At 62.5% G+C, this 56,172-nt stretch carries 52 protein-coding genes and 1 pseudogene (1 of these 53 only partly in view); 27 read left to right on the top strand and 26 right to left on the bottom strand.

Annotation, left to right across the window (positions count from 1 at the left end; genetic code table 11):
• Positions 1–182: 182 nt before the first annotated feature.
• Entirely contained in the window at positions 183–1,994 is a 1,812-nt protein-coding gene (ade, locus tag BQ8794_RS15885; RefSeq protein WP_077379188.1) for an adenine deaminase, read from the top strand.
• A 27-nt stretch (positions 1,995–2,021) separates the two neighbouring features.
• Here the strand turns inward: ade and BQ8794_RS15890 are convergent, their stop codons facing one another.
• Positions 2,022–3,188, bottom strand: a complete 1,167-nt coding sequence (locus BQ8794_RS15890; RefSeq protein WP_077379308.1) for an alpha/beta hydrolase — start codon at positions 3,186–3,188, stop codon at positions 2,022–2,024.
• Positions 3,189–3,335: 147 nt separating this feature from the next.
• Positions 3,336–4,403, bottom strand: a complete 1,068-nt coding sequence (locus BQ8794_RS15895) for an alpha/beta hydrolase (RefSeq protein ID WP_244554998.1) — start codon at positions 4,401–4,403, stop codon at positions 3,336–3,338.
• Positions 4,404–4,883: 480 nt separating this feature from the next.
• Here BQ8794_RS15895 and ilvA point away from each other — a divergent pair, with 480 nt between their 5' ends.
• Together ilvA and BQ8794_RS15910 are read left to right on the top strand one after the other, a co-directional pair.
• Entirely contained in the window at positions 4,884–6,140 is a 1,257-nt protein-coding gene (gene ilvA, locus BQ8794_RS15905; protein ID WP_077379192.1) for a threonine ammonia-lyase IlvA, read from the top strand.
• Between the two features lie 10 nt (positions 6,141–6,150).
• Positions 6,151–6,711, top strand: coding sequence for a DUF1697 domain-containing protein (locus BQ8794_RS15910; protein WP_077379194.1), 561 nt, complete (start codon positions 6,151–6,153; stop codon positions 6,709–6,711).
• A gap of 4 nt (positions 6,712–6,715) precedes the next feature.
• Here BQ8794_RS15910 and BQ8794_RS15915 read toward each other — a convergent pair whose 3' ends face one another.
• Together BQ8794_RS15915 and gloA are read right to left on the bottom strand one after the other, a co-directional pair.
• Positions 6,716–7,009, bottom strand: coding sequence for a DUF2218 domain-containing protein (locus BQ8794_RS15915; RefSeq protein ID WP_077379310.1), 294 nt, complete (start codon positions 7,007–7,009; stop codon positions 6,716–6,718).
• Positions 7,010–7,152: 143 nt separating this feature from the next.
• Positions 7,153–7,593, bottom strand: coding sequence for a lactoylglutathione lyase (gene gloA / locus BQ8794_RS15920; RefSeq protein WP_077379196.1), 441 nt, complete (start codon positions 7,591–7,593; stop codon positions 7,153–7,155).
• A 218-nt stretch (positions 7,594–7,811) separates the two neighbouring features.
• On the opposite strand from gloA, the gene BQ8794_RS15925 reads away from it, so the two are divergent.
• From BQ8794_RS15925 to BQ8794_RS15935, 3 genes are all read left to right on the top strand, one after another.
• Positions 7,812–8,408: a cold-shock protein gene (locus BQ8794_RS15925; RefSeq protein ID WP_077379198.1), complete on the top strand. Its 597-nt coding sequence runs from the start codon at positions 7,812–7,814 to the stop codon at positions 8,406–8,408.
• A gap of 254 nt (positions 8,409–8,662) precedes the next feature.
• Positions 8,663–9,169 (top strand): DUF192 domain-containing protein, encoded by a 507-nt coding sequence (locus BQ8794_RS15930; protein WP_077379201.1) that lies wholly within the window; start codon positions 8,663–8,665, stop codon positions 9,167–9,169.
• Between the two features lie 20 nt (positions 9,170–9,189).
• A complete protein-coding gene (locus tag BQ8794_RS15935) occupies positions 9,190–9,957 on the top strand; it encodes an alpha/beta fold hydrolase (protein ID WP_167378759.1) in 768 nt (255 codons plus the stop codon).
• 119 nt (positions 9,958–10,076) lie between these two features.
• On the opposite strand, the gene BQ8794_RS15940 is transcribed toward BQ8794_RS15935, so the two are convergent.
• On the bottom strand, positions 10,077–10,676 hold the full coding sequence (locus BQ8794_RS15940) for an HD domain-containing protein (protein WP_077379204.1): 600 nt from the start codon (positions 10,674–10,676) through the stop codon (positions 10,077–10,079).
• A gap of 155 nt (positions 10,677–10,831) precedes the next feature.
• Here BQ8794_RS15940 and cysE point away from each other — a divergent pair, with 155 nt between their 5' ends.
• Together cysE and BQ8794_RS15950 are read left to right on the top strand one after the other, a co-directional pair.
• On the top strand, positions 10,832–11,680 hold the full coding sequence (gene cysE / locus BQ8794_RS15945) for a serine O-acetyltransferase (RefSeq protein ID WP_077379206.1): 849 nt from the start codon (positions 10,832–10,834) through the stop codon (positions 11,678–11,680).
• 271 nt (positions 11,681–11,951) lie between these two features.
• Positions 11,952–12,155: a DUF3126 family protein gene (locus BQ8794_RS15950; protein WP_013531334.1), complete on the top strand. Its 204-nt coding sequence runs from the start codon at positions 11,952–11,954 to the stop codon at positions 12,153–12,155.
• A 144-nt stretch (positions 12,156–12,299) separates the two neighbouring features.
• Here the strand turns inward: BQ8794_RS15950 and BQ8794_RS15955 are convergent, their stop codons facing one another.
• On the bottom strand, positions 12,300–13,031 hold the full coding sequence (locus BQ8794_RS15955) for a hypothetical protein (protein ID WP_077379208.1): 732 nt from the start codon (positions 13,029–13,031) through the stop codon (positions 12,300–12,302).
• A 317-nt stretch (positions 13,032–13,348) separates the two neighbouring features.
• Here BQ8794_RS15955 and BQ8794_RS15960 point away from each other — a divergent pair, with 317 nt between their 5' ends.
• Positions 13,349–13,876 (top strand): gamma carbonic anhydrase family protein, encoded by a 528-nt coding sequence (locus BQ8794_RS15960; protein WP_077379210.1) that lies wholly within the window; start codon positions 13,349–13,351, stop codon positions 13,874–13,876.
• Between the two features lie 54 nt (positions 13,877–13,930).
• Here the strand turns inward: BQ8794_RS15960 and BQ8794_RS15965 are convergent, their stop codons facing one another.
• Together BQ8794_RS15965 and BQ8794_RS15970 are read right to left on the bottom strand one after the other, a co-directional pair.
• Entirely contained in the window at positions 13,931–14,491 is a 561-nt protein-coding gene (locus BQ8794_RS15965; RefSeq protein WP_167378760.1) for an ankyrin repeat domain-containing protein, read from the bottom strand.
• Between the two features lie 252 nt (positions 14,492–14,743).
• Entirely contained in the window at positions 14,744–14,983 is a 240-nt protein-coding gene (locus BQ8794_RS15970) for a YjiS-like domain-containing protein (RefSeq protein ID WP_077379214.1), read from the bottom strand.
• Between the two features lie 175 nt (positions 14,984–15,158).
• Here BQ8794_RS15970 and BQ8794_RS15975 point away from each other — a divergent pair, with 175 nt between their 5' ends.
• Together BQ8794_RS15975 and BQ8794_RS15980 are read left to right on the top strand one after the other, a co-directional pair.
• The gene (locus BQ8794_RS15975) at positions 15,159–17,168 is read left to right on the top strand and encodes a BTAD domain-containing putative transcriptional regulator (RefSeq protein WP_077379216.1); all 2,010 of its coding nucleotides are present in this window, start codon (positions 15,159–15,161) and stop codon (positions 17,166–17,168) included.
• Between the two features lie 1,542 nt (positions 17,169–18,710).
• The gene (locus BQ8794_RS15980) at positions 18,711–19,844 is read left to right on the top strand and encodes a coiled-coil domain-containing protein (protein ID WP_174654458.1); all 1,134 of its coding nucleotides are present in this window, start codon (positions 18,711–18,713) and stop codon (positions 19,842–19,844) included.
• Between the two features lie 1,051 nt (positions 19,845–20,895).
• Here BQ8794_RS15980 and BQ8794_RS35655 read toward each other — a convergent pair.
• Positions 20,896–21,171, bottom strand: coding sequence for a hypothetical protein (locus BQ8794_RS35655; protein WP_167378758.1), 276 nt, complete (start codon positions 21,169–21,171; stop codon positions 20,896–20,898).
• On the opposite strand from BQ8794_RS35655, the pseudogene BQ8794_RS15990 reads away from it, so the two are divergent.
• A pseudogene (locus tag BQ8794_RS15990) lies at positions 21,124–21,678 on the top strand (class I SAM-dependent methyltransferase); the annotation flags it as partial. The gene BQ8794_RS35655 and the pseudogene BQ8794_RS15990 overlap by 48 nt on opposite strands.
• 178 nt (positions 21,679–21,856) lie before the next feature.
• Here the strand turns inward: BQ8794_RS15990 and BQ8794_RS15995 are convergent.
• The 3 genes from BQ8794_RS15995 to BQ8794_RS16005 form a co-directional block, all read right to left on the bottom strand.
• Positions 21,857–22,465 carry a transglutaminase-like cysteine peptidase gene (locus tag BQ8794_RS15995; protein WP_077379220.1) on the bottom strand — a complete coding sequence of 203 codons (609 nt, stop codon included), beginning with the start codon at positions 22,463–22,465 and terminating at the stop codon, positions 21,857–21,859.
• Positions 22,466–22,724: 259 nt separating this feature from the next.
• Complete coding sequence (locus BQ8794_RS16000) at positions 22,725–23,342, bottom strand: PilZ domain-containing protein (protein ID WP_027154470.1); 618 nt, start codon at positions 23,340–23,342, stop codon at positions 22,725–22,727.
• A gap of 135 nt (positions 23,343–23,477) precedes the next feature.
• Positions 23,478–24,116 (bottom strand): PAS domain-containing protein, encoded by a 639-nt coding sequence (locus BQ8794_RS16005; RefSeq protein WP_077379222.1) that lies wholly within the window; start codon positions 24,114–24,116, stop codon positions 23,478–23,480.
• 421 nt (positions 24,117–24,537) lie between these two features.
• Here BQ8794_RS16005 and BQ8794_RS16010 point away from each other — a divergent pair, with 421 nt between their 5' ends.
• Both BQ8794_RS16010 and BQ8794_RS16015 read left to right on the top strand, forming a co-directional pair.
• The gene (locus BQ8794_RS16010; RefSeq protein WP_077379224.1) at positions 24,538–25,296 is read left to right on the top strand and encodes a rhomboid family intramembrane serine protease; all 759 of its coding nucleotides are present in this window, start codon (positions 24,538–24,540) and stop codon (positions 25,294–25,296) included.
• Between the two features lie 183 nt (positions 25,297–25,479).
• A complete protein-coding gene (locus BQ8794_RS16015; RefSeq protein ID WP_023798170.1) occupies positions 25,480–25,911 on the top strand; it encodes a CBS domain-containing protein in 432 nt (143 codons plus the stop codon).
• 24 nt (positions 25,912–25,935) lie between these two features.
• Here the strand turns inward: BQ8794_RS16015 and BQ8794_RS16020 are convergent, their stop codons facing one another.
• The gene (locus tag BQ8794_RS16020; RefSeq protein ID WP_077379312.1) at positions 25,936–26,205 is read right to left on the bottom strand and encodes a DUF6455 family protein; all 270 of its coding nucleotides are present in this window, start codon (positions 26,203–26,205) and stop codon (positions 25,936–25,938) included.
• 204 nt (positions 26,206–26,409) lie between these two features.
• Between BQ8794_RS16020 and gatB the strand changes: the two genes are divergently transcribed.
• The 3 genes from gatB (at position 26,410) to BQ8794_RS16035 (ending at position 29,103) form a co-directional block, all read left to right on the top strand.
• Positions 26,410–27,909: an Asp-tRNA(Asn)/Glu-tRNA(Gln) amidotransferase subunit GatB gene (gene gatB / locus BQ8794_RS16025; protein ID WP_077379226.1), complete on the top strand. Its 1,500-nt coding sequence runs from the start codon at positions 26,410–26,412 to the stop codon at positions 27,907–27,909.
• 4 nt (positions 27,910–27,913) lie between these two features.
• Positions 27,914–28,396 carry a GNAT family N-acetyltransferase gene (locus BQ8794_RS16030; RefSeq protein WP_077379314.1) on the top strand — a complete coding sequence of 161 codons (483 nt, stop codon included), beginning with the start codon at positions 27,914–27,916 and terminating at the stop codon, positions 28,394–28,396.
• Positions 28,397–28,650: 254 nt separating this feature from the next.
• Positions 28,651–29,103, top strand: a complete 453-nt coding sequence (locus BQ8794_RS16035; protein ID WP_077379228.1) for a phasin — start codon at positions 28,651–28,653, stop codon at positions 29,101–29,103.
• A gap of 135 nt (positions 29,104–29,238) precedes the next feature.
• Here the strand turns inward: BQ8794_RS16035 and panC are convergent, their stop codons facing one another.
• Together panC and panB are read right to left on the bottom strand one after the other, a co-directional pair.
• On the bottom strand, positions 29,239–30,090 hold the full coding sequence (gene panC / locus BQ8794_RS16040; RefSeq protein ID WP_077379230.1) for a pantoate--beta-alanine ligase: 852 nt from the start codon (positions 30,088–30,090) through the stop codon (positions 29,239–29,241).
• Positions 30,091–30,103: 13 nt separating this feature from the next.
• A complete protein-coding gene (panB, locus tag BQ8794_RS16045) occupies positions 30,104–30,946 on the bottom strand; it encodes a 3-methyl-2-oxobutanoate hydroxymethyltransferase (protein WP_077379232.1) in 843 nt (280 codons plus the stop codon).
• A gap of 277 nt (positions 30,947–31,223) precedes the next feature.
• On the opposite strand from panB, the gene BQ8794_RS16050 reads away from it, so the two are divergent.
• The 3 genes from BQ8794_RS16050 to BQ8794_RS16060 all read left to right on the top strand — a co-directional run bounded on the left by BQ8794_RS16050 (position 31,224) and on the right by BQ8794_RS16060 (position 32,800).
• A complete protein-coding gene (locus BQ8794_RS16050) occupies positions 31,224–31,622 on the top strand; it encodes an NADH:ubiquinone oxidoreductase subunit NDUFA12 (RefSeq protein WP_077379234.1) in 399 nt (132 codons plus the stop codon).
• Positions 31,623–31,748: 126 nt separating this feature from the next.
• The gene (locus BQ8794_RS16055; RefSeq protein WP_425293541.1) at positions 31,749–32,327 is read left to right on the top strand and encodes a DUF2155 domain-containing protein; all 579 of its coding nucleotides are present in this window, start codon (positions 31,749–31,751) and stop codon (positions 32,325–32,327) included.
• Between the two features lie 104 nt (positions 32,328–32,431).
• Positions 32,432–32,800: a hypothetical protein gene (locus tag BQ8794_RS16060; RefSeq protein ID WP_077379236.1), complete on the top strand. Its 369-nt coding sequence runs from the start codon at positions 32,432–32,434 to the stop codon at positions 32,798–32,800.
• 24 nt (positions 32,801–32,824) lie between these two features.
• Here the strand turns inward: BQ8794_RS16060 and aat are convergent, their stop codons facing one another.
• From aat to BQ8794_RS16090, 6 genes are all read right to left on the bottom strand, one after another.
• On the bottom strand, positions 32,825–33,442 hold the full coding sequence (gene aat / locus BQ8794_RS16065; RefSeq protein WP_077379238.1) for a leucyl/phenylalanyl-tRNA--protein transferase: 618 nt from the start codon (positions 33,440–33,442) through the stop codon (positions 32,825–32,827).
• A gap of 29 nt (positions 33,443–33,471) precedes the next feature.
• Positions 33,472–34,815 carry an acetyl-CoA carboxylase biotin carboxylase subunit gene (accC, locus tag BQ8794_RS16070; protein ID WP_077379240.1) on the bottom strand — a complete coding sequence of 448 codons (1,344 nt, stop codon included), beginning with the start codon at positions 34,813–34,815 and terminating at the stop codon, positions 33,472–33,474.
• Between the two features lie 19 nt (positions 34,816–34,834).
• A complete protein-coding gene (gene accB / locus BQ8794_RS16075; protein ID WP_077379318.1) occupies positions 34,835–35,293 on the bottom strand; it encodes an acetyl-CoA carboxylase biotin carboxyl carrier protein in 459 nt (152 codons plus the stop codon).
• Positions 35,294–35,319: 26 nt separating this feature from the next.
• Positions 35,320–35,754 carry a type II 3-dehydroquinate dehydratase gene (gene aroQ, locus BQ8794_RS16080; RefSeq protein ID WP_077379242.1) on the bottom strand — a complete coding sequence of 145 codons (435 nt, stop codon included), beginning with the start codon at positions 35,752–35,754 and terminating at the stop codon, positions 35,320–35,322.
• A gap of 305 nt (positions 35,755–36,059) precedes the next feature.
• Positions 36,060–36,863 carry a DsbA family protein gene (locus BQ8794_RS16085; RefSeq protein ID WP_077379244.1) on the bottom strand — a complete coding sequence of 268 codons (804 nt, stop codon included), beginning with the start codon at positions 36,861–36,863 and terminating at the stop codon, positions 36,060–36,062.
• A gap of 118 nt (positions 36,864–36,981) precedes the next feature.
• Positions 36,982–38,376 (bottom strand): M48 family metalloprotease, encoded by a 1,395-nt coding sequence (locus BQ8794_RS16090; protein WP_077379246.1) that lies wholly within the window; start codon positions 38,374–38,376, stop codon positions 36,982–36,984.
• A gap of 208 nt (positions 38,377–38,584) precedes the next feature.
• Between BQ8794_RS16090 and BQ8794_RS16095 the strand changes: the two genes are divergently transcribed.
• Together BQ8794_RS16095 and BQ8794_RS16100 are read left to right on the top strand one after the other, a co-directional pair.
• Entirely contained in the window at positions 38,585–39,733 is a 1,149-nt protein-coding gene (locus BQ8794_RS16095) for a pyridoxal phosphate-dependent aminotransferase (protein WP_077379248.1), read from the top strand.
• 4 nt (positions 39,734–39,737) lie between these two features.
• Entirely contained in the window at positions 39,738–40,667 is a 930-nt protein-coding gene (locus tag BQ8794_RS16100; protein ID WP_077379250.1) for a glutaminase, read from the top strand.
• 114 nt (positions 40,668–40,781) lie between these two features.
• Here BQ8794_RS16100 and BQ8794_RS16105 read toward each other — a convergent pair whose 3' ends face one another.
• A complete protein-coding gene (locus BQ8794_RS16105) occupies positions 40,782–43,844 on the bottom strand; it encodes a ribonuclease E/G (protein ID WP_077379252.1) in 3,063 nt (1,020 codons plus the stop codon).
• A gap of 685 nt (positions 43,845–44,529) precedes the next feature.
• Between BQ8794_RS16105 and BQ8794_RS16110 the strand changes: the two genes are divergently transcribed.
• The 5 genes from BQ8794_RS16110 to BQ8794_RS16135 all read left to right on the top strand — a co-directional run bounded on the left by BQ8794_RS16110 (position 44,530) and on the right by BQ8794_RS16135 (position 51,792).
• Positions 44,530–45,837 carry an N-acetylmuramoyl-L-alanine amidase gene (locus tag BQ8794_RS16110; protein WP_244554999.1) on the top strand — a complete coding sequence of 436 codons (1,308 nt, stop codon included), beginning with the start codon at positions 44,530–44,532 and terminating at the stop codon, positions 45,835–45,837.
• A 213-nt stretch (positions 45,838–46,050) separates the two neighbouring features.
• The gene (locus BQ8794_RS16115) at positions 46,051–48,507 is read left to right on the top strand and encodes a penicillin-binding protein 1A (RefSeq protein ID WP_077379254.1); all 2,457 of its coding nucleotides are present in this window, start codon (positions 46,051–46,053) and stop codon (positions 48,505–48,507) included.
• Between the two features lie 142 nt (positions 48,508–48,649).
• Positions 48,650–49,781, top strand: a protein-coding gene (gene prfB, locus BQ8794_RS16120; protein WP_143744589.1) for a peptide chain release factor 2 whose coding sequence is annotated in 2 segments (ribosomal slippage) — positions 48,650–48,715 and positions 48,717–49,781 — 1,131 coding nt in all. Because the reading frame shifts where the segments join, the coding sequence is not laid out codon by codon here.
• Positions 49,782–50,224: 443 nt separating this feature from the next.
• Positions 50,225–50,611, top strand: a complete 387-nt coding sequence (locus BQ8794_RS16125; RefSeq protein WP_077379258.1) for a hypothetical protein — start codon at positions 50,225–50,227, stop codon at positions 50,609–50,611.
• Positions 50,612–51,141: 530 nt separating this feature from the next.
• Positions 51,142–51,792 carry a YiaD family glycine zipper/OmpA-like lipoprotein gene (locus tag BQ8794_RS16135; RefSeq protein ID WP_077379260.1) on the top strand — a complete coding sequence of 217 codons (651 nt, stop codon included), beginning with the start codon at positions 51,142–51,144 and terminating at the stop codon, positions 51,790–51,792.
• A gap of 106 nt (positions 51,793–51,898) precedes the next feature.
• Here BQ8794_RS16135 and BQ8794_RS16140 read toward each other — a convergent pair whose 3' ends face one another.
• From BQ8794_RS16140 to BQ8794_RS16160, 4 genes are all read right to left on the bottom strand, one after another.
• Positions 51,899–53,524, bottom strand: coding sequence for a DEAD/DEAH box helicase (locus BQ8794_RS16140; protein WP_167378761.1), 1,626 nt, complete (start codon positions 53,522–53,524; stop codon positions 51,899–51,901).
• Positions 53,525–53,714: 190 nt separating this feature from the next.
• Complete coding sequence (locus BQ8794_RS16145) at positions 53,715–54,488, bottom strand: NAD kinase (RefSeq protein ID WP_077379261.1); 774 nt, start codon at positions 54,486–54,488, stop codon at positions 53,715–53,717.
• A gap of 507 nt (positions 54,489–54,995) precedes the next feature.
• Positions 54,996–55,757, bottom strand: coding sequence for an MBL fold metallo-hydrolase (locus tag BQ8794_RS16155; protein ID WP_077379265.1), 762 nt, complete (start codon positions 55,755–55,757; stop codon positions 54,996–54,998).
• Between the two features lie 3 nt (positions 55,758–55,760).
• Positions 55,761–56,172: the final stretch of an ABC transporter ATP-binding protein gene (locus tag BQ8794_RS16160; protein ID WP_077379267.1), read on the bottom strand. 653 nt of this gene lie beyond the right edge of the window; only the last 412 of its 1,065 coding nucleotides appear in the window; the start codon falls outside the window, past its right edge — the gene reads right to left on this strand; it ends in the stop codon at positions 55,761–55,763.

A 56,172-nucleotide genomic window follows, 5' to 3' on the forward strand; every position in this document is an offset into this window, starting at 1 on the left:
GAATAACTTTCCCCGGACAGCCCCTGCCGCAAGGGGGGAGATCGGCAGCTTCGCCGACGGCGCCTACTTCGGAGCGTCCGGCAACGAGAGGTGAAGACCGAGTAGCCGCACACGAGCTACAAGTTCCCCGCTGGTCAAAATCCGCGCGGCTTGGCACAGTCGGGAAAACAGGAGTCCTCCTCATGGCGAAGACCGCGCGTGCGACGAAACCAAAACCCTGGGCCGAGGCGGCGACGCATCTGGTCGACGTCGCGATGGGCAGGAGGCCTGCCGATCTCGTCATCCGCAACGGGCGCTGGGTCAACGTTCATTCCGGCGAGATCATCGCCGGCACCGACATTGCCATTGCCGGCGGCCGATTTGCCTATTGCGGGCCGAATGCCGGTCACGCCATCGGCCAGGGCACCAAGGTGGTCGACGCCGGCGGGCGCTATCTGGTGCCGGGCCTTTGCGACGCTCACATGCATGTCGAGAGCGGCATGGTGACGGTGACGGAGTTCTGCCGCGCGGTCATCCCGCATGGCACCACCTCGATGTTCATCGACCCGCACGAGATCGCCAATGTGCTCGGCCTGCCGGGTGTGCGGCTGATGCATGACGAGGCCGTCGCCATGCCGATCAACGTGCTTGTGCAGATGCCGTCCTGCGTGCCTTCCGCACCTGGGCTGGAGCATGCCGGCGCCGAGCTCACCGTCGCCGATGTGGTAGAGGCGATGGCGTGGGAAAACATCGTCGGACTTGGCGAGGTGATGAACTTTCCCGGTGTCGCTGCCAACGATCCGGTGATGGCCGGCGAGATCGCCGCGACGGTGAGGGCGGGCAAGACCGTCGGCGGCCATTATGCCTCGCGCGATCTCGGCCTGCCGTTCCACGGCTACGTCGCCGGCGGCCCCGAGGACGACCACGAAGGCACGCGCGCCGAGGACGCCATCGCCCGCGTCCGCCAGGGCATGAAGGCAATGCTGAGGCTGGGCTCGGCCTGGTACGACGTCGCCTCGCAGATCAAGGCGGTGACGGAGAGCGGGCTCGATCCGCGCAACTTCATCCTGTGCACCGACGACAGCCATTCCGGGACGCTCGTCCATGAAGGCCATATGGACCGGGTGGTCCGCCACGCCATCAGCCAGGGGTTGAAGCCGGTGACCGCGATCCAGATGGCGACGCTCAACACCGCCCAGCATTTCAGGCTGGAGCGCGAGCTGGGGTCGATCGCGCCGGGCCGGCTCGCCGATCTGCTGATCGTCTCCGATCTGGCCGCAATGACCATCGACGAGGTCTATGGCCGCGGCGTCAGGCTGGCCAAGGGCGGCAAGCTCGACATCGACATTCCGGCCTATGACTATCCGAAGACGGCAAAGAACACCGTCAAGCTCGGCAAGAAGCTCAGACCTGGGGATTTCGACATCGTGGCGCCTGTCGGCGCCAACGAAATTCGGGTGCGGGTGATCGGCGTGATCGAGAACCAGGCGCCGACGCGGGCGCTCGAGGCCGATCTTCCGGTGGAGGACGGGCTGGTCGCCATGGACCGTCGCAACGACGTCTGCCAGATCGCGCTGGTCGAGCGCCACCGCGGCACGGGCGGCGTCACCAACGCCTTCGTCTCCGGCTTCGGCTATATGAGCGACTGCGCCATGGCCTCCAGCGTGGCGCATGATGCGCACCACATCATCGTCGTCGGCACCAGCAAGCAGGACATGGCATTGGCGGTCAACCGGCTGGGCGAGGTCGGCGGTGGTGTCGTGCTGTTCTCCAAAGGCAAGGAACTGGCGCTGGTCGAAATGCCGATCGCCGGGCTGATGTCGGACGAGCGCGCCGAGATCGTCGCCGCCAAGGCCGACAAGCTGACCGAGGCAATGCGCAAGATGGGCTGCTCGCTGAACAACGCCTATATGCAGCACTCGCTGCTGGCGCTGGTCGTCATCCCGGAACTGAGGATTTCCGACGTCGGCCTGATCGACGTGACGACGTTCCAGAAAGTCGACCTGTTCGTCTGACAACGACCAAGGGCGTGTCCACGTCTCTCATCCGCCGGTGGCGATGGTCAGCACCTTGAACGGCGTGGTGATGACGATCTCGGCGACGGAGCCGACGGCCTTGCCGATGCCCTGGCCGAGATTGTCGATCGGCTGCGCCGGATTGACTTCATCTGACGCCAGGCCGGCCGGGGCGCGCAGCCGGTCGCCGAGCAACTGCACCAGGAACGGGTTGTCGGCGAATTTGGCGTGGTTCAGGCGGTCGCCGCCTTTGGTCTTGCTCAGGTCGACCACCGACACGCCATAGCTGGCGAGGTCGGCCGCGTCGCCATAGTCGCCGACGCGCGGCTTGTCGCCGGAGATCAGCGAGGACAGCCTGAGGGCGCGATCGTCGCCCGAAAGCAGGATGGCGAAGGGCTTGTCGGGCTTGCCGTAACGGATCATCTGCTTCTTGAACACATCGACATCGATGTCGGGCGAGGCCAGGATGACATAGCCGAGCTTGTCGCCGAGATCACGGTCGCCGGTGATGGCAAGCTGGCGCAGCGCCTCCATCGTCACCCAGGTGCCCATCGAATGGGCGATGATGTCGATGCTCTTGGCCTTCGTCTTGGCCAGCATGCGCAGCGTCTCTTCGAGGTCGTCGCGCGCGGCGTTGGCGCTTTCCTTGTCGTAGATATAGCCCGTGGTCTTGCCGCTCGACGCCCATGAGAACAGCACCGGCGTGCCGGGATATTTCGTGTCGTGCGCGATCTGCGTCAGCCGGTAGATGCCGTCGTCGAAACCGTTGTTGAAGCCGTGCACGAAAACCAGCGCGCGGTCGCCGCGCATGGCGATGTCGGCGCCGACCGCTTTGGCGAATTGCGGGTCGCCTTCGTAGAATTCGACCTCGGTTGCCGTGAAATCCTTCGCCGGATTGCTGTTGGCGGAGCCCCTGACCCGCTCGATGGCGCCGACCTGATGGATTTTCGGGACGGTGACCTCGACACTGGCAAAACTGGTGGTCGGTGAACGGTCACCGTCGAACACCTGCCGCGGGTCCTTCGTCGCCTTTTTTCGGGTGGTGGCGACGAAGATCTCATGCGTGGCGGCGATGTCGGAGGCAGGCACCGTCACGGTCGTCGTGTTGAGAAGGTCGTGTGTCTTGCGGCCGACGCAGCCGGTCACGGCGAGCGCAAACGCTACGACGAGAAAAGTCTTCGAACGCACGGTCACGCAGGCACCCGCAGGAAGGACGTCAAGCTGGTGACGTCGCTCGCTATTTTGATAAAGCCAAGGGCCGGCCCGGTCCAGTTGAAGGTGATACGATGCTGCCGCAACCGTGACCATGCAGGACGAAAGAAACGGGGCGTCGAACGCGCCTCACTGCCCGAGCAGGCTGATGCGGTCGGTCACCTCGCGGTCGCTGGCAAATCCGTCATCCTCGCGCAGCCGCTGGCCGATCATCTTCACCAACTCGGGGTTGTCGGCGAACTTGGTGTGGTTGAAGCGATCCGATCCCTTGACGCTGGAGAGATCGACGACGCTCACGCCGTAGTCGGCGAGGTCGGCCGCGTCCTTGTAGTCGCCGACGCGCGGCCGCGAACCGGCGATCAGGCCGGAGAGCCGCAGCGCCCGGTCGTCGTCGGACAAAAGCAGGATGAATGGCTTGTTCGGCTTGCCGTAGCGGCGCATCTGGCTCTTGAACACATCGACATCGATGTCGGGCGAGGCCAGCACGACGTCGCCGAGCTTGCCGCCGAGATCGCGGTCGCCGTTGATGGCGAGCTGGCGCAGCGCTTCCATGGTAACCCAGGTCCCCAGCGAATGGGCGACGATGTCGATGCGCCGCGCGCCGGTCTGCGAAAGCATTCTCAGCGTGACTTCCAACTGGTCGCGGGCAGCACTGGCGCTTTCCCTGTCGTAGACATAGTCCCTGGTCTTGGCGCCCGACGCCCAGGAAAACAGCACCGGCGTGCCCGGGTAGCCGGAATCATGGGCGATCTGGGTGACGCGGTAGACGGCGGCGTCGAAGCCGGTGTTGTAGCCATGGACGAAAAGCATGACGCGGCCGCCGCGCGCGGCGATGTCGGCACTGAGCGCGTTGGAGAATTTCGGCGCGGTGTCGTAGCCGACGACGTCGGAGGCCATGAAGTATTTGGCCGGGTCGTTCGACTTGCCGCGCGAGCGCCGCTCGATCCGACCGGCTTCGTGGGTTCCCGGCACGGTGACGTTGACGCGGGCATAGTTCAGCGTGGCCGAGCGCTCACGGTCGAAAACTTTGCTGGGATCGTCGGAGCGCTTGCGCGTCGTGGCGATGAAGATGCTGTGGTTGCCAGCGATATCGGTCACCGGCGCCGACACCATGGCGCTGCCGAGCAGTTCCTCGGTCTGCCGGCCGCCACAGCCGGCAACGAGCAAAGCAAGGACAAGGATACAAATCTTCTTCAACTCTAGAATTCCACTCCGGCCGAAAGGCTTGATCCAATCTCCGCGAACCCTCCCGGACAGCCGAAGTGCGGCAGAAGTAAGTCGTTTCCTGCCGAAATGCGCTCAGCGGCATGCGACAGTCATCGCACTGTTGCGCGAAAGCCAAAATGGCGGCAGGCGCCACTATTCAGGTTTGCGCCGCCCCTCATTGCCCTGCCGGGCATTTCTCCCCGTATAGTGACGGGGAGAAAGACGCCTTCGCAAAAGATTTCGCCAATCTCAAGCGTTGCGGGCAGGGTGCCCAAGCTGCGACAGCCCCTTCTCCCCGTCCCTATACGGGGAGAAGATGCCGGCAGGCAGATGAGGGGCGGCGCCGACTTCGGCAATTGGCTTTTCCGACATGAGTGTATCTTAAGCGATTGCCCTGATCAAACACGCACGGCGTGTGCCGGCGTGTGCTAGCTTCGCGAACACCACAGGCGATCCGGGGTAATTTTTCCGATGACCAGTTTCTCTTCCCGCGTCGTTGTCGCCGCTGCCGCGATCCGCCAGATCTTCCCGGAAACGCCGCTGCAGGAAAACGACTATCTGTCGAAGAAGACCGGAGCGCGCGTGCTGCTGAAGCGCGAAGACCTGTCGCCGGTGCGCTCCTACAAGATCAGGGGCGCCTTCAATTTCTTCCGCAAGGCGCTCGACGCCGGCAATGATGCCGAGCTGTTCGTCTGTGCTTCCGCCGGCAACCATGCGCAGGGCTTTGCCTTCGTCTGCCGTCATTTCGGCAAGCGAGGCGTGGTGTTCATGCCGGTGACGACGCCGCAGCAGAAGATCGACAAGACGCGGCTGTTCGGTGGCGAATTCGTCGAGATCAGGCTGGTCGGCGACTTTTTCGACGACTGCTACCGCGCCGCCTTCGAGTTCACCGAAAGCGCCGGCGCGCACATGGTGCCGCCGTTCGACCACAAGGACATCATCGAGGGGCAGGCGACCGTCGCCTACGAGATATCAGGCCAGATGCCAGGGGCGCGCATGCCCGACATCATCATGCTGCCGGTCGGCGGTGGCGGTCTGGCAGCGGGTGTGACGCATTATTTCGCCGACCAGCGCCGCGACACGCGCTTCGTCTTCTGCGAGCCGGCCGGCGCGCCAAGCCTGAGCGAGAGCCTTGCCACCGGCAAGCGCATCAAGCTCGCCAGGGTCGACAATTTCGTCGACGGCGCGGCGGTGGCCGAGATCGGCCGCGAGCCGTTGCGGCACCTCAGGGCGTTTGCCACTGAAGCGGTGCGGCTGATCCCGGAAAACCGGCTTTGCGCGACCATGATCGAGATGCTGAACGTCGAAGGCGTGGTGCTGGAGCCAGCCGGCGCACTGGCGATCGACGCGTTGAAGGATTTTTCGAAGAAGGAAATCAGGGGCAAGACCATCGTCGCGGTGGTTTCGGGCGGCAATTTCGACTTCGAGCGGCTGCCGGACGTGAAGGAAAGGGCGCTGCGTTTCGAGGGGCTGAAGAAGTACTTCATCATCCGCTTTCCGCAGCGGCCGGGCGCGCTGCGCGACTTCCTCGAATTGCTCGGTCCCGACGACGACATTGCCCGCTTCGAATATCTGAAGAAATCGGCGCGCAATTTCGGTTCGGTGCTGATCGGCATCGAAACCAAGGACCGCCGCAATTTCGAGCTGCTCAACGCCAATTTCGAGGCCGAGGGCGTCCAGTATCAGGACATCACCGACAACGAGACGCTGGCCGGGTTCATCATATGAGCGCCCGAATATGAGTGCCCAGCCGAAAATCTTCGTTGCGCTGTTTTCCGGCATCAATGTCGGCGGCAACCGCATCGTCAAGATGGCGGACTTGCGGTCGTTCTTCGAGGAGCTCGGCTTTGGCGACGTCGCCAGCTATGTGCAGAGCGGCAACGTCGTGTTCCGTTCGGCAAAGGGCGATGCGGCCACGCTGGCCAAAAAGCTGGAAGCGGAATTCGAGAAAAAATGGGGATTTCACTCGCGCATCATGGTGCGCGATCTCGGCTGGTTCGAGCGGCTGGTGGCGGAAAATCCCTATCCGGAAGTCGCCGGCGAGCCGACGAAGCTTCACGCCTATGTGCTGGAGCGCCCGCCGACCGCCGACGAGGTCGCGCGGCTGGCCGAAAAATGCACCGGTCCCGAACGGTTCGAGATCAGGGGCGACGTGCTTTACCTGCATGCACCGGAAGGCCTCGGCAAATCGGTATTTGCCAACCTCATCCCGCGCACGCTGAAAGTTCCCTGCACCGCGCGCAACTGGCGCACGGTGCTGGCGCTGCTGGAGATGGCCGGCCGGAATGGCGGAGCGTAGTCGCCTACGCTGCCGAAGCCTTTTTCCAATCGAAGGTCAGCTCTTCGCGGAAAGCGAAGCGTTTGATGTGGTCGGCGACGACCGTTTCCAGGCGCTCCAGCGAGCCGGCTTCGTCGGCGGTTACCGCGATATGCAGCGCTGCCGGGTCGGCATCGAGAACCGTGCGGCCCGGTGAGAGATCGATCGTGCCGTGGTTCGGATCGAACTCGACCGGAAACTTGTGCGCCCAGTGCTTGCAGAGCTGCTGCAGATAGCGGCTCGCATGTTCAGTGACGACATCGACATGGCTGGTCTGCATGAATGGATTTCTCCTGAGGCAAGCGCGCATCTTTGGATGCGCCAATTTCGAAGCAGGCTCGATGGCCGAACAGATAGGCGCGATTCCGAGAAACGCCATAGATCGTCCGGCTTGGTCGTGCCAGCTCTCGATCTTGTGATTGGCTACCAGCTTCCAGTGTTCGGCATCGACGCCCAGGGCTCGGCCTTGGCCTTGGCCGGGCCTTTCTGCAAAAGCTCGATCGAGATGCCGTCCGGCGATTTGACGAAGGCCATGTTGCCGTCGCGCGGCGGCCGGTTGATGGTGACGCCCTTGTCCATCAGCTGCTGGCAGGTGGCGTAGATATCCTCGACCTCGTAGGCGAGGTGACCGAAATTGCGGCCGCCCTTGTAGTCTTCTGGATCCCAATTGTAGGTGAGCTCGATCAGCGGCGCCTTGTCGGTGATGCCGCTTTGCTCGTCCTCGTCCGCTGCGAGGAAGATCAGCGTGTAGCGCCCCTGTTCGTTTTCGTGGCGGCGCACTTCCTTGAGGCCAAGCTTGTTGCAGTAGAAATCGAGCGAGGCATCGATGTCGGCGACACGGACCATGGTGTGGAGGTAGCGCATGTGATTTTCCTCGAAATGTTGCGTTACGGCGGAACATAGGGGCCACCCGGCCAAAGGGCAATTCCCGATAGCCGCTCCTGCCGGCAAACAACTAATCCGGTATTCCTGCAATGAACCGTGAAAAAACGCAGCTCAGGTCTTGCACACACAGGAAGCGGAAGTGTTAATCTAACGTCAAGAATCAGTTGCGGTATTCTTGGAAAAAGGGGGGCGTTGTTATGGGGGAAAAAGCCTCTTTCATGGGGCGGGACGGAACCGGTCACGACGCCTTGGGAAGAGACGAGAGCGGCGACACGGCCGGTCTTGTCGAGATTGCGGGCGCGATCAAATGGTTCGACGTGGCCAAGGGTTACGGTTTCATTCTTCCCGATGACGGCTCTTCCGGTGATATTCTCCTCCATGTGACATGTCTTCGAAAAGACGGTTTCCAGACCGCCTTGGGAGGTGCGCGCGTCGTCTGCCTGGTCAAGCAAGGTGAGCGCGGATTGCAGGCGTTCCGCGTGCTCTCCATGGATCTCACCACGGCAACCCATCCGGCGGAGATGCAGGAGCAGCGCACCCACGTCTCGGTGACGCCGGAAAGCGGCCTCGAACGGGCGCTGGTGAAATGGTTCAACCGTACCAAGGGGTTCGGTTTCCTGACCCGGGGCGAGGGCACCGAGGACATTTTCGTCCACATGGAGACGCTGCGCCGTTACGGCATTACCGAGCTCAGGCCGGGGCAGGTCGTGCTGGTCCGCTTCGGGCGCGGCGACAAAGGCCTTATGGCTGCCGAAATTCACCCGGATATGGGTACCTTGCCCGTCTCGCACTAAGGTCGCATCCCGATCGAATCGGAATGCGACCTGGTGCTTTCCGCTTGACCATGATCTTTTTCGACCCGTAGGTTCGCGATCATGGTCCAGGTATGTTGAGATTCAGGTCAGGCCGCGCCGAAAATGGTGGATTCCGAGAACCGGAGCGGAGCGTACTTTTGGGTACGTGAGCACCGGAAGCACAGGAAACCGCCGTTTGCAGGCCGACCTCACCTGAATTTCAACATACCTAGGACGATGGCCGAGGATTCTGAATGAGTTACAGGAACTGGCTGACAACGGGCGTACTCTGCGCCGCGATCGCCCTTGTCATCGCCACAGGCGCTTTCTTCCAGCAATCGGCTTCGGCAGACAGCCGGGCGATGATCCTTGCCGTCGACCCGCAGCCGCTGGTCGCGGTGACGAAAGGCGGCGAACGCTCGTTCTCCGTCGAGATCGCCGACACCTCCGCCGAGCGCGAGGCCGGCCTGATGTTTCGCCAAGAGATGGCAGACGATCATGGCATGCTGTTCGTGTTCGAGGAGCCTCGGGATGTCAGCTTCTGGATGAAGAACACGCCGATGCCGCTCGACCTGATCTTTGTCGGTCAGGACGGCAGGATCCGGGCGATCAAGCAAGGCGAGCCGCAGTCCGAGGCGATGATCTCGCCCGGCGAGCCGGTTCGCTTCGTGCTAGAGCTCAAGGCGGGCACGGCCACCAGGAGCGGGATCGAGGACGGCGACCTGTTGCGTCACCCGGCAATCGGCACTGCGCACAACTGAACGCGCAGGATCCATCGCAGATGCAGTTTTTTTCCCATGACGGTTTTGACCTTGCCTTCCTCGACCGCCAGCCGGCATCGGGGCAGGGCGATCCGGTGCTCATGATCCATGGCTTTGCCTCGACCCATTACGTCAACTGGGTGTCGCCCGGCTGGTTCAAGGCGCTGAACGATGCCGGCTACCGCGCCATCGCCTTCGACAATCGCGGCCATGGCGCCTCGTCGAAGAGCTATCAGGAGGCCGATTATACGCCGGCAAGAATGGCTTCCGACGGGGCAGCGTTGCTGAACCATCTCGGCATCGAACGCGCCCATGTCATGGGCTACTCGATGGGCGCGCGGATATCTGCTTTCCTGGCGCTTTCCGATCCGGACAAGGTGGCGACGCTGGTCTTCGGCGGTCTCGGCGTCGGCATGGTCGACGGCGTCGGCGACTGGGATCCGATTGCCGCCGCCCTTCTGGCCGACGATACCGATGCCACCAGCCATCCGCGCGGCCGCTCGTTTCGCGCCTTCGCCGACCAGACCCGCAGCGACCGCCGGGCGCTGGCCGCCTGCATTGCCACTTCACGGGAATTGCTGGCCGAGGCCGACATTGCGCGCATCGCCCAGCCGACGTTGATTGCCGTCGGCACCAAGGACGATATCGGCGGTTCGCCCGACGAACTGGCCGCCTTGATGCCGAACGCCAGGGCTTTCCACATCGAGGGCCGCGACCACATGCTGGCCGTCGGCGACAAGACCTTCAAGCAGCGGGTGCTGGAGTTTTATGCCGAAAATCCGCTGTGAGCACATCGGTGGTTAAGTTGGGGTGACTCAAGGCCTGAAGAATGCAGCGGCTCAGGATAAAAGCCGATCCGTAGCGATCCTTCGCGCCGGCATCAAAGGTGCTGCACCCGCAGCAGCGCTCATGCCTCAAGCGCTTCGAGCGAACGCTCCATGTTTTGCCGAGCCCGAGCTTCGAACCGCTGCCGGAACTCCTCGGTGTGGAAGATGTGCGGGCGGGCGAGGAAACTCTTCAGAACAGCACTGCGGCCGGCACGCCACATCGGCTCCTCCACCCAGCCATATTCGCGGCGCACCGCCTGTTCATAGGCGTCGAAGGCATCAGGCGGCGTCCCCAGGATCGCCAGGTCCATGTCGAGGAACAGCGCTGCGTCGCGGGCGGCATTCTCGTCGTCAAACTGCGGCAATTCATGCGTGGCGGTGGCTGATATCATCGCCGTGATGCGGCCAAGGCGTTGTGCATCGGTGCGGCCGGCGAGCTTTTTCTCGGCAAGGGCGGCACTCCTCGCCTCGTTGTCCTTGGCCCGGCTGTCATAGATGGCGTCGTGAAACCAGGTCGCAGCCTCGACCGCCTCGGGGTCGTGCAACGATGCCCGATAGCGGCCGGCCAGCGCCAGCATCGCCTCGATATGGGCAAGGCTGTGATAGTGGCGGCCTTCGGTCTGGTAGAGCGCGGCAAGCTCATGCTTCAGCGGCTCGTCGATCAAGGCTTGGTTTTCCATGGCCGCTTGAATTTCCGTGAACCAAATCCATTTGACAAAGCACTAAGGAAAATTGAGTTCAACCGTGCTACGATCTGGCTTATAGAGCATGTCGCGCAAAAGTGCGCAGCGCTTTTGGTGCCAAGCCGGAGACACCAGATGGCCGGAGACCATTGATGAACAGCGTTACGATTGCCCGCCCGACCATGGTGAAGCCGATCGACCCGATCTGGCGCTCGATCCGCGACGAAGCGATGGAGGCGGTCAACCGCGATCCGCTGCTGGCGGCGTTCCTCTATTCGACCATCCTCAACCAGGAAAGCCTGGAGGAAGCGGTCATCCATCGGCTGGCCGAACGGCTCGCCCATCAGGATATCGGTTCCGATCTCATCCGCCAGACATTCAAGGCGATGTCAGCCGACGACAAGGATTGGGCGTCGACGGTGCGTGTCGACATCCAGGCCTATTACGACCGCGATCCGGCCTGCGACCGCTTCATCATGCCGGTGCTCTATTTCAAGGGTTTTCATGCCATCCAGACGCACCGGCTGGCGCATTGGCTGTGGAACCAGGGCCGCCAGGATTTCGCGCTCTACCTGCAGAGCCGGTCGTCCTCGGTGTTCCAGACCGACATCAACCCGGCCGCCCGCATCGGCAAGGGCATCTTCCTCGACCACGCCACCGGCCTCGTCGTCGGCCAGACGGCGGTGATCGAGGACGACGTGTCGATCCTGCACGGCGTGACGCTGGGCGGCACCGGCAAAGCCGGCGGCGACCGCCATCCAAAAATCCGCTACGGCGTGCTGATCGGCGCCGGTGCAAAGATCCTCGGCAACATCGAAGTCGGCCATTGCTCCAAGATCGCGGCAGGCTCGGTGGTGCTGTCGCCGGTGCCGCACAACAAGACGGTTGCCGGCGTGCCGGCCCGCGTCGTCGGCGAGACCGGCTGCGACCGGCCCTCGCGGCAGATGGACCAGCTTTTGCCTTCGCAATCGATGGACCACGTCGTCAGCTTCGATATCTGAGCGATCGGGCAGAGGCTCGTCGCGTCGGACGTCGATGTCGGCGTATAGCGACGTCGGCACCCTTTCCGCAGCGCTGCAGATTGGCGAAATCCTTTGCAAGGGCGTCTTTCTCCCCGTCACTATACGGGGAGAAATGCCCGGCAGGGCAATGAGGGGCAGCGCAAACCTCAAGCGATTGCCCTGGTTCTCGCGCCGGCTTGCCTTTACATCGCCATTGTCGACGTGCCAGAAGCGCGCTCAAACGAGCAAGACCGACGATCGGAGAAGACTTTTGAAGCCGGACGAAATCAGAAAGCTGGACGCCTATTTCAAGCGCGTCTTCCAGAACCCGAAGCTTGAGGTGAAGGCGCGGCCGCGCAAGGACGATTCGGCCGAGGTCTACGTCGGCGACGAATTCCTCGGCATCGTCTTCAAGGACGAGGACGACGGCGACTATAATTTCTCGATGGCGATCCTCGACATCGACCTGGCCTGAGGCGCGGAATTTACGACTGGCGGCAGGCAGCCCCATACCTCCAAGCGCTGCGGCGGTGGGAACCTTGCGAGATGCCGGAGGGACAGCGCCCGGGCCTATCCCGCCAGCGCAACTTCTGCGTTGCTGCGGCGGTTCACCACCATCCTAATGCCCTGCCTTCAGCATAAGCGCGGCCTTGGCGGCGATGGCTGCGTCGAGCGCCTGCCAGTCGCTCAGAAATTCCATGGGAAAGCGGTAGCTGAGGCTGAGATTGTCGCCGACCAGAATGTCGCGTTCGCAGGGCGCCAGCGATTGCGCGGCACTTGGGCCGCTCAGGCAGCGGGCCACGAACGGGTCCTTGCCCGGTCGATTGCCAACCGCCAGCATTTCGTTGAAATAGCCTGAGTTTTCACTGAAGCCGTAAAGCGCCGTGCCGCCCGGACCGGGCGTGCCGGGTTCGACGATCAGGGCGCTGTAGATCGGCGCGAAGCGGCCGCTCATGTCACGCGACATGACCTGTCGTTCGAACGACAGGAAGATGATGCTCTTGCTGGGTCCAGTGTGGTTGAAATCGTCGCGGGCGGCCTCGCTGTAGCCGTCCATTTCGGGATAACGCAGATAGAGGTCGAGGCGCGAGGCGATGCCGTCGCGCCGCGCCTGGTCGAAGCGGATGACATTGGCCGGCACGGCGATGACGTTGTTGCCGATCACGACCTCGTGGATTGTCGTGTCGTCGGTATATCCGGCCATGGCGATCGAGCGGCCCAACCATTTGCCGCCAACGCTGATCGTCATCGAAAGCGCTGCCAGCGCCGCGAACACGTAGAACACCCGCTTCATCAACTTGGAATCGACGACGGTGAGTTGCGGACCGTTGGCGGTGGCTGCCTGCTTCATCGCGATCCCCGATTATCGGCAGCCTGTCCCAATGTGTCTTCCCTTGGGCTGTCCTTGAGCGACCCATGTGCGTGGCACGGCTCTTGCGGCACGCCTGTCGAAACACGACTGTGCGATTTCATGGTAAATGGAAGGTAAAGATGGGTCGGGTCGGACACACACTCGTTGCTTTTATAGTTGCCTGACGGCGCTGATCTCTTGCGGTTGCACCGGCGACGATCTTTGGCGTTGGGCGTCGTGCTGATCGACATTGCATCCCAGGCAGGCACTCTCCTAGGGTCGACCGATCTTTCAGCCTGACGATTCGGAGGAGAAAAATGCCGCTCTATGCGATCGACGGAAATGCCCCCGGTTTCGAGGACGCCGACAGCAACTGGATCGCGCCCGACGCTACCCTGATCGGCGACATAAAGATCGGCCGCAACGCGGGCTTCTGGTTCGGCGTCGTCATCCGCGGCGACGACGAGCCGATCATCATCGGCGCCGATACCAATGTGCAGGAACACACGGTCATGCATACCGATGTCGGTTTTCCCCTGACCATCGGGCAAGGCTGCACGATCGGCCATCGCGCCTTGCTGCATGGCTGCACGATCGGCGACAACAGCCTGATCGGCATGGGCGCCATCGTGCTGAACGGCGCGAAGATCGGCAAGAATTCGCTGGTCGGCGCCGGCGCCCTGGTCACCGAAGGCAAGGAATTCCCCGACAATTCGCTGATCATCGGCTCGCCCGCCCGTTTGGTGCGAACACTGGACGATGCCGCGGTGGCAAGCCTGCGCGCTTCGGCCGCGCACTACGTCGCCAACGGCAAACGCTTCAAGGCGGGGCTGACGATGACCTGAGGCCAGCCTTGCTCAAATCGTCGGCTATAGGGTTCACCGGCATCGTCGCCCAACTCACCGTCCATTGGAGCCGCGCATGGTCATCGCATCGCGCAGCAACGAAGCGCCGGCTTCAAAACCGGCATTGTCGGCGTCCTCGAGGGCTGTCGTATAGTCGTCGATGCCGGTTTCGAGGGATGGGTCGGCGCTCGCCGCCAACAGCAGGCGGATGGCATCGACGCTACGGATGGCGACCGCATAGTGAAGCGGTGTCCAGTCGTTTACGCCCCGCATGTTCGGGTCTGCGCCCCCATCGATCAGGATTCGGATGATTTCCAGTCTGTCAGCCCGGTCGGTGGACAGTGCCGCGATGATTGCCGGAAAACCGCCGTGGTGGTGATAGTTCGGGTCCGAGCCCGCATCCAGTAAGATCGAGATGAAAGCGGCGGGGCTCCAATAGATCGCATACTCCAGTGGATGCCCAAGGCCGAATTCAAAGGGCATCTGCTCGTCGAACCAGCCGGGTGAGCCGCCGAGAGCCACACCGAGGGCCTCGAAGTCGCCCGCCTTGAACGCGTCGTCGATGGCCTTGAACAGGCGGTGGCGCTCGCATCGATCTTCCGGGATTTCCAACATCGCAGCGATCCGGAGGTTGAATTGGCTTGGCTGCCATATTGCTCCCATCCGCAGTTGCCTGAAAGCCTCATGGCGGTTGCGATTGGAGAGCAGTTCTTGCGGCTGCGTTTGCTAGAATCTCATCCCGCCTTAGTCTCGTAAGCTGCCGAGAACCCCCGGAACGGCGCACGCAAAGCTGCGCATGCAGCCCATTTTCAAAAGCAGCTCGTTATGGGTGCCGAGTTCCACGATGCGGTCAGTCGTACCCCGAACTTATCGCATCGACATCAAGTTCGTGATCAGACCTGCCTTGATGTTGAGCACGGGTCGATCGGCCTCCGGATGACCGATGTCGTTCAGCTGATCGGCCGTCAAGTCGGCCAGTGCCCTGCGTCTTGCGACGGTGCGCCGCCACCCCCTGAAGGCGGCAATCATCATTGCTGCGCCCTTCAGGCTAGGTCCGAACAAATGTCTTTTCGGGGTGTGGGCGGCGCGAGTTTGCGTGTCAGCCATTTTTAGTCTCCCATTTCGAGATTTGCGGATGAGAGCGTGCCATGCGGCTGTTTTCGGGCCGTTCGGCTGTGCGTGAAAAAAACGGATAAGCCCGACGAGCTGCCGTTAAATCGGTGTTAAATCCATCTGCCGGAATGCTATTCTGACGCGGCGATCAAAGTCTGGAGACGGATCTGTGCGCATCAGGTTGCTGGGCGGCCTCGAGATTACCTCCCCGGAGCGCCGGCCCGTCCGCTTCGCCACGCGCAAGACTTCGCTGCTTTTTGCTGCCTTGGTGCTGGCGGGCCGCCGCGGCCATCGTCGCGAGTTGCTTTCCGAAGCCTTTTGGCCGGGACGAAGCAATGGCCAGGCGCGCAATAGTTTGCGGCAAGCGCTGGTCGACATCCGGCGCTCGTTCCCGACCAGCAAGGATGCCACCGTCTACATCCACGGGGATCAGGAAGCCATCGCGCTGATTGCCGGTCCGGATGATGCGGACATTTCGATCTTCGACCGGAAACTGGAGCAGGGCGGGGCGGCCGATCTCGCCTTCGCCGCCGACCTCTACCGCGGTGGGGTGCTTGCGGGGGAAGCCATTCCTGAGGAACTGGATGAGTGGTTTGGACCCTATCTGGACAGGTATCAGCGCAAGGCGCTGCAGTTGGTCGATCGGCTGAGCCTCGCGCTGCCGATACCCGGCTCAGCGGAAGAGACGGCCTGCGAAGGGCTGGCAGAGAGATTGCTTGCCTCAGATCCTACCGCGGAGGCCGCCCATCGGGCGCTGATCCGGATCCACGCTCATCGCGGTCACGAAAACGCCGCCTTGCGCCAGTTCGAGCTCTGTCGGAAGGCCCTGAAAAAGCAGCTGGATGCGGAGCCGGAGGCGCAAACAAGCTCGCTGGCGGCTTCTCTCCAGTCCCGCGAACGAACTGGTGATCGGCGGCCCGGGCCAAGCTCTGGCGTCGCGGCGTCGGCGCAGGTGCTGGTCCCAACGAGACACGACGACCAGCCGTCAATTGCGGTGCTGCCGTTTCAGAATCTAAGCGGTGATATAGAGCAGGAATATTTTGCCGACGGTATGGTGGAAGACATCGTCACCGCCCTGGCTCACTTTCGTCACCTGTTCGTAGTCGCAGGGAATTCGAGTTTTACATACAAGGGACGCTCGATAGACATAAAGCAGGTCGGGCGTGAACTGGGCGTGCGCTATGTGGTCGAGGGAAGCGTGCGGCGGGCGGGCGACCGCCTGCGCATCACCGGACAACTCCTCGACGCTTCGAGCGGCCTCCACCTGTGGGCTGACCGTTTTGAGGGTACTTTAGCCGAGGTTTTTGATTTTCAGGACCAGATCGCCTCGAGCATCGTCGGCGCGATCACCCCAAAGGTCGAGGAGGCGGAAATTGAGCGCGCCAAGCGCAAGCCGACTGAGGACCTCGACGCCTACGACTATTATCTGCGCGGGTTGGCGTCCCACGACCGAGCGGTCAACACCAAGGAAACCATGGATGACGCTCTGCGGTTCTTCATGAAGGCGATCGGCTGTGACCCGGTGTTCGCTGCCGCCTATGCCCGGGCGGCGCGCTGCTATGCGGCGCGAAAGAGCAACCGCTGGATGATCGATCGCTTAGATGAGACTGCCGAGGCGACCCGACTGGCAAAGAGAGCGATCGAACTTGGATGGGACGATGCAATTGCCCTTTCGTACGGCGGATACGTGCTCGGCTATGTAGGCGGCGATGTGGAGGAAAGCGCGGCTTGCATCGAGCGTGCGCTTGGCCTGAACCCGAACTTGGCTGCGGCGTGGGGTTACAGCGCCTGGGTTCAAGCGTGCTTAGGTGAGCCGGAGAAAGCCGTCGAGCGCGCCGCGCAGGCAATGCGCCTCAGTCCGTTCGATCCTCGCTTTTTTGTTTGGGAATTTTGCACCGCGCTCGCTCACTTTTGTGCCGGGCGCTACAACGATGCTGCTGAGTGGGCGAAAAGGTCTTTGCGCTCGCAACCAAACTACGCGAGTGCGACGCGTGTGGCGACGGCAAGTTACGTCTTGGCCAGTCGGCTTTCGGAAGCCGAGAAGATGATGGCTCGCCTGCGCGAACTCGATCCTACGTTGCGGCTTTCGAATCTCGCCGAGGTGCTGCCGCCGTTTTATCGACCGGACGATCGCAGCAGATATATCGAAGGCCTTCGCAAGGCGGGCCTGCCGGACTAACGCCGTGTCAGCGTGAAGCGAGGCAGACGGCTTCGACACCAGATCGTGTTGCTCGGTGCGACTTAACCATGATCAGCATGATTTAGTTGGCCAGCTCGCGGGCGCCCCAATGGCTGTGTTGCATGGCCGAAGTGCTGCCGATGGATGCCTAATATCAGGTGACGGTTGACCGTGGAGGCCTGTGACCTAGCTTAAAGCCTAGCCGGGCCGTCCAGAGCCGGAAATGGCGGGGTGGTACGCTACCGTGGGAGAACTCTCGGGACGTTGAGATGCAGAGGTGCAAGTCGGCTTTTCAGAGCCTGTGCGCCCTTGGCGGCCGACAACCGGCGGCCACGGCATGTCAAGTTTCGTTTCAAACAAAAGTCATCTGCGCCGGCACGACTATCAACGCGCGACCGACGCTCCGCCATGCAACAACAATTCGAGCACGGGAGGGCCCTCGAAGCAAGTGACAGATTCGAACGCGATCAAAGGCTTTAGCCAGCACCAAGGCGAGGGGCCAACACCGCTTCACGATCTTAAGAATACACCCAGGACGGCACAGGCACGACAATGCCAAATCATCTTGCCGAAATTTACGCAAACGACGCAGATCTCGCCATCCTGGGCGGGATAGCAACATTTGCCTCGGTGGGCCTCTATCTTGTGCTCCGGCGTATCCATATCGCGGTGCAACGGCGTCGCCTCAAATCAGATGTGAGCGAAGGCGGATCTGACCTCCCCGAGGAGGAGGTTTCTTGGGATTGGGAAAGCCCGGTCGACCTTGCAACCGAGCCTGCTTCTTCTTCTCAGCTTGCCGTGCCCTCAGACACGGCAGACCTGGGTATTCGGCGTCAGGATGCCAATTGCCTTCGGTTCGGGGTGCGAATCGAGTATTTCGACTTGATCTCCGAAGCTTGCGAGAGCTCGTCTGTGACCCAGACCAACGCTTTCGCTTCCGCGACGAACATAGCGCAATCCGGCCGACTTGCGACATCGATCAGGGAAATCGCTGGCTATGTCCATAGGCAGGTGGCGGCTGATCTTGCCGCCCTAACTAGTCCAATATTCAGGGCTCTGAGCCGTATCCCGACACAACTCGCCCTCGCGAAGGATCCCGACCCCACCACAGCGATGGCCTCACCTCCTCGGGTTCGCAGGGCGATCGGTCTTGTGCCCCGCTTTGGCGTCGCCGCAATCTGTCTGGCCGTGCCGCTTAGCTATGCGATGACGAGACAAAACTGGGTCGAAAGCGCCCCCGCCATTTCGCGGGTCCAGGGCAACGCCAATCCGGGCCTTTCGCGACCCGTCGAGCTTCCGGCGAGTGCTGCATTAGATGTGCGTGGGCCAGCCCAGGGAGACGAGCGCACGAGTGTCGAATTGCTCAGCCCGGATCTCACGGCTGCCCGGGCGCAAGTCGGAGCAGCTGCTGCTCAGGCAGCCGCAGCGAGGGAATTGGCCGGCCAGGAGCACCAGGCGGCGGAAGGCGAGCGCGCCAGGAGCGCCGCTCTGCAGCGAGCGCTGCTCAAGTCGCACAAGGAGATCGACGCGCTAAGGACAAGGGTGGCAGCCGCCGATCGCGTACGCCAGGAGCAATTGCGCAACGAGCTCGCGGCAGCCCGCACAGTTGACGCATTGCGGCGCATTGCGGGAGATACCCGCACGATGCTGCGCGAGTCCACCAACTATGTCTTTACGGAGATGCCCGCTGCTCATCTGGAGCGTCAGCGAGCCGGATGGGTGGCGCGCGATCTATCGCGAGCGCAGGCGCAAATTGAACAGCTTGAGGCCGAGGCCGCCGAGGATCGCGCCAAGGCCAAGGCTTCGCTGGCGCAAGCGACCGGAATGCTCGACGACGAACGCCGGAAGTCAGAGGACCTTCGTGGTGACCTCGCCGAAGTGAAACTGTCCAATGCCGCGCTCATGGAGCGCGCCGACGCGGCTGAGCAGGAACGGACCGATGCAGTCACAGCGAGAGAACGAGTGGAGCAGACCGCAGCCGAGACGGAGGGCGCGCTGGCTCGAGAACGCGCTGCAGCAGCGTCGATTCGTGAGGCGCTGAAAAAAGCTCGCCTCGAGCGCGACGCGGCTGAACAGGAACGAGCCAGAGCAGTCTCAGCGAGAAAGCGTGCCGAGCAGACTGCAACCGAGACAGCGCAGGCTTTGGCGTTAGAACGCGCTGCAGCAGTCTCGGCGCGTGAGGAGTTGAAAAAAGCTCGTCTCGAGCGCGACGTGGCTGAACAGGAACGAGCCAGAGCAGTCACAGCGAGAGAACGAGTGGAGCAGACTGCAACCGAGACGGCGCAGGCTCTGGCACGAGAACGCGCTGCGGCAGTCTCGACCCATGAGAACCTCGATAAAACTCGCCTCGAACGCGACGCCGCCCGAGCACTTTTGGTAGGGGTCGCCAGGCTGAAGGAGGCTCTGGACAAGCAACGTGAAGTCACTGTTTCTTTTGCCCGCGACCTGGCCGCCGCGCGCGCGGACAATGACAGGATCAGGGCTGAGCGTCGCAGCGCCCAGATTGAGCCGCCGCTGAAGCCGCGCGCTGGCCGCCCGGCAGGCGCTGCCGGCGGGTTGAAGGCCGTCAGCCAGAAGACTGCACGCAGCAAGGTTCGCAACCCGTCGCGGATTGCCCAGGTGCGTTCTCTCACACTTCCCTATCCCCTCAGGCCAAGACAAGCGACGTTGGAGTGACTTCCAAACGACTGCGCGGTCCTCCTGTTGAAGGCCCAGGGTCTTTGAGATCACTGCCTCACGTGTATTGCGAGAGTAGGCCAGGATGAATCGAATCACCCCATTCGAATTCATCCTGCTCTCGTCGGCGAGGAGTTCTGCGCGATACGCTATGTCAGCCCGATCACCCTGCCTGTCGCGTTCAATTCGCATTTGATCGGCGCCTGCCGCGTCTCCACGTTGCCTTGCCGTCCATAGTCGATCCTAACCTCAACGGGAGCCGAGATCGTATCCGGGCTCAACTGGCGTATGGAACCTGCGCTGCGGACGCGCACACTGGTCGCGCCAAACGGGGCGGCGGCCGACTCGATCGCATCATGGCAGGCGCGAACGACTTCATCCGGGACGCCCGGCAGCGCTTCGATTGGACTGAGCGTCGATGGACTGTTGCTGGCGCTGGGAGGCTGGAGTGTGGCCGGGAGGTCGAGCGACCGTCCGGCCCCTGCGGACCGGGCGACACTGACGGCAGTGGCGGCCGTAGTTGCCGCCACTGCCGCCGTTGCAGCGGTGCTGGTCCCATCGTCATCCACCGGTGACCTACTGCTGGAGCCGCTGGGCTCGCCGCCAGGTCCTTTGTGCGCGCCGCCTTTGGGGCCTTCACCGTGATGGCTGCCAGCGCTATTGCCTCCGCCACCATGGTTGCCACCGCTATTGCCTCCGCCGCGCTCGCCGCCGCCGGCAGCTCCTGCGCAAGCTACCGCGATCGAGCAAACGAATGCGAAACATGCCCAGCTGGATTCAGGGGATTGACGCACGACCACCTCCATAAAGTGCGTCGGTCGAACCGTCTTTCCGCGGCATGCAGTCAGGACGGCGCAACCGCCGCCGCCCCCAGGAAAAACTCGCGACTAAGGCGCCCACGGAGGGTAACTAGGGGATCAATCCGGTGTATCAAGGACGCGGTACGTGGTACGTCCGTCGTCCCGGTTGCTGGCGAGAGGGGAGGCCACGATCTGACCCCGTCGCTGACATTTTGAGGTGCAGCCTAAGAGAACTGCAAGCGTCTCTGCAACTAGGCGACTCGCCTCTTGAAGAGATCGTCTGCGAGGCGGGCCGCCTCGTCGGCGATTACCGGTATTGTCCCCGAGGCCGGCAAATAGAGGCCCGGAAGGATGCCCAAACCGTGCTCGTGAATGGGCTGGCCGGCATCATCGAGACGCCGGGGAGTTTGGATCCATCGGAAGTCGCCCAGGAAGCCGGTGCACCAAATCAGCGACGTGATGTCCCTCGCCACCCAGTCGAGAAGCTCGAACGCGGCGCGGAGGTCGCGGATGTCGGATGCGGTCACGGCGCATCGACCGTGCTCATGGCGCGTGCTTTCCCCAATTCGCGCTTCGTCGGCTTCGATTATCACGCCGCTTCGATCGAGCGCGCCCGAAAGGCCGCCGAGGAAGCCGGCGTCGGCGCCAATACGCGCTTCGAGGTCGCGGCCGCCAAGACCTATCCCGGCACTTATGACCTCGTCGCTTTCTTTGATTGCCTTCACGACATGGGCGATCCAGAGGGCGCCGCCGCCCATATCCGCGGGTCGCTCAAGCCGGATGGCACCTGGATGATCGTCGAGCCGTTCGCGCATGACCGTCTAGCGGCGAACCTCAATCCCGTCGGACGCGTCTATTATGCCGCTTCCACATTCGTGTGCACACCCGCCTCGCTGTCGCAGGAAGTCGGGCTTGGGCTTGGCGCCCAGGCCGGCGAGGCGGGATTGCGCAAGGTGGTGACCGCCGGCGGTTTCAAGCGATTCCGTCGCGCCGCGGAGACGCCGTTCAACATGGTGCTGGAGGCTCGCCCCTAGAGTGCGGACGCTACCTGGCGCTGCCGTCGCAAATGCATGTCGCGCAAAAGCGCGCGGCGCTTGTGAGACAACGTGCCGCTTGAAAAGGTGGAGCCGGCCCGGGGACGGGGCCGGCTCCTAAAACCCGGTCGTTGGGGACGGGGAGGGTGGGGCTCGACCGGGTTTTTGCGTTGCGTCCTTAGCGGACGCTGGCAACCGCGCCGGTGCGGCCGTCGTTGATCGTTACCCAAGCGCCCGAATTCTGGCTCGATTGGCGCTTCAGGTAGGTGTAGTCGGTATTGGTCCAGGACAGCACCCTGGTTTCGAGATTGTCGAGGATGAACTCTCCGAGGCTGGTGCGCACGGTCAGCACCGCGTGGCCGTCTCCGTTCGGCTGGCGCGCAACCGTCATCAGCAGGTCGCCGGCCGGAACGCCGATGTTCATCAACGCGCGGCGCTTTTCCAGCGCATAGTCCTCGCAGTCGCCGAATTCGCTGTTGGAATAGGACCAGACCTCTTCCTTGCCCCACAGTTCCATATCGGTGCGCGGCGCGATCCTGCTGTTGACCGAATTGTTGATGCTCACGATCTTCGCCCACAGCTTGCGGGTCAGCTCGATCGGCGCCTGCTTCGGCGTCCGCTGATTGCATTCCTGCGGAATCTTCTGGCAGAACTCGTAATGGCCGACCGGCTGTGTGGTGCGGCTGCCGGTGTGCATGAAGGCAGGTCCCGCTGCATACGCTGTTCCCCAGGCGGTAAGCTGCGTCGCCATTGCCAAGAGCAACAGCTTGCCCCTCGTCCTCTTCATCGTCCAGTCTCCCCGTTTGAGGAGACAATGACACGATTGGATTTATTCGACGCAAAGGCTCGAAGTAGACATTAAGTAAAACGCCCATAGAATAAACATAAAATTTGAATCATTTCAGTATAAAATTGTTGAGGCGTTCTCGCGGGGATCACATCGGCGCGGCGCCTTGGCGCGGCATCGGTGGCAGGCTGCGTTGACCGGCGCACCAACAAAAACCGGCCGAAATGGGCCGGTCGATTGCGGCAATGTGTGTTGTTTGTCAGGTGCCGGATGCGTTGAATTCGGAATCGAGGGTTTCCGGCCTCTGGATGACCGCGAACTCGATGGCGATGCCGTCCTCGAAATGGCGCACCACCTGGCCGCGCATGGTGCCCAGCATGACCTGGATGCCGATTGCCGGCTTGACGTCGATCTCGACCGCGGCGCCCGAAAGCGACAGGTCGATGATGCGGCACTGGTACTGGCGCCCGTCGCCGAGCTGAAGCACGCTGGTCGGATTGCGCGGCGCCACGCGTTCGTGGCGGCGGTCTTCCGGCAGATCGAGCTCGTGCTTGTTGGCAAGCCAGGTCAATTGCGCTGCAAGCTTGTCCTTCTTGCGTTCCGACGCGATGACCGTCATCGCGAAGCCGTCCTGCAAGATACGGGTGACGACGCCTTCGATGCGGCCGATGTGATCGATATAGGCGATGACTTTCTCGCCCGGCATGCCGATGCGCTCGGTGCGAAGCGCTACATTGCCCGGCGACATGTCGACCACCTGGCACGGATGTTCGGTGCGATCCTCCAGCATGAAGCGTCCATAGATCTTCACGCGGACGCGCTGAAAGTTGCGCCTTTCAGCTTGGGACGGTGCGGTGTCGACCGCCGCTGACCTCATGACTGCCTACACCCCGTTTGGCATTCCGCGCGTTGATGCGAGGAACTTCGTCGCAAAGCTACAGCGAAGTGGGTTAACAAAGGGGAAAGCCTGAGACCGCTACTTTAGGATTTTGGGCTACTTTAGGGTTTTGGATTATTCCCCGCGCCCGCCGTCGAATACGACCAGATGACGGATGCGGCGCGCGTGGCCGAGCGCCGAAATCGTCTGGGACGGATCGAGTTCCGACGGGACGAGCGAGGGAACGTCGATGGCCGGCCGGTTCTTGAGGAATTTCGGTTCGTTCTCCGGATCGACGACACGGATCGAATCGATCAGGGCGTCGGCGATCGGATCCGCGCCCAGCCAGAAGGGTTTTTCAGCGGCGCTTATCACGCCGAGGCAGCGCGGATTGTCGACGCCGCCGTCGAGCGGCAGGGCGAGCAGCTCGAACTTGCTGGAACGGTCGGTGCGGCTGAAACCTTCATAGGTGATGAGCACGACGGATTTCTGATCGAAGACGCCTTGGATCAGTTTCGAGATAAGCCGCTGGTCCTTCTCGCGCCACAGCGAGGGAAAGGAAAACCCCTTGAGTTCACGGCCATAGACCGCGCAAAGCCTGGTGCCGGCGAGCCGGAATACCGCTTCGCCGCGCGTATCCTTTTCCAGGATGAATGTGTCGGCCAGCAGCGACTTGATATCGGCCGGCTCGACTTCCGAACGCTTCGGGGCAGGGCGCCCGTCACGCAGCCGGTTCCAATAATGGAACAGCGTGATCGATCCGTTCTGGTTCATGTTATGCTGCTCCGCGCAATCTGTCGTCTGATGTCCCATCGGTGAACAGAAGGGCGCCCTCCGAGGACCTACATGCGTTGCGGAGCAGGATGCGTGCCAGCATCGTTAACACTTGTTCACGGGTCGGGGTCGTTAAGGTTAACAAGTGGTTTACGTTGCGCCCCACCCAGGCCCGTGGCACGTTAAAACCACTCCAGAAGCGGTCGTTTCGCAGCGATCGGCAGCATTTCAGTCAAGAGTTTGGGGGAGCATGGGGGCTCGACCAGCCGTTCAAGGGCAACCCTGGACGGCTTCTTTTTGATTCGCGCCAATTTTGATTCGCGCCATTTTGATTTGCGTGGGGCGATTCGCCCCTTTGTGAATCGGGTGACCGTGATCTACATGCTCGCCAAGTCGAATCCAGCGACTGAGTGCGAGCCATATGAACGAACCAGCAAGCCCCTCGGAAATCGAACAGGGCGAGGGCGAACCTGTCGGCCGTGAGTCGGAGCCGCGCCGCGAGCCGGTGTTCAACATGCCGCCCGTCGTGCTGACGCTGATCGGCATCTGCGTCGTCGTTCACCTGATCCGGTTCTACTGGCTCACCGAGGACCAGGATGTTTCCCTGCTGATCCGGACCGCCTTCATTCCGATCCGCTATTCCGGTCGCTTCGACCTCGATTTCTACGCGTTTTCGAGCCCCTTCACCTATGCCTTCCTGCATGGCGGCTTTGCTCATCTTGCCGTCAACATGGTGTGGCTGGCGGCTTTCGGCTCACCGCTGGCGAACCGCTTCGGCGCGCTTCGTTTCAGCCTGTTCTTCGCCGCGACGGGGCTGGCGGCGGTGGTGCTGTTCTGGGCCGTGCATCCGCTCGGCGAGGCGCCGCTGGTCGGCGCATCGGGGGCGATTTCCGGCATGATGGGGGCCGCCGCCCGCTTCGGCTTCCGCACCGACCGCTCGTCCGGCAAAGCCGCCTTCGCCGGCGCGCCGCTGCCGATGGCGGCGGTGTTCCGCTCGCGCGGCGTTGTGACTTTTCTTGCCATCTGGATGGTGATCAATCTCGCCACCGGCCTCGTTGCCTTCGCGCCCGGCATCGACAGCCAGATCGCCTGGGAGGCCCATATTGGCGGGTTCGTCGCCGGCTTCTTCGGCCTGCGGGCTTTCGATCGGCGGCAGCAGGCGGATGAGTTCAGGGCCTGAAGCATGTCGCCCAAAAGCATGCCCTCGGTCTTGAACCGAGGCAGCGCCGCGGTTTTGCGACAACGACATGCGATGCGCATTAAGGCGCCGCACTTGAAAACCAATCGATCGCGGCGCACGATGTCTGGCACTAGGGAAAGCCGGTCAGGGCAGGAACCGGCAAGGTAAACTGAGGAGGACGCCATGACTGTTAAGGCAATTCTCGAGCAGAAAGGCCACGACGTGCTGACGCTCGGGCCGAACGAAAAACTGAGCGAGGCCATTCGCATCCTGGCCGAGCACAGGATCGGTGCGCTGGTCATCACCAATGGCGATCACAAGATCGTCGGCATTCTTTCCGAGCGCGACGTCGTGCGGGTCCTCGCCAGGGAAGGGGCCGCCGCACTGGATATCGCGGTGCGTTCGGCGATGACCCCCAAGGTGAAGATCTGCAATGAGAACCACACCGTCAACGAGGTCATGGAGATCATGACCAGTGGCCGTTTCCGCCATCTGCCGGTGGAAAAGGACGGCCTGCTCGACGGCATCGTGTCGATAGGCGACGTGGTCAAGCGGCGCATCGAGGATGTCGAGCGCGAGGCCGCGGAGATCAGGGCCTATATCGCGACGGCGTGACGGCTTGTCTCTTCAGCCCGCGCTCTAGCGTAGGCCGCCCGCACGTTGCAGCCGTGCGATCAGGTCACGGTTGCGGCAATAATCCGGCGGATCGTCCGGTTGCTCGTTTTCGTCGAGCCAAACCGCGCATTCGTCCTGATGGCCGCACGAACGGCAGCGGTCGACGGCGCGACGGGTGACGGCTACTTGGTCGGGTACCGTTTTCAATTGCCGGTCGACGCCCAGCTTCTGCATCATGCGGCCCGTCAATTCGGTCCGGACGTCGACTGAAATCAAATAGTCGAAAAAACTCATGTCGGTCACTCCTGCCTCTTGGCGATCATGCCATAGTGGCAACCGACGACATTGATCTCGGTCAACAAGGGGTTCTCGATCAACAAGGGGAGTCTCTGTCAACAGGGGGACTCCCTTGCCAGTTCCGGCCGATTGATCTAGCGAACGGTTGATTTTGTCGGCCGACACCGCCAGACAATTTGAACAACAATTATCTGGATCGCCATGACCCTCATCGACACCCGCACGCCCGACGCCAAGCGCCTGATATCAGGCGCCACCGGCGACTGGGAGATCATCATCGGCCTCGAGGTTCATGCGCAGGTGACCTCGCAAGCAAAACTGTTCTCCGGCGCCTCGACGGCTTTCGGTGCGCCGCCAAACGCCAATGTCAGCCTCGTCGATGCGGCGATGCCGGGAATGCTGCCGGTCATCAACGAGGAATGCGTCAAGCAGGCGATCCGCACCGGCCTCGGGCTGAAGGCGGAGATCAACCACAAATCGGTCTTCGACCGCAAAAATTATTTTTATCCCGATCTGCCGCAGGGCTATCAGATCTCGCAGTTCAAGCAGCCGATCGTCGGCGAGGGCAAGGTGATCGTCTCCGTCGGCCCGGACCGGCAGGGCGAGTTCGAGGACATCGAGGTCGGCATCGAGCGCCTGCACCTGGAGCAGGATGCCGGCAAGTCGATGCACGACCAGCATGCAACCATGTCCTACGTCGACCTCAACCGCTCCGGCGTGGCGCTGATGGAGATCGTCTCCAAGCCAGACATGCGCTCCGCCGACGAGGCCAAGGCCTATGTCACCAAACTGCGCACCATCGTGCGCTATCTCGGCACTTGCGACGGCAATATGGACGAAGGCTCGCTGCGCGCCGACGTCAACGTTTCGGTGCGCCGGCCCGGCGGCGAATTCGGCACGCGCTGCGAGATCAAGAACGTCAACTCGATCCGCTTCATCGGCCAGGCCATCGACTACGAGGCGCGCCGCCAGATCGCCATCCTCGAGGACGGCGGCAAGATCGACCAGGAAACGCGGCTGTTCGACCCCACCAAGGGCGAGACGCGCTCGATGCGCTCCAAGGAAGAAGCGCACGACTACCGCTATTTCCCCGATCCCGACCTTCTGCCGCTGGAATTCGACCAGGCCTATGTCGATGCGCTGGCAAAGGACCTGCCTGAACTGCCCGACGCCAAGAAGGCGCGGCTGATCGCCTCGCTCGGCCTGTCGACCTACGACGCCTCGATCCTGGTGTCGGAAAAGGCGGTCGCCGACTATTTCGAGAAGGTGGCCGCTGGCCGCGACGGCAAGCTTGCCGCCAACTGGGTCATCAACGATCTGCTGGGTGCGTTGAACAGAGCCGGCAAGGGCATTGAAAATGCTCCGGTTTCGCCAGACCAGCTCGGCGCGGTCATTGACCTGATCAAAGAGGGCACGATCTCCGGCAAGATCGCCAAGGATCTGTTCGAGATCGTCTGGAACGAAGGCGGCGATCCGCGCCAGCTGGTCGAAAGCCGCGGTATGAAACAGGTCACCGATACCGGCGCCATCGAAAAGGCGGTCGATGAGGTGATTTCAGCCAATCCGGACAAGGTCGAGCAGGCGCGCGCCAAGCCGAGCATGGCCGGCTGGTTCGTCGGCCAGGTGATGAAGGCGACAGGCGGCAAGGCCAACCCGCAGGCGGTCAACGACCTCGTCAAGGCCAAGCTCGGGATCGAATAGGATGATGTTCGTGCGCACCGCCGGCGAGCGCGATCTTGCCGCGGTCCGGGCGCTGCTGGTCGAAACCTGGCACGCCACCTACGATAGTATTTATGGTGCTGCCAAAGTCACCGAGATAACAGATGAATGGCATTCGATCGCCTCGCTCAAGGCGCGGCGGATACGGCCGAACTCCGAATTCCTGGTCGCAGACGACGGCAAGCGCATCGGCGGGATGGCTTTCGCCGCGGCCACCACGGATGCGAAGATCGTCATGCTGAACCAGCTCTACGTGCATCCGGCCTGCCAGAGGCAAGGGATCGGCCAGGCGCTACTGGAAGAGGTCGAGGCCAGCTTTCCGGAGGCGCGGGTGCTGCGCGTCGAAGTGGAAGAGGCAAATGCTCCGGCCGTCGCCTTCTATCGCTCGAAAGGGTTTTTGCCCGCCACTGCTGACTGTGGCGGTGGCTCAGGGCTGCCGGCGCTGATTTTGGAAAAGGCGATCGGATAGATTTGCCTGGCCTGACAGGTGGCAGTCAGTTGCGTTCACGGGGCTGCGCCGGTCGGTTGCGGGCTGAATTGCGGAATCGCGGTCAGCAAAAAACACGCCCGCGGGTAGAATTCACCAGTGGCTAGCGCTGAGGCAAAAAAGCATGGTGCGACGCACAAAAATGTTGCAATGCACTGCAGATGCCGTAACGTCAGGGTCCTAGATGAACGAGACGGCTTTTCTACAAAGGTCGCCCGCCGCAAAGGATGGAAACTATGACCAAGACCGCTGATAAAACTGCTGAAAACGTCGAAACCGCAGAAGTCCCGACCGAGGTAACCGATCAGTTCCGTGCCGTCGCCGAAAAGGGCGTCGAGCAGTCGAAAGAAGCCTTATCGAAATTGGCGACCGGCGCCGAGGCGACCCAGAAGGCTTTCAAGTCATCCTTTGAAACAGCCAAGACCGCTAGCGATGAGCTGTCGCTGAAGACGATCGCCGCTTTGCGCGCAAATGTTGAGGCCAGCTTTTCTCACCTCGAAGCCCTGGTTGCCGTGAAATCGCCCTCCGAGTTCATCGAACTGCAGACTGCCTTCTTGCGCCAGCAGGTGGAAAAGACGGTCGAGCAGGGCAAGGAGCTTCAGGTGGCGGCGACGAAAGCCGCAGAAGACGTATCCAAGCCGATCAAGGATGTCTACGAGAAGGCGATGAAGGACCTCAAGGTCGCCTGATTGGCCTAATGCATGGTCGCGCAAAAGCACACCCTCGGGCTTGAACCGAGGGTGCGAAGCGGTTTTGCAATAACGACATGCATCAATGTAACAACTTGAAGCGGGTCGCATGAATCCATCCAAACGGCACGCGCTTCAGGCGGAGGGAACTTCCAAATTGTCGATCAGCCTGGTCTTGCCCAGCCAGGCGGCCGCGAGCAGGCGTCCGTCGCGGTCTGGCCGCCACGGCGTGAGCGTCAGGCTCTCGCGCGCCGCGACATAGTCGACTTTGTCGAAGCCAGCCTCGACCAGCGCGCGGCTGGCCTCGGCGGTCGCACTGCCTTCATCCGCGCCTGCCGCGAGTGCCGCCGCCGCCCGGCGCAAGATGGCGTTGAGCTGGCGCGCCACCGCAAGTTCGGCATCGCCGAGATAGGCGTTGCGTGACGACATGGCGAGCCCATGCGCGTCGCGTATTGTTGGCGCGCCGATGATGTCCACCGGCAGATCAAGATCGCTGCAGAGCTGCCTGACGACGCAAAGCTGCTGATAATCCTTTTCGCCAAAGACCGCGCAGTCGGGCGATGCCTGCAGGAAGAGCTTTGCCACGACCGTTGCGACGCCGTCGAAGAAGGTCGGCCGGAAATCCGATTCCAGCCCCGCGGCTGGCCCGCCGACCGAGATCCTGGTGGCGAAGCCGGCCGGGTACATCTGCGCCACACCAGGGGTGAAGGCAAGTTGCGCGCCGGCCACGGCCAGCCGATCGAGGTCGCGGCCGAGCTGGCGCGGATATTTGTCGAGATCTTCGCTCGGCGCGAACTGCGTCGGGTTGACGAAGATCGAGACAATGCAGCGATCGGCCTTCTCCAGCGCGATCCTGATCAGCGAGATATGGCCGTCATGCAGCGCACCCATGGTCGGCACCATGGCAAGGCTGAGGCCATCGCGACGCCAGTCGCGGATTTGCGCGCGAAGGGCGGCGACGCTGTCGACGACGAGAGGCCGGCTCATGCTTCGCCCCGGCTCATGGTTCGCTCTTGTCGGCTGCGGCCGAAAAAACGTGGCTCGGGCCGGGGAATGTCCGGCTGCGCACCTCCGCTGCATAGCTGGCTGCCGCCTGCGATACGACGCTGCGCAGGTCGGCATATTGCTTGACGAATTTCGGCACCCGGTCGACGGTCAGGCCGACCATGTCGTCGATGACCAGGATCTGGCCGTCGCAGTCGCCGCTGGCGCCGATGCCGATGGTTGGAATGGAAACGTGCCGGGTGAGGTCGGCGGCGACGGTCTCGACGGTGCCTTCTATGACCACCGAGAACGCGCCGGCCTTTTCGACCGCTTCGGCGTCGCGATAAAGCGCAGCCACATTCTCGTCGGTCCGGCCCTTGATCCTGTAGCCGCCGTCGCTTTCCACCGACTGCGGCTGCAAGCCGATATGTCCCATGACCGGAATGCCGGCAGCGACAATCGCCGCAATCTGTCGGGCAACCGTGACGCCGCCCTCCAGCTTGACGGCCTGGCAACCGGTTTCGCCGACGACCCGCCGCGCCGAGGCGACGGCTTGGCGCGGCGTTGCCTCATAGCTTCCGGCCGGCATGTCGACCACCACACAGGCCTTGGTTGACCCTCGCATCACCGCTTGTCCGTGGGCGATCATCATCTCCAGCGAGGCGCCCAGCGTGGTCTTGTGGCCATGGAGAACCATGGCCACGCTGTCGCCGACCAGAAGCAGGTCGACATGATCGTCGAGCAGGCGAGCGATGGGATAGGTATAGGCGGTGAGGCAGACGACCGGCTCGCCGCCCTTGCGCAGGCGAATGGAGCTGGCACTGATCCGCGGATCCGCGCCGGATGCGTCTGGGGCCATCTTTACCTCCCTCAACCGTCAATCAGGCTGGGTGCCTGCATGCGGCGCGCAGAGCTTTAGAAAGACGGCGCAGCCTTGGCAAGGCATGCCGCGACAAGAGGCGAAAGGCTTGCCACGGTGCGTCGGTTTTCCGACGGCCATTTGCACGGCTCATGCGGTAAAACCCTTGCCTTAGCGACGGCCTGACGCCATAAGCAGGAAACAGACGCCGCCGCTGCCGCCGCGAAGATTTGGGCCACGAGGATTGGGCCGTGAGATTTGGGCCACGAGGGTTTGGATGAAGACTTTCCTTCTGCAGTTTTTCACCTGGTGGAATAGCCAGACGCTGGGCACGCGCTTCCACACTTGGCGGCATGGCAAGAAAGTCGGGCAGGACGAGGCTGGCAACGTCTACTACGAGGGTGGTGTCGATTCGGAAGGCCGCACCCGCCGCTGGGTCATCTATCGCGACTATTCGGAAGCCTCGATGATTCCGCCCGGCTGGCATGGCTGGATGCATCACCGCGTCGATGTCCCGCCGCCGAGCGACACCTACAAGCCACGCGACTGGCAGAAGCCGCATCAGCCGAACCTCACCGGAAGTGCCGCGGCCTATCGCCCCAAGGGCTCCATACTCAGCAATCAGCACCGGCCGCAGGTGACCGGCGATTACGACGCCTGGACGCCGGGGTCGTAACCGCTCGCCAGGGGCGGATCGGTCCTTTATCGCCACAATTGGCGTTTAGCTGCTTGTCGATCTGACAGCAGCGACTAGCCTTGGGCGCGACAGAATCACCCCGGGCGCAAACCACCGGACCCTTGCATGAGCATTTTCAGCCGAATCTCGATAGGCGGACTGACGGTGGCCGCCACCGCTTTTGCGGCTTTTAGCATCGCCGCCGCTCAGACGCTGGAGGCGCCAGTGGACCCGGGGGCGCCGACGGAATTTGAGGCGCCAGTGGACCCGGATGCGCCAATGGAACCGGATGCGACAGTGGAACCGGATGCGACTGTGGAACCGGATGCGACAGTGGCGCCAGTGGCACCGGCGGCGCCACAACGCATTACCAATCCCGTCGCCGAATTCGCCGGCATCGACAAGATCACCGGCCGCATCATCACCTTCGATGTCTATATCGACGAGACGGTGCAGTTCGGCGCTTTGCAGGTAACGCCGCGCATCTGCTATTCGCAGCCGCAAACCGAAGAGCCGAAGACCGATTCTTTCGTCGAGGTCGACGAGATCACGCTGGATCGCAAGATCCGCCGGATCTTCACCGGCTGGATGTTTGCCGAAAGCCCCGGCCTCAACGCCGTCGAGCACGCGGTCTACGACGTCTGGCTGAAGGGCTGCAAGCAGAAGTCGGAGGTGCCGGCACCCGACCCCGCCAAAACCAATTAGAAGCCTGGGCTGCGGGATCGCCTGTTCGCAATCACATACTGAGCCTTCCGGAACCGCCTTATTCTCCGTGCGTTGGTCATGGCTGGCGTTACGGAGATGTTCCCATGATGGCCAACAAGAACGAACTCCTCGAACTCGAAAAAGGGTTCTGGACTGGCGACGCTGCCTATTTCAAAGCCCATGCCGACACCGAATGCCTGGTGGCTTTCCCACAGATGGCGCAAACGATGAGCAACGCCGATCTGGCCGAAACCGCGACGGACCCAAATCGCTGGCGCGATCTCGACATCGACCTCAAGGGCATCATCGAGCCGGGCAGCGACATTGTCATGCTGACCTATGAGGCCCATGCCACTCGCGAGAATGGCGAGCCTTATGCGGCGCTGGTCAGCACCGGCTATGTCCATCGCGTCAATGGCTGGAAGATGATGTTCCACGCGCAGACGCCTCTTGAGCCTGCCGCAAAAACCTGACCAAAAACCGACCTTTGGCGTAGATCATGGGAAAAAGACCGCCTCGCCCTTCAGCGCGTCGGCCAGCATCTTTTCGTATTTGCCCCTTGGCACGTCGACCGCGCCGAAGCGTTTGAGGTGCTCGGTGGTGAACTGCGTGTCGAGCAACGCGAAGTGTCGTTGCTTCAGGCGTTCGACCAGGTGCACCAGGCAGACCTTCGACGCGTCCGTTTCCCTGGCGAACATGCTTTCGCCGAAGAACACCCGGCCGAGAGACACGCCGTAGAGGCCGCCAACCAGCCGACCCTCGCGCCAGGCTTCGACCGAATGGCAATGGCCCATCCGATGGAGTTCGACATAGGCCTCGCGGATCGGCGCATTGATCCAGGTCGACCGGCGTTCCTCGCGCCTCTCGGCGCAGCCGTCGATGGTCGCCTCGAAATCAAAATCGAAACGGATATCGAACAGGTTTTTCCGGATCGCCTTTCTCAGGCTTTTGGGCGTGTGAAAACCATCCAGCGGGATGATGCCGCGCGTCTCCGGCCGCACCCAGAACACTTCGGGATCGGTGGCGCTTTCGGCCATCGGAAAGACGCCCGAGGCGTAGGCCTTGAGCAACAGGTCGGTCGGGATGCGATAGCCTGGCGCGTAGGGACGGGTCATCGCGCCATTATATTCTATAAGTTCACGTCCTAATCCTCATCGGCCAGATATTTTTCCAGCCAGTGGATGTCATACTCGCCATTGGCGATATCGGCATTGCCGACGAGATCGCGAAACAGCGGCAGCGTCGTCTTGATGCCGTCGACGACGAATTCGTCGAGCGCCCGCCGCAACCGCATCATGCATTCGACGCGATTGCGGCCGTGCACGATCAGCTTGCCGATCAAACTATCGTAGTAGGGCGGGATCTTGTAGCCGGAATAGACGCCGGAATCGACACGGATGCCGAGGCCGCCCGGCGTGTGGAAGTGGGTGATCGTGCCGGGCGAGGGGGTGAAGCTGCGCGGATCCTCGGCATTGATGCGGCATTCGATGGCGTGGCCCTGAAAGCGGATCTCTTCCTGGCGCACGGAAAGCCCGCCGCCCGAGGCGACGCGGATCTGCTCGTGCACGAGGTCGATGCCGGTGATTGCCTCCGTCACCGGATGCTCGACCTGCAGGCGCGTGTTCATCTCGATGAAATAGAACTCGCCGTTCTCATAGAGGAATTCGATGGTGCCGGCGCCGGAGTAGCCGAGATCGGCGATCGCCCTGGCACAGACGCCGCCGATATGCGCGCGCTCCTCGGCATTGAGCGCCGGCGAGGGCGCCTCTTCCCAAACCTTCTGGTGGCGGCGTTGCAGCGAACAGTCGCGTTCGCCGAAATGCACGCCGCGGCCGGCGCCGTCGCCGAACACCTGGACCTCGATGTGGCGCGGCTTCTCGAGATATTTTTCGATGTAGACGGCGTCGTCGCCGAAGGCGGCACCGGCCTCCGAGCGTGCCGTCTGCAGTGCGACCACAAGATCGGCTTCGCTGCGCGCCACCTTCATGCCGCGTCCGCCGCCGCCGGCCGACGCCTTGATGATCACGGGATAGCCGATCTCGGCGGCGATGCGTCTGGCTTCCTTTTCCTCGGTGACCGCTCCGTCGGAGCCGGGCACCACCGGAATGCCGAGGCGCTTTGCGGTGCGCTTGGCCTCGATCTTGTCGCCCATGATGCGGATGTGATCGCCGGACGGGCCGATGAAGGTGATGTTGTGAGCGGCGAGGATATCGGCGAATTTGGCATTCTCCGACAGGAATCCGTAGCCCGGATGCACTGCGTCGGCGCCGGTGATCTCGCACGCCGCGACGATCTGGTGGATGTTGAGATAGCTGTCGCGCGACGGCGGCGGGCCGATGCAGACGCTCTCGTCGGCGAGCCGCACATGCATGGCGTCGGCGTCGGCGGTGGAATGCACCACCACCGTCTGGATGCCGAGCTCCTTGCAGGCGCGCAGCACCCTCAGAGCGATTTCGCCGCGATTGGCGATGAGGATTTTCTGGAACATGTTTCGGCTGTTCCCGGCTCTACTCGATCACGACGAGCGGCATGCCATATTCGACCGGCTGCGCATCCTCGAACAGGATCGCCGTCACCGTTCCGGCACGGGGCGAGGGGATCTGGTTCATCGTCTTCATCGCCTCGATGATCAGCAGCGTCTGGCCTTCCTTGACCTGTTGGCCGACCTCGATGAACGCCTTGGCGTCGGGCGATGGCGCCAGGTAGGCGGTGCCGACCATGGGCGAGGCCACTGTGTTCTTGGACACATCGGCCGCTGCCGGGGCGGCTGCGCCAGCCGGCTGCGCTGCCGGCGGCGCATAGGCGGGCTGCGGTGCGGCGACCGCATGGACGGCCGGCGCCTGTCGCGACACGCGCACCTTCAAGTCGCCCAGCTCGACCTCGATCTCGGTGAGGTTGGTGTCGTTCAGTATGCCCGCCAGATCGCGGATAAGCTGCTGGTCAACACCATTCTTCTTTATCGACATTTTCGAGCCTTCTGTTTGTTGGCCGGTCATAGGCGCGCGGCCAGCGCCTGCAGCGCCAGTGTGTAGCCAAGCGGCCCGAACCCGCAGATCACGCCGACGGCGACCGGCGAGACCATGGAAACGTGGCGGAATGCTTCCCGCGCATGGATGTTGGAAAGATGAACTTCGGCGACGGGCAATGGCGCGACGGAGCGGATGGCGTCGTGAACGGCGATCGAGGTGTGGCTGTAGGCGCCCGGATTGATGACGATGCCGACAGCCTTGTCGGCGGCTTCCTGGATCCAGTCGATGAGGTCGCCCTCATGGTTCGACTGACGGAAATCGATCTCGAGTCCAAGTGCCGCACCTGTCTGCTTGCAATCGTCGGCGATCGCGGCCAGCGTCTTGCCGCCATAGATGCCCGGCTCGCGCTTGCCGAGCGCGTTGAGGTTGGGACCGTTCAGGACGAAAACCGTTTTCAAAGTGCCGACCTTTTCCCAGTGTGGTTTTGAATCCGAAATTCGCAATACCTTGGAGCAGCGCTTTGAACGATTTTCGGGTTCAAGGCCACTGGCAATTTATACATTTCTGATGTGGTGGATTTAAAGTTCCTGAACGCTGACGCCACCAAAGCAGCAGGAACTTCAAATCCACCACATCAGCGCCGGCATCAGTCGGCGCACTGGGCCTCTATAATGGGCTTAGACGCCTGCGAAAAGAGCGCAAGTGGGTTCTTTCGCTGTCCACAACAGGCGGAAAATGGCCTGCTGCGAAAGCCAGCGGCCGATCAGAGTGCGGCCTTGGCCGCCTCGATCTTCTCCGCCAGCACTTCCTGGCCGAGCGCACCGAACACCACCTCGTTGCCGACTACATAGGAGGGCGTTCCGGTGATGGCCAGCTTGTTGGCAAGATCATAGGTCTTGGAGAGGGCCTCGGCGATCGACGGATCCTTCATCTTCTCGCGCAGCGTCGCTTCGTTGGCGCCGAGCGAAAGCGCTACCTTGATGGCCGCTGCTTCGGTGGCGCGTCCCTGGGCGCCGAGCAACGCGTTGTGGAACTCGCCATATTTCTCCGGCATCATCAGGTGGAAGGCCATCGAGACGACGCTCGCCTTCTGCGAATCCGGGCCGAGGATCGGGAACTCCTTGAGCACGAAGCGCAGCTCCGGATCGGCTGTCGTCAGCGTCTGCATGTCCTCCATGGCGCGTTTGCAGTAGCCGCAATTGTAGTCGTAGAATTCGACGATGGTGACCTTGCCGTTCGGATTGCCGACGACGCCGTCGAAGGCCGAGTTGAAGATCTGGTCCTTGGCATCTTTGATGATGGCGAGACTGGCGACGCGCTGCGCCTCCTTCTGCTTGGCCTCGAGCGCTTCCTGAGCTTCCAGCAGCACTTCCGGGTTCTTCAGGAGATAGTCGCGGATGATGCCTTCGACTTCAGCCCGGTCGATCTTGGTGTCAGCGGAGGCTGCCTGGGCGATCTGCGCGGCATCGGCCTTTGCCGTCTGCGGACTTCCGGTCACGAACCCGAAACCCAGCATGGCGAGAGCGACTGCCACGCCCGTGGTGCCTAGCAGAATTGCCTTGTTCATCGTCGCTAATCCTCTTGCCTGGTTCCGGCCCGGTGGTCCGACCCGATTAGTCTAACTATCCGATTGGTCCGACTACCCGATTGGTCCGACTACATGTCGCCGCGCACGGCCGGAAGGTTCACTTTTTCTTGCCTGATGGTGCGTAGTTTATGATGTCCTGCGCGCGGATCCAGCCCGGCTCGCCGCGCTTCATTTTCATCTGCGCGCGCATTGCGAAGATCTTGGCATCCTTGTAGGCGCCGGAATAGAAATGGCCTTCGGCGGTCGCAAGGTCGGCGGCCGGAATGTTGCCAAGCTCGCCATAGGCCTGCGCAAGATGGCGGTAACCGACGGCGTTTTCGCGGTCGCGCGCGAGACCCTTGTTGATCTGCACCACCGCTTTCTCCAGGGAATCGGGCGTGCCGACGGCCATCAGCGCCTGGCCGTAGGAAACCGGCAGCAGCCCGGATCGCGCTGGGTCGAGGCTGACAGCCTTGGCATAGGCTTCAGCGGCAGCCTTCGGTTTGTTCGCCTTCATCAGGATGTCGCCGCGCAACTCCTGGAAATAGGCGTTCTTCGGCTGTGCCTTGATCAGCGCGTTGGTCTTGGCGAGCGCCCCGGCCAGATTGCCGAAAAGATAGCTCGTCTGCGCATCGCCATATTGCGAGGCGAGGCTGCCCGGCATCTTGCGCATCAGCCGCGATGCGGCGGCCTGACCTCCCATATAGGCGGCGATCTTGATGCGCATCATGTCGTGCCGCTGCTGCAGCGCCGGCGGATCGACCTTTTCGACGTAGGGGCTTTTTTTGACCAGGACTTCGAGGTTGGCGATGCGTTCGCGCGGCAGCGGATGGCTGATCCGGTAGGGGTCGACCTGCGCCCCTGACAGCGAAAGCGCGCTTTGAAAGCGGCCGAAGGTCTTCAGCATGCCCAAGCCGGACTGGCCGGTGGCATTGAGATAGGTTATCGCCGAGCGGTCGGCGGTCATCTCTTCGGTTCGCTGATAAGCGAGGATACTGCGCTGCGCCATCTCGCCGCCGCCAGCTGCAACCCCCATGCCGGCGCCGGCCAGGCCCCGGCTTTTGCTGGTGGCGCCGGCAACCATGGCACCGGCGCCAAGCAGCGTCGCGATGATGGCCATCGTCTTGGCGCGTTCGAGCTGGTTGCGCAATTTTTGCTGGTGGCCGCCGGCGATGTGACCGGCTTCATGGGCGATGACGCCGATGATCTCGTTGGGCGTCTCCGCCGACATCAGGGCGCCGGTGTTGATGAACAGGCGGGACCCGGCAACGAAGGCGTTGAAACTCTGGTCGTTGACCAGCACGATGTCGACGCCGTCTTCCGGCAGGCCCGCGGCCCTGAAGATCGGCCGCGCATAGGCACGCACCAGCGCCTCGATCTCGGCATCGCGCACCACCGGCACGTTTTGCGCAAAAGCGCTGACGGTGTTGGTCACAGCGACGGTCGCGGCGAGCGAAAGCGTCGCGAAGGCGCGCGCTGCCCTGGCTATCGTCGATTTGGGTCGGCTCAACATGGCAGGTCCACTGGTAGACGAGCGGGTGAAGGATGAAAAGTCGGCACTGAAACTTTACTGAACTTGTGATCCTCACATCAATCGGGCATTTGTGCGGCGCGGGACGCCAAAGCTCGGCGCCGGCAGCCGGCAAGCGCCGACCCAAAGGCCGATCTCAAAGGGCTGACCCAAAGGCCGACCCAAACGGCGAACAAGGAAATGAGGTCAAATGGTTGTATCGCTTTCGCGTCGCGGCGACGTCGAGCCGTTCCACGCCATGGACGTTCTGGCGGAAGCGAATCGGCTGAAGGCCAAGGGCGTGCCGGTCGTTTCCATGGCCGTTGGCCAGCCGTCCGATCCGGCGCCGGCCGGAGTCAGGCAAGCGGCGACGCACGCATTGAAGATGGGGCGCATCGGCTACACCGACGCATTGGGTCTTGCGGGCCTGCGCGAGGCAATCGCCCAGCACTATGCCGACCACTACGGGCTGGCCGTTTCACCCGGCCGGATCGCCGTCACCACCGGATCGTCGGCCGCCTTCAACCTGGCATTTCTGGCGATGTTCGATCCGGGCGATCGTGTCGCCATCGCCGCCCCCGGCTATCCGGCCTATCGCAACATCATGGCCGCGCTCGGCATCGAGATCGTCGAGATCGAGCTCGACGGTGATGCCTATCTCCACGCCGAACATCTGAAGGCTGCACATCGCGAAAGGAAGCTGAAGGGCGTGTTGTTTGCCAGCCCCGCCAATCCGACCGGGGCGATTATCCCCGCCGACGAGCTGTCGGCGCTGGTGACGACGGCACAAGAGCTCGGCATCGCCGTGATCTCCGACGAGATCTACCACCGGCTGGCTTACGCTGCGCCGGACACCACAGCACTTGCCTGCGGCCCTGACGTGACGGTGATCAATTCCTTCTCGAAATACTATTGCATGACCGGTTGGCGCATCGGCTGGATGGTGCTGCCGGAACCATTGGTGCGGCCGGTCGAGCGCATCGCCCAGAGTCTCTACATCTCACCGCCGGAACTGTCCCAGATCGCCGCGATCGAGGCGTTCAAGGCAACCGCGGAATTGGAGGCGGTGAAGGCGCGCTACGCAGGCAATCGCCAGCTTTTGATGAAACGCCTGCCCGAACTTGGCTTTACCCTGGCGGCACCGATGGACGGGGCGTTCTACGCCTTCTGCGATGTCACCAGGCACACCAACGACAGCATGGCCTTCGCGCGCAAGATGCTGGCCGAGGCGTATGTGGCGGCGACGCCCGGCCGCGATTTCGATCCGCTTCAAGGCCATCGAGCCATGCGCTTTTCCTACGCTGGCAGCCACGACGAGATGGTCGAGGCGATGATGCGCATCGAGCGCTGGCTGAGGTAGCGCGATGCCGGACCTCGAGCAGGCTTTGACCGAGATTGCCGCCGAAATGGCCGAGCGCACGGATCGCGGCGACGTTGCGAGCTACATTCCGCAACTCGGCAAGGTCGATCCGAAAAAGTTCGGCATTGCCGCCGTGACCAATGACGGTCGCGTGCTGATGGCGGGCGACGCCGATGAGCCGTTTTCGATCCAGAGCATTTCCAAGGTGTTCACGCTGACACTGGCGCTCGGCAATGTCGGCGACGCGTTGTGGCAGCATGTCGGGCGCGAGCCTTCGGGCAACCCGTTCAACTCGATCGTCCAGCTCGAGCACGAAAACGGCATTCCGCGCAATCCGTTCATCAATGCCGGCGCCATCGTCATCTCCGACATCCTGCTCGCCGGTCACCAGCCGCGCGAGGCGATCGGCGAGATCCTGCGCTTCATCCAGTTCCTGGCCGACGACGACACCGTCATCATCGACCGCGAGGTCGCGGCTTCGGAACGCGCCACCGGTTTTCGCAACTTGGCGCTCGCCAACTACATGAAGTCCTTCGGCAATCTCAGCCACGCGCCGGATCTGGCGCTGGGCGTCTATTTCCACCATTGCGCCATCGCGATGAGCTGCCGGCAACTTGCTCTGGCCGGCCGCTTCCTTGCCAATGGCGGCAAGAACCCGGCGACTGGCCATTCCGTGGTGTCGGCCGAGCGCGCGCGCCGCATCGGCGCGATGATGCTGACCTGCGGCCACTATGACGGCTCAGGCGATTTCGCCTTTCGCGTCGGCATCCCGGGCAAGAGCGGCGTCGGCGGCGGCATTTTAGCGATCGTGCCGGGCGTGGCTTCGCTCGCCGTCTGGTCGCCCGGCCTCAACGCCAACGGCAATTCCAGGCTGGGCTCGATTGCGCTGGAAAGACTGGCGAAGATGATGAACTGGTCGGTCTTCGCTCCATAGGGATTTGGGGGCGTCAGAGAGATTGGGGCGCTTAAGACAAGAAAAATCCCGCACTGTCGACAGGACAGCGCGGGATTTTTTTGGTCAAAAGATCAGGCTAAACGACCGAAAGCCTTAGAAAAAGCCTTTCCGCTGCCACCAGCCGGCACGCTTCGGCTTCTCTTCGGCCTTTTCCTCTTCGGCAACGGTCGAGGACACGATCGGCTCAACCGGAGCATCCACCGGTACGGGCTTGCGTCGCGATGGGCGGACCTTCGGTTGTTCGTCGACGGCGGCTGTTTCCTCCGAAACGGGTGCGGGAGCCTCGGCAGAAATTTCCGGCTCGGCCACCGGCGTCTCGGCGACGACATCCGCCGCAGCCGTCTTCGGCTTGGCGGCGCGGCGCGGCTTCTTCGGCTTTTCGGCACTTGGCATGTCGTCATTGGCCGGAGCAAGGTCCACAGGCTCTTCGACCGGCTTTGCTTCGACCGGCGTTGCCGCTGCCGGTTCGCCGGAGACGGCTATGTCCTCCAAGACCTCGGGACGGTCAGCCGACTCGGCAGTGCCTGCATCGAACTCGCCTTCGCCATCTTCACGGCGATTGCGCTTGCCGCCGCGCTTGCCGCGCCGGCGCTTCTTGCCCTGACCTTCGTCCTGCTCCCGACCTTCATCAGGCTCCCGACCTTCATCAGGCGCTTGGCCGTCATCGGACGCTTCCACCACATCAGCGACGCCGACCTGGTCCTCGCGGTCTGCTTCGGCGCCTTCATTGCTTGAAGCTTCTGAGATGCCATCGGCAGTGGCCGAGATGGACGCGCCTTCCACGGGGGTGCCATGCTCGCGGTCGCGATCCTTGCCGCCGCGCCGTCTGCGGCGCTTGCGGCGCTTGCGGTCGCGACCTTCGCCATCCTCGCTTGGCCTTGGCTGCTGCGGCTGCTGGGCCTGGCGCGGTTGTTCCGCCGCTGCAACGACCTCGTCTTCTTCCTCCTCGATGACGATTTCGTCGGCGGGCTCTTCCGGCTCGACATAGGCGGGCAAGGTCCGCACCTCGACGAAGCCTTCAGGCTTTTCGGCCAGCGCGCCGCGGAAGATCGCATAGTGCTGGGCGCCGACCGTGTCGTCGGCCTCGACGGTGATGGTCAGGCCGAAGCGGTTTTCGAGCTCCACCAGCGTGCCGCGCTTGTGGTTGAGCACATAGAGCGCGGTCGCCGCCGGCGTCCGCACCGTGATGTGGCTGCGCGAATCCTTGAGCAGGAATTCCTCGATCGCCCGCACCACCATCAGCGCGACAGACGAATCGGACCGCACATGGCCGGTGCCGCCGCAATGCGGGCAAGGCTTCATCGTCGATTCCAGCACGCTGGCGCGGATGCGCTGACGCGACATCTCCATCAGGCCGAAATGCGAGATGCGGCCGACCTGGATGCGGGCGCGATCGTTCTTCAGGTGATCCTTCAGCCGCTTCTCGACGGAGCGGTTGTTGCGGTTCTCCTCCATGTCGATGAAGTCGATGACGATCAGGCCGGCGAGATCGCGCAGCCTCAGCTGCCGTGCGACCTCCTCGGCCGCTTCCAGATTGGTATGAAGCGCTGTGTCCTCGATCGAGTGCTCCTTGGTGGAGCGGCCCGAATTGACGTCGATGGCGACCAGCGCTTCGGTCTGGTTGATGATGATGTAGCCGCCGCTCTTCAGCGTCACCTGCGGCTGCAGCATGCGGTCGAGCTGCGCCTCGATGCCGTTGCGCACGAAGATCGGCGTCGTGTCGCGGAACGGCTGCACGACCTTGGCGTGGCTCGGCATCAGCATGCGCATGAAGTCCTTGGCCTCGCGATAGCCCTCTTCGCCGGAGACCAGGATCTCGTCGATGTCCTTGTTGTAGAGGTCGCGCACCGAGCGCTTGATCAGGCTGCCTTCCTCGTAAACCAGGGCAGGGGCCGTCGACTGCAGCGTCAGGTTGCGGACGTTTTCCCAAAGCCGCATCAGATATTCGTAGTCGCGCTTGATCTCGGCCTTGGTGCGGCTTTCGCCGGCCGTGCGCAAGATGACGCCCATGCCCTGCGGCACTTCGAGATCGGCGACGACCTCCTTCAGCCGCTTGCGGTCCTGCGCGTTGGTGATCTTGCGCGAGATGCCGCCGCCGCGCGCCGTGTTCGGCATCAGCACCGAATAGCGGCCGGCAAGCGACAGGTAGGTGGTGAGTGCCGCGCCCTTGTTGCCGCGCTCTTCCTTGACGACCTGCACCAGAAGGATCTGCCGGCGCTTGATCACTTCCTGGATCTTGTACTGGCGGCGCACCGGCTTGCGGCGGTTGCGCGCTTCTTCCAGCGCATCCTCGGCGCCGACCGATTCGACCTCATGGTCGTCCGGATGCGATGACTGCACCTCTTCCAGCATGCCGCGATCATTGTCGGTGGACGTGGCTTCGCCGGCCGCATCAGCCTGCGGCACGGCTTCGGAAATCACATCCGATTCGATGCTGGCGGCGATGGAATTCGGACCGCCTTCGGAAGGCCCAGTCTCGTCACTGCCAGTTTCGTCATGGCCAGTCTTGTCACGGCTCGTCTTGTCACGGCTCGTCTCGTCACGACTTGCCTCGCTCTGACTGGCGACATCCTCGCCATGTTCCGAAGGTGCGGACGGCGTGTCGACTTTTTCGGAAACGGCATCGACGTTCTGCGCGACCGCATCCTCGCCGTGTTCGCCGCCGTCATTGGAACGGCTGTCGTTGGAGCCGCTGTCGTTGGACCCGCTGTCATTGGAATCCACAGAATCGTCCGAATCGGCCCCACCAGCATCACGCTTGTGCTCGCCTCGGTCGCGGCTCTTGCCGCCGCGGCGGCGTCCGCGCCGGCCGCGATCACGGTTCTGGCGATCGTCGCCATCGCCGTCCTCATCGTCCTCGTCTTCAGCCTCCTGCGCTTCCGCGCGCAGCAGCGCCTGACGGTCGGCAACCGGAATCTGGTAGTAGTCGGGATGAATTTCACTGAAGGCGAGGAAACCGTGACGGTTGCCGCCATATTCGACAAAGGCTGCCTGAAGCGAGGGTTCGACGCGGGTTACGCGGGCGAGGTAGATGTTTCCTTTGAGCTGCTTCTTGTCCTGGGATTCAAAGTCGAATTCTTCAATACGGTTACCGCGAACGACGACAACTCGTGTTTCCTCCGGGTGGGAGGCGTCTATCAGCATTTTGTTGGGCATTATTTCGTTTCCCCCCGGCAGCCGTCATCGCTTGCAGCTTGCGGGGCAAGGCCCGCCGCTGTGGATGAACATGGGTGCCGGGCAATTGAATGTCCGCCGGCCGCTGCCTGAGCGCCATGGCGGTGCCGCCCGCAGCCAAAATGGCGCGGTTTGCTGCGGACCTTTCCATGATTGCGCTTGAAGCCATCGTAACCAGCAGAACCTTTTTGAACCAAAGCCCGGGAAAACCGGACCAGCTTGTTTGCTCGTACAGAGCCGGCGCGGGACAATCCCGGCCGTTTTCCTCACGCAGGCGCTTCCCCCGCCACGGGCTCACACCTGCGAAATTCGTCGCGATCACCTGTTGCCTTTTTCGCCTGACGCGAGAGGAGCCGTCGTTCATCTCACCTGTAGCAGGAAGCTGCGGAGAAGGACGGTTCCAGGATTGCAGTGATCCACCATCGCTTTTATGATTTGGCGGGTTGGAAGGCAACCCCGATTTCCGATGCCGGCAAAATGCAGTTCCGCAACGGAAGCACGGCTTTATGCGTTGCGTGAAAAGACTTGGTTAACCTTCTATGGATACCAACCGTTAATCGAGTTCGCGGGCCTGACCGGCGTTTCGACAAGACGACGACACTCCGACAAAACAATTGGCCGACAACAGGATTGGGCGCCTCACGCCAAACCGGAGCGACTGGAAGAAATGGCACTGGCAGTCATCACGCCCAAGAATGGTCGCGCCGGAGGCATTTTTTTCTACGCCGCCCACTTCCGCGCTGCCCGCTTCCGCGCCGCCTACTTCCGCGCTGCTTGTCTGCTGTTGCTGGTTGTCGCTTGCCTGGCTCTTTCGCCAGTTTCCTTTGCCGCCGACGCGCCGCTCGCCATGACGAGCTACAAAATGGCCGGTGACGCCACCAAGATGCGCATCGTCATGAATTTCGATCGCGAGCCCGACGTCAAATGGTTCCTGCTGCGCGGCCCCCACCGTCTGGTCGTCGACCTGCCAAGCACGAGATTCGCCATCAATGCCAAGGATGTGAAGGCGCGCGGCCTGGTCAGGAGCGTGCGTTACGGCGACCTCGGCGAGGGGGTATCGCGGCTGATTCTCACCGGCAAGGGCCCGTTCGCCATCGACAGGCTCGACGTGCTCAAGAACGATGAGGGCAACGGCTACCGTATCGCCATCGACATGTCGGCGGCGTCCGTGCGGGAATTCGACGCCGCTCTTGCCAATCAGGCGTTGACCACCGGCTCGACGGTCTCCTCCGACAAGGGTGGCAGGGTCGGCACTGGCCCGGTCTCCAATCCAGGCCATCGTTTCACCGTCGTCATCGATCCAGGCCATGGCGGCATCGACGGCGGCGCCGAGGGCATGAACGGCACCGTCGAGAAGAACGTCACGCTCGCTTTCGCCACCGAATTGCGGGACAAACTCGCCGCAGTCGGCAAGTACGACGTGTTCATGACGCGCGAGACGGACCAGTTCCTGCGGCTGGACGACCGCGTGCGCATTGCCCGCCAGCACGAGGCCGATCTGCTCATTTCGATCCACGCCGACACGATCAGGGTCAAGGGCCTTCGCGGCGCAACCGTCTACACCGTCTCCGACAAGGCTTCCGATCCCGAAGCGCAGGCGCTCGCCGACCGTGAAAACCTTTCCGACCAATTCGCCGGCATGGAAATCAAGGACGACAACAAGGAAGTAACCGACATCCTGATCGACCTGATTCGCCGCGAGACGCACAGTTTCTCGATGAGTTTTGCCCAAACGCTGGTCGGCCAGCTTTCCACCAGTGTCGGCCTCATCAACAATCCGCAGCGTTCGGCCAGCTTCAAGGTGTTGAAGGCGCCGGATGTTCCCTCCGTGCTGGTCGAGCTCGGCTATCTGTCGAATGCCAAGGACGAGGCGCAACTGCTCAGCGCCGATTGGCGCAGCAAGGCGGCCCAGAGCATAACCAATGCCATCGCCCTGTTCGCTTCAGCCAAGGCCGGAGCCCGAACCGGAGGCTGAGATGCCCGCCGCCGCCCATAGCCAGTGACAGCGTTGCATGACAACAACACCCCGTACGTATATTTCCGCCATTTCGAAGCCGAAATTCGATGCTGCCGCATTTTGCCCACATGGTGGCGACATGGATTTCGATTACCGGTCGGGATCGTCTCGAAAGCTTGCGCGAAAGGCGGCTTCGTTTAGGCAATTCCCGAACCAAGGACTGGAGCGGGCATGATTCGTCTTATTGGCTATTTCTTCGGCATCGGCACCGCGCTGGCCCTTTTGGTCGCGGCCGGCGTGGCGATCTACATCAGCCATTTGTCGAAGGATTTGCCCGACTACGAGGTCCTGGCCAAGTATGAACCGCCGGTGACGACCCGCATCCATGCGTCCGACGGTGCTCTGATGGCCGAATATGCGCGCGAGCGGCGCCTGTATTTGCCGATCCAGGCGGTGCCGGATCGTGTCAAGGCGGCCTTCCTGTCTGCCGAGGACAAAAACTTCTACAATCACCCCGGCATCGATATGACCGGCCTTGGCCGCGCAGTCATGGTCAATCTGCAGAATGCTGGCTCGGGCAAGCGCCAGGTCGGCGCCTCGACGATCACCCAGCAGGTGGCGAAAAACTTCCTGTTGTCCTCGGACCAGACCTACGAGCGCAAGATCAAGGAGATGATCCTGGCCTTCCGCATCGAGCAGGCCTATTCGAAGGACCGCATTCTCGAGCTCTACCTTAACGAGATTTTCTTCGGGCTTGGCGCCTATGGCGTCGCCGGCGCAGCGCTCACCTATTTCGACAAGGCGGTGAATGAACTCACCGTGGCGGAGGCGGCCTATCTGGCGGCTTTGCCGAAGGGCCCCTCCAACTATCACCCCTTCAAATATGCCGACCGCGCCATCGAGCGCCGCAACTGGGTCATCGACCAGATGGTCGGCAACGGCTACGTCACGCAAGAGGAAGGCGCCAAGGCCAAGGCCGAGCCGCTCGGCGTCAAGCCACGCCGCTCCGGCACCTATCTGTTCGCCGGCGAATACTTCACCGAGGAGGTGCGTCGCCAGATCAGCACACGCTACGGCGAGAATGCGCTCTACGAGGGCGGCCTTTCCGTCCGTACGACGCTCGATCCCAAGATGCAACTCATCGCCCGCAAAGCCATGCAGAACGGCCTGATGAAGTTCGATACGCTACGCGGCTATCGCGGGCCGGTGAAGACCATCAGCGTGTCCGGCGACTGGGGCGTGCCTTTGAGCGAAGTCAAGGGACTGGACGACGTGCCCGAATGGTCGCTCGCCGTCGTGCTCGACAGCTCGGAGAGCGGCCTGTCGATCGGCCTTCGGCCGACCCGGCAGATCTCGGGCGACCTCGTCAAGGATCGCACCGAAGGCAGCGTCAGCCGCGAGGACATGAGCTTCGCCATGCGTCATGTGGTCGGCGGCAAGACCGTCAAGGCCAAATCGCCGGCGGACGTGCTGAAGCCGGGCGACGTCATCTTCGTGCAGAAGAAAGAAGGTACGGATGGGGCCTATATCTTGCGCCAGGCCCCCGAAGTGGAGGGCGGCCTGATCGCCATGGATCCGCATACCGGCCGCGTTCTGGCCATGGTCGGCGGGTTCTCCTATTCGCTATCCGAATTCAACCGTACCACGCAGGCCATGCGGCAGCCGGGTTCGTCGTTCAAGCCGATCGTCTATGCGGCCGCTCTCGACAATGGCTATACGCCGGCTTCGGTGATCATGGATGGCCCGATCACCATCAAGAGCGGCAACACGACCTGGACGCCGAAAAACTACGATGGAAGGACAGCGGGCCCGGCGACCTTGCGGTCCGGTATCGAGAGGTCGCGCAATCTGATGACTGTGCGCCTGGCCAATGACATGGGCATGAAACTGGTCGCCGAATATGCCGAGCGCTTCGGCGTCTACGATCGACTGGCGCAGTATCTGCCGATGGCGCTGGGCTCGGGCGAGACGACCGTGATGCGCATGGTATCGGCTTATTCGATCATGGCCAACGGCGGCAAGTCGATCAAGCCGACGCTGATCGACCGGATCCAGGATCGCTACGGCAAGACGGTATACAGGCAGGACGAACGCGGCTGCGAAAATTGCAATGCGGCCGAATGGCAGAACCAGCCTGAGCCGGAACTGGTCGACAATTCCGAGCAGGTGCTCGATCCGATGACCGCCTATCAGATCACCTCGATGATGGAGGGCGTCGTCGAGCGCGGTACCGGCGCTACCGTCGCCGAACTCGGCCGCCACATCGCCGGCAAGACCGGAACGACAAACGACGAGAAGGATACCTGGTTCATCGGCTATACGCCCAACCTCGTTGTCGGCCTTTATATGGGCTATGATCAGCCGAAAGGTCTTGGCAAGGGCGCGACCGGCGGCGGCCTTGCCGCGCCGATCTTCAAGGACTTCATGCGCGTGGCGCTGGACGGCACGCCCAATGTCGATTTCCAGGTTCCCGAAGGCATGAAGCTGATCGCCATCAATCGCAAAACCGGCATGCGGGCCAACCCGGACGACGCCGGCGCCTTTATCGAAGCCTTCAAACCGGGCACCGGCCCCGCCGACAGCTACTGGGTGATCGGCATGGGTGAGGACGGCTCCAACGCCTCCGGCGGCGCGCTGTCGCCACAGGCCAACCAAGCCATCCAGTCCGGCGGCGGCGGGCTCTACTGACATAGGTTTATGGTATTTGGGCCGGCTTTCGAGCCGGCCCATTTCGCTTTACAGGCGGCGGTGCCATCCCTATGTATCGCGCCAACCCAAGCTCTGCTTAAGCAACAGGGCACCATTTCAGCACAGGACAGAACGGCCAGCCATGCGCGCGGAAACGCAGAATATTGTCGACGAAATCAGGCAGGCGATAACCCTGCTGAGGAGGCATCTTTGACTGGGATCAAGCGATAAAGCGGCTTGAATACCTGAATGTGCGTGCCGAGGATTCGAGCCTCTGGAACGAGCCGCTGGAGGCGCAGAAGCTGATGCGTGAGCGCCAGGGCCTCGAGGAAGGCATCGCCGCGGTCAAAGGCCTCACCCAGGCGCTGGAAGACAATATCGGCTTGATCGAGCTTGGCGAGGAAGAGGGCGATGAGAGCGTGGTCGCCGAGGCGGAAGCGGCGATCCGCTCGATGCGCGGCGAAGCAAAGGCCCGCCAGATCGAGACGCTGCTTTCGGGCGAGGCCGACGCCAACGACAGCTATCTCGAAATCCATGCCGGCGCCGGCGGCACCGAAAGCCAGGACTGGGCCTCGATGCTCCTGCGCATGTACACGCGTTGGGCCGAGCGGCGCCGCTTCAAGGTCGAGGTGCTGGAAGTGCATGACGGCGAAGAGGCCGGCATCAAGTCCGCCACGCTGCTGATCAAGGGCCACAACGCCTATGGTTGGCTGAAGACGGAATCCGGCGTTCACCGTCTCGTGCGTATTTCGCCCTATGACAGCAATGCGCGCCGTCACACCTCCTTCGCCAGCGTCTGGGTCTATCCCGTGATCGACGATACGATCGAGATCGACGTTTCCGAATCGGATGTCCGCATCGACACCTATCGTTCGTCCGGATCGGGCGGGCAGCACGTCAACACCACCGATTCAGCGGTCCGCATCACCCATCTCGCCACTGGCATAGCGGTCGCCTGCCAGGCCGAGCGCTCCCAGCACAAGAACAAGGCGAAGGCCTGGGAGATGCTGCGTTCGCGGCTCTACGAGGAAGAGCTGAAGAAGCGCGAGGCGGTGGCCAACGCCACCGAAGCATCGAAGAGCGATATCGGCTGGGGCCACCAGATCCGCTCCTACGTTCTGCAGCCTTATCAGTTGGTGAAGGATCTGCGCACCGGCGTCGAGAGCACAAGCCCGTCGAGCGTGCTGGACGGCGACCTCGACGATTTCATGGAGGCGTCGCTGTCGCAGCGCATCGAGGGCGGCGCCGGCGAAGTGGTGGCCGATATCGACTGAAGCTCCTACGCCCCAAGCAGCAGGAACATCACGCTAGAGTAACAGGCTCTTCACTGTAATTGAGCAGGTGCTTTATGGTTTTGTTTTTTCGTCGAATTTTCGACAATTACTTCTACCTCCGGGTTAGATGTTGCAGCCCTGCCGGGGCTTGGCCCGGAACCACTGCGAGTTCAATCTCGTTATCCGCGCGATCCCACTGCCGGGGTTGATGAAGTCACTCTCGTCAGCCCCGGCAGGCTGGTTCTGGCTGCAGATGTCGGCGCTCGTTGCACAGCAATTTCTTGCGCCAGCAAAGGAATCAGCCCAGCATCCGAACGCTGGGGGAAAAAGCATTTATGGCCGGACGCGGCGTATCTGCGACCTGACGAGCCGGCCACTGGGAAGATACGTTCCAAGAACGGGCAAGCGAAACGCTTGATAACTCGGTGATAGGAATTGCGCCCATGCCTGCTTCCACAACCCGACTGGCCTCAGCCGTCAAGACGGCGCGCCGCCTCCTGAATTCGATCATTGCGGTGGTGGTTCTGACGGCCGCCATCATTGTATTTGCAGCGCCCGCTTTGGCGCACGACGCCACGCCGACTGCAGCGAAGCCGCAAGGCTGGAGTTACCCATTCTCCTGTTGTTCCGGCTATGATTGCCGCGCGGTCTCGCAGACGTCGATCAGCGAGCGTCCGGAGGGCTATGTCATCAAGGGAACAGGCGAGGTCGTGGGCTACAGCGATGCACGGATCAAGAATTCGCCCGACGGCGAATATCACTGGTGTTCGGTCGCCGGCGCCAATGACGGAAAGACCATCTGCCTGTTCGTGCCACCGTCGTCGTTTTGATGCATGTCGCCCAAAGGCTTTGCTCCGAGGGCCATGGCCTGACCCGAGGGTGCGTAGCGGTTTGGGATAACGACGTGCATCAAAAGGATTGAAGCGCGCCACGCGTCCGACGCAGGCAAGCCGAGTCTGCCGACAGACGGTTGTCAACAGCGCCTCTTTATGTTGCCTTGCCGCGCTGGCGCGAAGCAATCGCGAGGGAGGCGTCATGACCATAAAGGCAAGCTGCCACTGCAGGGCGACGACGTACGAGGTTTCGGAAGCGCCGCTGACCGTGACGCAATTGCGCAAATAGCGGCCGTTGAATTGACCGGGAAAAGCCATGGCCAGCCGCTTTTCCCCTTCCATTTTTCGCCGCATTTCATGTTACAAGCATAGAGCGACTTGCGTCCACTTGGACGCACAAAGTACGCTCTAAGACTTTGAATCTATGCATCGTGCTTTCCGAAAATCGATGATTTTCGGGCCGATGCAACGGAAGGGCTGATGCGGCGCGCCACTGGTGGGACCGCGGACTGGAGAGGGACTACCTGATGAAAAAGACTGTGCTCGTCGCCGTGGCGACGGCTGTGCTCGTGAGTGCCTGCACCACAACCGATCCGTATACCGGACAACAGAAAGTTTCCAACACTGCGGCCGGCGCCGGCATCGGCGCGCTGGCAGGTGCGGGGCTCGGCCTGCTCGCCGGCGGCAACGATCGCCGCAATGCGCTGATCGGCGCTGGCGTCGGCGCGCTTGCTGGCGGCGCCATCGGCGCCACGATGGACCAGAACGAGGCCGAACTGCGCCGGCAGCTTCAGGGTTCCGGCGTCAGCGTCACCCGCAGCGGCGACCAGATCATCCTCAACATGCCGTCCGACATCACCTTCAACGTCGACCAGGACGCGGTGAAGCCCGGCTTCTATCAAGTGCTGAATTCGGTAGCACTTGTGCTGAACAAGTTCCGCCAGACCACGGTCGACGTGTTCGGCCACACCGACTCGACCGGTGGCGACGAACACAATTTCGACCTGTCGCAGCGCCGCGCGCTGGCAGTCGCCAATTATCTGTCCGGGCAGGGCGTAGATACCCGCCGCTTTGCCGTCACCGGCTTCGGCAAGACGCGTCCGATCGCCTCCAATGCAACGGCCGCCGGCCGTGCCCAGAACCGCCGCGTCGAGATCCAGCTCTCACCGCTCACCTGAGCAAGACAAACAAGAAGACGGCTTGCACATGAAAACGGCCCCGCAAGGGGCCGTTTTTGCTGGTATTTGAGAATTTCTGCTGTGATCGGCCCAATTTCTGCTGTGATCAGCCCTTGGCGACGATGCGCATGAACGCGGGCATGTCGTCACCGAATCCGACGGTCCCATCGTTGTCTTCCTGGCGATGGCGGGCCGGGCGATTGCCGTCGCGCTGCGGCCTGGTGTCGCCACGTTCCGGCGCGCGCTGTTCGTTGCGATTGCGATCGGGCGAAGCTTTGCGTTCGGGTGAAACTTGGCGTTCGGGTGAAGCTTGGCGCTCGGTGTTTTCCGAGCGGATCGCTTCCTTGCGCGCGCGCCGCTCACCGGCATCGGCGACCGCGGTCTCGGCCGCCACTGGCTGTTCCTCGCGCGCCGCATCCGGTGCTGCAGCTTCGCTTTGCTTGGCGTGGCGTTCGCGTGGTCTGCGTTCGCCCCTCTCCTTGCCATCGTCCTTGCGGCCGGCGCGGCGCGGCGCGCCGCGGCCACGGCGGGGAGCATCGTCCTCTCCGCCTTCGCTGGCGACGACCGTCGACAGATCGCCGTCATGCCACTCGATCTTGTTGCCGATCAGCCGTTCGATCGCGTCGATATATTTGGTGTCGGACTTGGTGGCGATGGTGAAGGATTTGCCCGAGCGGCCGGCGCGGCCGGTGCGGCCGATGCGGTGGACATAGTCCTCGGCATGGATCGGCACGTCGTAATTGAAGACGTGGCTGACATCGGGGATGTCGAGGCCGCGCGCCGCGACGTCCGACGCAACGAGATAGCGCAGTTTGCCGTCACGGAAATTGGCCAGCATCTGCATGCGCGCGCGCTGGTCCATGTCGCCATGCAGCGCGCCGGCGTCGAAATCATATTTCAGCAGCGAGCGGAAAAGCTCCGAGACCTCGATCTTGCGGTTGCAGAAGATGATGGCGTTCTTCAGCTCCGCATCCTCGGCCCTTATCAGATTGCGCAGCGTCTCGCGCTTGTCCCACGGTTTCGAGCCGGATTTCACCAGCCGCTGGATGATGTTGGTCGCGGCGGACGCGGCCTTCGAAACCTCGACGCGCACCGGTGCGTGCAGGAATTTCTCGGTCAGCTTGGTGATCTCAGGCGGCATCGTCGCCGAGAAGAACAGCGTCTGCCTGGTGAACGGGATCATCTCGCAGATGCGCTCGATGTCGGGAATGAAGCCCATGTCGAGCATGCGGTCGGCCTCATCGATGACCAGGATCTCGACGCCGTTGAGCAGAAGCTTTCCGCGCTCGCGATGGTCGAGCAGGCGGCCTGGCGTCGCGATCAGCACGTCGGCGCCGCGCTCCAGCTTCTTGTCCTGCTCGTCGAAGGACACGCCACCGATCAGCAGCGCGATGTTGAGCTTGTGGTTCTTGCCGTATCTGATGAAGTTCTCTTCGACCTGCGCGGCAAGCTCGCGCGTTGGCTCGAGGATCAGCGTGCGCGGCATGCGGGCGCGCGCCCGGCCTTTTTCGAGGCGGGTCAGCATCGGCAGCACGAACGAGGCCGTCTTGCCGGTGCCGGTCTGGGCGATGCCCAAAATATCCTTGCCGAGCAAGGCGTGCGGAATGGCGCCGGCCTGGATCGGTGTCGGTTCGGTGTAACCGGCGTCGGTAACTGCGGAAAGGACCTTCGGCGACAGGCCGAGGTCTGCGAAGGTCAACACTTCTTGAGTGATCTGGGTGTCTGAGGACAAGTTTGGCTGTCTTTGGCTGGTTCGGGGGCGCAACGCAAGCGGTCGCGGCAAGCGCCGCGCGCCTGCAAGATTGGTATTGCAGGTAGGCGCAAGCCCACGATTTGTCAACACAAACAGGCGGGGAACGGCACGATTGTGACGTCGTAAGCTTAATCGCGATGCTTAATCGAGCTGCTGTCGCTGCGCCGGCTCAATAGCGGAACTGTTCGGCGAGAATGCGCTCGTTCCACGAGTGGCTCGGATCGAACAGCAGCGTAGCCGTTACCGTTGGCGATTCCTGCACCGTAACCGAGGTTACGGCCTTCACCTCGGTGTGGTCGGCGGCGGCGTTCACCGGCCGCTTTTCCGGCTCCAGAATGTCGAAGCGAACAGTCGCCTTGTTGGAGAGCAGCGCGCCGCGCCAGCGGCGCGGGCGGAACGGACTGACCGGGGTCAGCGCCAGCAGCGGCGCGTCGAGCGGCAGGATCGGTCCGTGCGCGGATAGGTTGTAGGCGGTCGAGCCGGCCGGCGTCGCGACCATCACACCGTCGCAGCTCAATTCCTCCAGTCGCACTTGCCCGTCCACGGTGATGCGGATCTTGGCCGTCTGGTAGGACTGGCGCCACAGCGCGACCTCGTTGATCGCCAACGCCGAGATCGTTTCGCCCTCTGCGGTCACCGCCTGCATCTCCAGCGGACGGATCGTTTCGGCAACGGCGGCAGCGATGCGCCCGGTCAAACCGCTGGCGCGGTATTCGTTCATCAGGAAGCCGATGGTGCCACGGTTCATGCCGTAGACTTTTTTCCCCGTGCTCATCGTGTCGCGCAAGGTCTGCAACAGGAAGCCGTCGCCGCCGAGGGCGACGATGATCTCTGCATCCTCGATGGGTGCCTGGCCATAGCGCGCCGAAAGGCTCTCCAGCGCCGCCTTGGCGTCGGCGGTGTCGGACGAGACGAAGGCGAAGCGGCTTGCGGCTTTGTTCATGGCTCCCCAATGGCGATGTTGATGGCGACCGGTCGGTGGCGACCGGTTGCTTGGGCCACGCCAGCGCCGGGTTAGCATGGGCGGGCAAATCTGCAAAGCCAGACATGTGGCGCCCCCAGTGGCATCCCCAGTGGCACCGCTTGACACAGCGCCGGGAAGAGCCGCCGGTCTGCTGCTCGCGCATCGTGTCGAGTGACAAGCGAATGTGATGGTTAAGACGGGGATTAAACTCTCGTAAAGCCGGATCGACCATGTTAGCCGGCAGTGGATGGGCGGCGTGGGGGCCAGCTAGTCGGACCGATTTATTGCCGGTAACACGCCTGATTGTCATCGTCTTGATGCTGGGAAGTTTTGCGCTTGCCTTTGCCCAACTGGTGCGCCAGTCGGAAGAGACGAGTTTGAGACCCCAACCCACGGCTTCACGCTGCGGCGATGCCGCCGGCACGCCGTGCCCGCAAAGGGCGTTGTGATTCGCCAGGCACTTCCCGCGATACCAGAGGCCGGTGCTTATCGCGCCTGCAGCAGATGGCAGCCGGCCTGCCGCTTCTGTGCGAGATACTCGTCGATAAGTTGGCGGTAGCGCACCTTGCCGAAGCTCGGGAAGTGGCCGCCATGCACGACCGCAACATCGAGTTCGCGCATCCGCAGCAGCGTCTCGACATAGTCGTCGACAGCGGAATGATAGACATCGTCGATCAGCGGGCCGTCATAGATGATGTCGCCGGACAGCAGGATGCCGGTCTTCCTCTCGTAGAGCGCGATGCCGCCTGGTGAATGGCCCGGCGTGTGGATCACCTCGAAGGCACGGTCGCCGAGATCGACGAAATCGCCTTCTCCAAGCAGACGATCGGCCGGCGCCGGCTGGACCCGGTAGCGCGCGGCATCCCAGCCCAGCGGCATTCCGTCGAACATGGCGTCGGTCGCATAGTGGTCGGCGACCGTCCATTCATTGCGCGGGTCGGCGAGGATTTCTGCTTCGGCCGCATGCACGCAGCGGTCCGGGAATTCGTGATGGCAGCCGATATGGTCGAAATGCGTGTGGCTGGCCACGCAAACGAGTTTTCGCTCCGTCACCAGTGGCACGTGGCGCCGCAGGCTGAAATGGCCGAGGCCGGTGTCGAACAGAAGATCGCGATCGCGGCCGCGCACATGCCAGATGTTGCAGCGGAAGAACGGCTTGATCCATGGCTCGTGGATCAGCGTCACGCCATCGCCCATACGGATGGCTTCATACCAATTCGGTGCGTCGATGACCGGAAGCGTGCCCATGGCTCAGCCCGCCAGAAGGATGACATCGCCAGCGTCGCACGAAACCGCAACGATGTCGCCCGGCTGGACGACCGCTGCTGCGGGAACCCTGGCGATGAAGTGCAGCGCCGGGTCTTTCTCGGAGACAGCCAGCACGCGCTTGAAGCTGCCTTGAAACACCACGTCTCTCACCGTGGCCATGCCGAGCCTTACAGCGCCGTCGGTTGCGCCGAGGACAAGGTGCTCCGGACGGACGGCGAGGGCGACAGTCGTTCCGGCCGGCTGCGTGCCGGGCAGCGAAAGCGGTCCGACCTGGGTCGCGACTGTGATTGTTCCATGCTTCGCCGCCGCCACCGTTCCCGATATCAGCGTGCTCTCACCCATGAAGGTTGCGGAAAAGTGCGTCGCCGGCCGCGCATAGACGCGCTCGGGCGGC

It is taken from the genome of Mesorhizobium prunaredense (genome assembly GCF_900156895.1).
Classification (GTDB): domain Bacteria; phylum Pseudomonadota; class Alphaproteobacteria; order Rhizobiales; family Rhizobiaceae; genus Mesorhizobium; species Mesorhizobium prunaredense.

Excerpts from the sequence above, each read along its gene's own strand:
- BQ8794_RS16145 (WP_077379261.1), bottom strand. The coding sequence starts at position 54,488 with ATGAACAAAGCCGCAAGCCGCTTCGCCTTCGTCTCGTCCGACACCGCC.
- BQ8794_RS16020 (WP_077379312.1), bottom strand. The coding sequence starts at position 26,205 with ATGAGTTTTTTCGACTATTTGATTTCAGTCGACGTCCGGACCGAATTG.
- BQ8794_RS15910 (WP_077379194.1), top strand. The coding sequence starts at position 6,151 with ATGAGTGCCCAGCCGAAAATCTTCGTTGCGCTGTTTTCCGGCATCAAT.
- BQ8794_RS16090 (WP_077379246.1), bottom strand. The coding sequence starts at position 38,376 with ATGTTGAGCCGACCCAAATCGACGATAGCCAGGGCAGCGCGCGCCTTC.
- BQ8794_RS16000 (WP_027154470.1), bottom strand. The coding sequence starts at position 23,342 with ATGAGGTCAGCGGCGGTCGACACCGCACCGTCCCAAGCTGAAAGGCGC.
- BQ8794_RS16110 (WP_244554999.1), top strand. The coding sequence starts at position 44,530 with ATGGCACTGGCAGTCATCACGCCCAAGAATGGTCGCGCCGGAGGCATT.
- panB (WP_077379232.1), bottom strand. The coding sequence starts at position 30,946 with ATGGCCCCAGACGCATCCGGCGCGGATCCGCGGATCAGTGCCAGCTCC.
- BQ8794_RS15925 (WP_077379198.1), top strand. The coding sequence starts at position 7,812 with ATGGGGGAAAAAGCCTCTTTCATGGGGCGGGACGGAACCGGTCACGAC.
- BQ8794_RS16010 (WP_077379224.1), top strand. The coding sequence starts at position 24,538 with ATGAACGAACCAGCAAGCCCCTCGGAAATCGAACAGGGCGAGGGCGAA.
- BQ8794_RS16125 (WP_077379258.1), top strand. The coding sequence starts at position 50,225 with ATGCCTGCTTCCACAACCCGACTGGCCTCAGCCGTCAAGACGGCGCGC.
- ilvA (WP_077379192.1), top strand. The coding sequence starts at position 4,884 with ATGACCAGTTTCTCTTCCCGCGTCGTTGTCGCCGCTGCCGCGATCCGC.
- accB (WP_077379318.1), bottom strand. The coding sequence starts at position 35,293 with ATGTCGATAAAGAAGAATGGTGTTGACCAGCAGCTTATCCGCGATCTG.
- BQ8794_RS15960 (WP_077379210.1), top strand. The coding sequence starts at position 13,349 with ATGCCGCTCTATGCGATCGACGGAAATGCCCCCGGTTTCGAGGACGCC.
- ade (WP_077379188.1), top strand. The coding sequence starts at position 183 with ATGGCGAAGACCGCGCGTGCGACGAAACCAAAACCCTGGGCCGAGGCG.
- cysE (WP_077379206.1), top strand. The coding sequence starts at position 10,832 with ATGAACAGCGTTACGATTGCCCGCCCGACCATGGTGAAGCCGATCGAC.
- gatB (WP_077379226.1), top strand. The coding sequence starts at position 26,410 with ATGACCCTCATCGACACCCGCACGCCCGACGCCAAGCGCCTGATATCA.
- BQ8794_RS16060 (WP_077379236.1), top strand. The coding sequence starts at position 32,432 with ATGATGGCCAACAAGAACGAACTCCTCGAACTCGAAAAAGGGTTCTGG.
- BQ8794_RS15955 (WP_077379208.1), bottom strand. The coding sequence starts at position 13,031 with ATGAAGCAGGCAGCCACCGCCAACGGTCCGCAACTCACCGTCGTCGAT.
- BQ8794_RS16055 (WP_425293541.1), top strand. The coding sequence starts at position 31,749 with ATGAGCATTTTCAGCCGAATCTCGATAGGCGGACTGACGGTGGCCGCC.
- BQ8794_RS15965 (WP_167378760.1), bottom strand. The coding sequence starts at position 14,491 with ATGTTGGAAATCCCGGAAGATCGATGCGAGCGCCACCGCCTGTTCAAG.
- BQ8794_RS16100 (WP_077379250.1), top strand. The coding sequence starts at position 39,738 with ATGCCGGACCTCGAGCAGGCTTTGACCGAGATTGCCGCCGAAATGGCC.
- BQ8794_RS16030 (WP_077379314.1), top strand. The coding sequence starts at position 27,914 with ATGTTCGTGCGCACCGCCGGCGAGCGCGATCTTGCCGCGGTCCGGGCG.
- BQ8794_RS16035 (WP_077379228.1), top strand. The coding sequence starts at position 28,651 with ATGACCAAGACCGCTGATAAAACTGCTGAAAACGTCGAAACCGCAGAA.
- BQ8794_RS16105 (WP_077379252.1), bottom strand. The coding sequence starts at position 43,844 with ATGCCCAACAAAATGCTGATAGACGCCTCCCACCCGGAGGAAACACGA.
- accC (WP_077379240.1), bottom strand. The coding sequence starts at position 34,815 with ATGTTCCAGAAAATCCTCATCGCCAATCGCGGCGAAATCGCTCTGAGG.
- BQ8794_RS16005 (WP_077379222.1), bottom strand. The coding sequence starts at position 24,116 with ATGAACCAGAACGGATCGATCACGCTGTTCCATTATTGGAACCGGCTG.
- BQ8794_RS15935 (WP_167378759.1), top strand. The coding sequence starts at position 9,190 with ATGCAGTTTTTTTCCCATGACGGTTTTGACCTTGCCTTCCTCGACCGC.
- BQ8794_RS16115 (WP_077379254.1), top strand. The coding sequence starts at position 46,051 with ATGATTCGTCTTATTGGCTATTTCTTCGGCATCGGCACCGCGCTGGCC.
- BQ8794_RS16095 (WP_077379248.1), top strand. The coding sequence starts at position 38,585 with ATGGTTGTATCGCTTTCGCGTCGCGGCGACGTCGAGCCGTTCCACGCC.
- gloA (WP_077379196.1), bottom strand. The coding sequence starts at position 7,593 with ATGCGCTACCTCCACACCATGGTCCGTGTCGCCGACATCGATGCCTCG.
- BQ8794_RS16135 (WP_077379260.1), top strand. The coding sequence starts at position 51,142 with ATGAAAAAGACTGTGCTCGTCGCCGTGGCGACGGCTGTGCTCGTGAGT.
- panC (WP_077379230.1), bottom strand. The coding sequence starts at position 30,090 with ATGAGCCGGCCTCTCGTCGTCGACAGCGTCGCCGCCCTTCGCGCGCAA.
- BQ8794_RS16050 (WP_077379234.1), top strand. The coding sequence starts at position 31,224 with ATGAAGACTTTCCTTCTGCAGTTTTTCACCTGGTGGAATAGCCAGACG.
- BQ8794_RS15995 (WP_077379220.1), bottom strand. The coding sequence starts at position 22,465 with ATGAAGAGGACGAGGGGCAAGCTGTTGCTCTTGGCAATGGCGACGCAG.
- BQ8794_RS15970 (WP_077379214.1), bottom strand. The coding sequence starts at position 14,983 with ATGGCTGACACGCAAACTCGCGCCGCCCACACCCCGAAAAGACATTTG.
- BQ8794_RS16085 (WP_077379244.1), bottom strand. The coding sequence starts at position 36,863 with ATGAACAAGGCAATTCTGCTAGGCACCACGGGCGTGGCAGTCGCTCTC.
- BQ8794_RS15915 (WP_077379310.1), bottom strand. The coding sequence starts at position 7,009 with ATGCAGACCAGCCATGTCGATGTCGTCACTGAACATGCGAGCCGCTAT.
- BQ8794_RS16015 (WP_023798170.1), top strand. The coding sequence starts at position 25,480 with ATGACTGTTAAGGCAATTCTCGAGCAGAAAGGCCACGACGTGCTGACG.
- aat (WP_077379238.1), bottom strand. The coding sequence starts at position 33,442 with ATGACCCGTCCCTACGCGCCAGGCTATCGCATCCCGACCGACCTGTTG.
- BQ8794_RS15930 (WP_077379201.1), top strand. The coding sequence starts at position 8,663 with ATGAGTTACAGGAACTGGCTGACAACGGGCGTACTCTGCGCCGCGATC.
- BQ8794_RS15940 (WP_077379204.1), bottom strand. The coding sequence starts at position 10,676 with ATGGAAAACCAAGCCTTGATCGACGAGCCGCTGAAGCATGAGCTTGCC.
- BQ8794_RS16155 (WP_077379265.1), bottom strand. The coding sequence starts at position 55,757 with ATGGGCACGCTTCCGGTCATCGACGCACCGAATTGGTATGAAGCCATC.